This is a genomic window from Clostridium paridis (assembly GCF_016765615.1).
Lineage (GTDB): Bacteria > Bacillota > Clostridia > Clostridiales > Clostridiaceae > Clostridium_T > Clostridium_T paridis.
On the sequence record NZ_JAESWA010000022.1, the window covers coordinates 318,227 to 375,897 of the forward strand.

At 30.7% G+C, this 57,671-nt stretch carries 67 protein-coding genes and 1 other annotated feature (2 of these 68 running past the window's edge); of the genes, 12 read left to right on the plus strand and 55 right to left on the minus strand.

Annotated elements, in window-relative coordinates; genetic code table 11:
* A protein-coding gene (locus JK634_RS09260; protein ID WP_202767363.1) for an ABC transporter permease subunit crosses the window boundary here: on the plus strand, window positions 1-800 show its 3' portion. It extends 1 nt beyond the left edge of the window; the window shows 800 of its 801 coding nt (coding positions 2-801); the start codon is cut by the window's left edge — 2 of its three bases fall inside, at window positions 1-2; the stop codon is at window positions 798-800.
* A 38-nt stretch (window positions 801-838) separates the two neighbouring features.
* Window positions 839-1,633 carry an ABC transporter permease subunit gene (locus JK634_RS09265; protein WP_202767364.1) on the plus strand — a complete coding sequence of 265 codons (795 nt, stop codon included), beginning with the start codon at window positions 839-841 and terminating at the stop codon, window positions 1,631-1,633.
* A 59-nt stretch (window positions 1,634-1,692) separates the two neighbouring features.
* Here JK634_RS09265 and JK634_RS09270 read toward each other — a convergent pair whose 3' ends face one another.
* The 20 genes from JK634_RS09270 to JK634_RS09365 all read right to left on the minus strand — a co-directional run bounded on the left by JK634_RS09270 (window position 1,693) and on the right by JK634_RS09365 (window position 22,077).
* The gene (locus JK634_RS09270) at window positions 1,693-3,303 is read right to left on the minus strand and encodes a penicillin-binding transpeptidase domain-containing protein (RefSeq protein ID WP_202767365.1); all 1,611 of its coding nucleotides are present in this window, start codon (window positions 3,301-3,303) and stop codon (window positions 1,693-1,695) included.
* A gap of 53 nt (window positions 3,304-3,356) precedes the next feature.
* Window positions 3,357-3,974: a uridine kinase gene (gene udk / locus JK634_RS09275; RefSeq protein WP_202767366.1), complete on the minus strand. Its 618-nt coding sequence runs from the start codon at window positions 3,972-3,974 to the stop codon at window positions 3,357-3,359.
* A gap of 11 nt (window positions 3,975-3,985) precedes the next feature.
* Window positions 3,986-5,203, minus strand: a complete 1,218-nt coding sequence (locus JK634_RS09280; protein ID WP_202767367.1) for a peptidase U32 family protein — start codon at window positions 5,201-5,203, stop codon at window positions 3,986-3,988.
* Between the two features lie 6 nt (window positions 5,204-5,209).
* Window positions 5,210-5,854 (minus strand): O-methyltransferase, encoded by a 645-nt coding sequence (locus tag JK634_RS09285; protein WP_202767368.1) that lies wholly within the window; start codon window positions 5,852-5,854, stop codon window positions 5,210-5,212.
* Window positions 5,855-5,952: 98 nt separating this feature from the next.
* Window positions 5,953-7,779, minus strand: coding sequence for a translational GTPase TypA (typA, locus tag JK634_RS09290; RefSeq protein ID WP_202767369.1), 1,827 nt, complete (start codon window positions 7,777-7,779; stop codon window positions 5,953-5,955).
* 103 nt (window positions 7,780-7,882) lie between these two features.
* On the minus strand, window positions 7,883-8,236 hold the full coding sequence (locus JK634_RS09295; protein WP_202767370.1) for a YlbF family regulator: 354 nt from the start codon (window positions 8,234-8,236) through the stop codon (window positions 7,883-7,885).
* 15 nt (window positions 8,237-8,251) lie between these two features.
* Complete coding sequence (locus JK634_RS09300; protein ID WP_202767371.1) at window positions 8,252-9,919, minus strand: ribonuclease J; 1,668 nt, start codon at window positions 9,917-9,919, stop codon at window positions 8,252-8,254.
* 68 nt (window positions 9,920-9,987) lie between these two features.
* Window positions 9,988-10,437, minus strand: coding sequence for a Fur family transcriptional regulator (locus tag JK634_RS09305; RefSeq protein WP_202767372.1), 450 nt, complete (start codon window positions 10,435-10,437; stop codon window positions 9,988-9,990).
* 21 nt (window positions 10,438-10,458) lie between these two features.
* The gene (locus JK634_RS09310) at window positions 10,459-10,716 is read right to left on the minus strand and encodes a DUF1292 domain-containing protein (RefSeq protein ID WP_202767373.1); all 258 of its coding nucleotides are present in this window, start codon (window positions 10,714-10,716) and stop codon (window positions 10,459-10,461) included.
* 49 nt (window positions 10,717-10,765) lie between these two features.
* On the minus strand, window positions 10,766-11,179 hold the full coding sequence (gene ruvX / locus JK634_RS09315) for a Holliday junction resolvase RuvX (RefSeq protein ID WP_202767374.1): 414 nt from the start codon (window positions 11,177-11,179) through the stop codon (window positions 10,766-10,768).
* 122 nt (window positions 11,180-11,301) lie between these two features.
* Window positions 11,302-11,559, minus strand: a complete 258-nt coding sequence (locus tag JK634_RS09320) for an IreB family regulatory phosphoprotein (protein ID WP_202767375.1) — start codon at window positions 11,557-11,559, stop codon at window positions 11,302-11,304.
* Window positions 11,560-11,673: 114 nt separating this feature from the next.
* A complete protein-coding gene (alaS, locus tag JK634_RS09325; protein ID WP_202767376.1) occupies window positions 11,674-14,316 on the minus strand; it encodes an alanine--tRNA ligase in 2,643 nt (880 codons plus the stop codon).
* Between the two features lie 63 nt (window positions 14,317-14,379).
* Window positions 14,380-14,555 (minus strand) — a binding site (T-box leader).
* 56 nt (window positions 14,556-14,611) lie between these two features.
* On the minus strand, window positions 14,612-15,640 hold the full coding sequence (locus JK634_RS09330; protein WP_202767377.1) for an AI-2E family transporter: 1,029 nt from the start codon (window positions 15,638-15,640) through the stop codon (window positions 14,612-14,614).
* Window positions 15,633-16,121 carry a PRC-barrel domain-containing protein gene (locus tag JK634_RS09335; RefSeq protein WP_202767378.1) on the minus strand — a complete coding sequence of 163 codons (489 nt, stop codon included), beginning with the start codon at window positions 16,119-16,121 and terminating at the stop codon, window positions 15,633-15,635. Before JK634_RS09335 ends, JK634_RS09330 begins: the two co-directional genes overlap by 8 nt.
* A 115-nt stretch (window positions 16,122-16,236) precedes the next feature.
* The gene (gene mnmA / locus JK634_RS09340) at window positions 16,237-17,313 is read right to left on the minus strand and encodes a tRNA 2-thiouridine(34) synthase MnmA (RefSeq protein ID WP_202767379.1); all 1,077 of its coding nucleotides are present in this window, start codon (window positions 17,311-17,313) and stop codon (window positions 16,237-16,239) included.
* Between the two features lie 20 nt (window positions 17,314-17,333).
* Window positions 17,334-17,762 (minus strand): Fe-S cluster assembly scaffold protein NifU, encoded by a 429-nt coding sequence (gene nifU, locus JK634_RS09345; RefSeq protein WP_202767380.1) that lies wholly within the window; start codon window positions 17,760-17,762, stop codon window positions 17,334-17,336.
* Between the two features lies 1 nt (window position 17,763).
* Entirely contained in the window at window positions 17,764-18,948 is a 1,185-nt protein-coding gene (gene nifS / locus JK634_RS09350; RefSeq protein WP_202767381.1) for a cysteine desulfurase NifS, read from the minus strand.
* 11 nt (window positions 18,949-18,959) lie between these two features.
* Window positions 18,960-19,403, minus strand: a complete 444-nt coding sequence (locus tag JK634_RS09355; RefSeq protein WP_202767382.1) for an RrF2 family transcriptional regulator — start codon at window positions 19,401-19,403, stop codon at window positions 18,960-18,962.
* Window positions 19,404-19,561: 158 nt separating this feature from the next.
* Complete coding sequence (locus JK634_RS09360; protein WP_202767383.1) at window positions 19,562-21,070, minus strand: MBL fold metallo-hydrolase RNA specificity domain-containing protein; 1,509 nt, start codon at window positions 21,068-21,070, stop codon at window positions 19,562-19,564.
* A 119-nt stretch (window positions 21,071-21,189) separates the two neighbouring features.
* Entirely contained in the window at window positions 21,190-22,077 is an 888-nt protein-coding gene (locus JK634_RS09365; protein WP_202767384.1) for an SPL family radical SAM protein, read from the minus strand.
* Window positions 22,078-22,176: 99 nt separating this feature from the next.
* Here JK634_RS09365 and JK634_RS09370 point away from each other — a divergent pair, with 99 nt between their 5' ends.
* Window positions 22,177-22,419: a hypothetical protein gene (locus tag JK634_RS09370; RefSeq protein ID WP_202767385.1), complete on the plus strand. Its 243-nt coding sequence runs from the start codon at window positions 22,177-22,179 to the stop codon at window positions 22,417-22,419.
* Between the two features lie 59 nt (window positions 22,420-22,478).
* Here JK634_RS09370 and JK634_RS09375 read toward each other — a convergent pair whose 3' ends face one another.
* Window positions 22,479-22,763 (minus strand): hypothetical protein, encoded by a 285-nt coding sequence (locus JK634_RS09375; RefSeq protein WP_202767386.1) that lies wholly within the window; start codon window positions 22,761-22,763, stop codon window positions 22,479-22,481.
* A 159-nt stretch (window positions 22,764-22,922) separates the two neighbouring features.
* Here JK634_RS09375 and JK634_RS09380 point away from each other — a divergent pair, with 159 nt between their 5' ends.
* From JK634_RS09380 to JK634_RS09400, 5 genes are all read left to right on the plus strand, one after another.
* On the plus strand, window positions 22,923-23,636 hold the full coding sequence (locus JK634_RS09380) for a response regulator transcription factor (RefSeq protein ID WP_202767387.1): 714 nt from the start codon (window positions 22,923-22,925) through the stop codon (window positions 23,634-23,636).
* Window positions 23,636-25,021 carry an ATP-binding protein gene (locus JK634_RS09385; RefSeq protein ID WP_202767388.1) on the plus strand — a complete coding sequence of 462 codons (1,386 nt, stop codon included), beginning with the start codon at window positions 23,636-23,638 and terminating at the stop codon, window positions 25,019-25,021. The genes JK634_RS09380 and JK634_RS09385 overlap by 1 nt, the downstream gene beginning before the upstream one ends.
* Window positions 25,022-25,671: 650 nt before the next feature.
* A complete protein-coding gene (locus tag JK634_RS09390; RefSeq protein WP_202767389.1) occupies window positions 25,672-26,376 on the plus strand; it encodes a cytochrome c biogenesis CcdA family protein in 705 nt (234 codons plus the stop codon).
* 140 nt (window positions 26,377-26,516) lie between these two features.
* Window positions 26,517-27,080, plus strand: coding sequence for a TlpA family protein disulfide reductase (locus JK634_RS09395; RefSeq protein ID WP_202767390.1), 564 nt, complete (start codon window positions 26,517-26,519; stop codon window positions 27,078-27,080).
* A gap of 223 nt (window positions 27,081-27,303) precedes the next feature.
* Window positions 27,304-29,118, plus strand: coding sequence for an urease accessory protein UreH domain-containing protein (locus tag JK634_RS09400; RefSeq protein ID WP_202767391.1), 1,815 nt, complete (start codon window positions 27,304-27,306; stop codon window positions 29,116-29,118).
* Between the two features lie 40 nt (window positions 29,119-29,158).
* Here JK634_RS09400 and JK634_RS09405 read toward each other — a convergent pair whose 3' ends face one another.
* Complete coding sequence (locus JK634_RS09405; RefSeq protein WP_202767392.1) at window positions 29,159-30,073, minus strand: DMT family transporter; 915 nt, start codon at window positions 30,071-30,073, stop codon at window positions 29,159-29,161.
* A 164-nt stretch (window positions 30,074-30,237) separates the two neighbouring features.
* Here JK634_RS09405 and JK634_RS09410 point away from each other — a divergent pair, with 164 nt between their 5' ends.
* Window positions 30,238-30,696 (plus strand): hypothetical protein, encoded by a 459-nt coding sequence (locus JK634_RS09410; protein ID WP_202767393.1) that lies wholly within the window; start codon window positions 30,238-30,240, stop codon window positions 30,694-30,696.
* Window positions 30,697-30,745: 49 nt separating this feature from the next.
* Here the strand turns inward: JK634_RS09410 and JK634_RS09415 are convergent, their stop codons facing one another.
* The 14 genes from JK634_RS09415 to JK634_RS09485 form a co-directional block, all read right to left on the minus strand.
* Window positions 30,746-32,116, minus strand: coding sequence for an ATP-binding protein (locus tag JK634_RS09415; RefSeq protein WP_202767394.1), 1,371 nt, complete (start codon window positions 32,114-32,116; stop codon window positions 30,746-30,748).
* Window positions 32,116-32,805 (minus strand): response regulator transcription factor, encoded by a 690-nt coding sequence (locus JK634_RS09420; protein WP_202767395.1) that lies wholly within the window; start codon window positions 32,803-32,805, stop codon window positions 32,116-32,118. The genes JK634_RS09415 and JK634_RS09420 overlap by 1 nt, the downstream gene beginning before the upstream one ends.
* A 144-nt stretch (window positions 32,806-32,949) precedes the next feature.
* The gene (locus JK634_RS09425; RefSeq protein WP_202767396.1) at window positions 32,950-34,221 is read right to left on the minus strand and encodes a replication-associated recombination protein A; all 1,272 of its coding nucleotides are present in this window, start codon (window positions 34,219-34,221) and stop codon (window positions 32,950-32,952) included.
* Window positions 34,222-34,255: 34 nt separating this feature from the next.
* Window positions 34,256-34,789: a DUF7010 family protein gene (locus JK634_RS09430; protein WP_202767397.1), complete on the minus strand. Its 534-nt coding sequence runs from the start codon at window positions 34,787-34,789 to the stop codon at window positions 34,256-34,258.
* Window positions 34,789-35,355, minus strand: a complete 567-nt coding sequence (locus JK634_RS09435) for a GNAT family N-acetyltransferase (protein ID WP_202767398.1) — start codon at window positions 35,353-35,355, stop codon at window positions 34,789-34,791. Before JK634_RS09435 ends, JK634_RS09430 begins: the two co-directional genes overlap by 1 nt.
* A 15-nt stretch (window positions 35,356-35,370) precedes the next feature.
* Window positions 35,371-35,685, minus strand: coding sequence for a TIGR04104 family putative zinc finger protein (locus JK634_RS09440; RefSeq protein ID WP_202767399.1), 315 nt, complete (start codon window positions 35,683-35,685; stop codon window positions 35,371-35,373).
* 40 nt (window positions 35,686-35,725) lie between these two features.
* Complete coding sequence (locus JK634_RS09445; RefSeq protein WP_202767400.1) at window positions 35,726-36,496, minus strand: methyltransferase domain-containing protein; 771 nt, start codon at window positions 36,494-36,496, stop codon at window positions 35,726-35,728.
* A gap of 26 nt (window positions 36,497-36,522) precedes the next feature.
* The gene (locus tag JK634_RS20650; protein ID WP_338031224.1) at window positions 36,523-37,350 is read right to left on the minus strand and encodes an NUDIX domain-containing protein; all 828 of its coding nucleotides are present in this window, start codon (window positions 37,348-37,350) and stop codon (window positions 36,523-36,525) included.
* A gap of 31 nt (window positions 37,351-37,381) precedes the next feature.
* Window positions 37,382-37,879 (minus strand): P-loop NTPase family protein, encoded by a 498-nt coding sequence (locus JK634_RS09460; RefSeq protein WP_202767401.1) that lies wholly within the window; start codon window positions 37,877-37,879, stop codon window positions 37,382-37,384.
* Window positions 37,880-37,915: 36 nt separating this feature from the next.
* The gene (locus tag JK634_RS09465; RefSeq protein ID WP_202767402.1) at window positions 37,916-38,677 is read right to left on the minus strand and encodes a GNAT family N-acetyltransferase; all 762 of its coding nucleotides are present in this window, start codon (window positions 38,675-38,677) and stop codon (window positions 37,916-37,918) included.
* A complete protein-coding gene (locus JK634_RS09470; protein ID WP_207753614.1) occupies window positions 38,658-39,209 on the minus strand; it encodes a GNAT family N-acetyltransferase in 552 nt (183 codons plus the stop codon). Before JK634_RS09470 ends, JK634_RS09465 begins: the two co-directional genes overlap by 20 nt.
* Window positions 39,206-39,709 carry a flavodoxin family protein gene (locus JK634_RS09475; RefSeq protein WP_202767403.1) on the minus strand — a complete coding sequence of 168 codons (504 nt, stop codon included), beginning with the start codon at window positions 39,707-39,709 and terminating at the stop codon, window positions 39,206-39,208. Before JK634_RS09475 ends, JK634_RS09470 begins: the two co-directional genes overlap by 4 nt.
* Before the next feature lie 10 nt (window positions 39,710-39,719).
* A complete protein-coding gene (locus JK634_RS09480) occupies window positions 39,720-40,133 on the minus strand; it encodes a hypothetical protein (RefSeq protein ID WP_202767404.1) in 414 nt (137 codons plus the stop codon).
* A 26-nt stretch (window positions 40,134-40,159) separates the two neighbouring features.
* Window positions 40,160-40,618 (minus strand): hypothetical protein, encoded by a 459-nt coding sequence (locus tag JK634_RS09485; protein WP_202767405.1) that lies wholly within the window; start codon window positions 40,616-40,618, stop codon window positions 40,160-40,162.
* A gap of 163 nt (window positions 40,619-40,781) precedes the next feature.
* Here JK634_RS09485 and JK634_RS09490 point away from each other — a divergent pair, with 163 nt between their 5' ends.
* A complete protein-coding gene (locus tag JK634_RS09490) occupies window positions 40,782-41,150 on the plus strand; it encodes a hypothetical protein (protein WP_202767406.1) in 369 nt (122 codons plus the stop codon).
* 64 nt (window positions 41,151-41,214) lie between these two features.
* Here the strand turns inward: JK634_RS09490 and JK634_RS09495 are convergent, their stop codons facing one another.
* The 6 genes from JK634_RS09495 to JK634_RS09520 all read right to left on the minus strand — a co-directional run bounded on the left by JK634_RS09495 (window position 41,215) and on the right by JK634_RS09520 (window position 46,896).
* Complete coding sequence (locus JK634_RS09495) at window positions 41,215-42,009, minus strand: ABC transporter ATP-binding protein (protein WP_202767407.1); 795 nt, start codon at window positions 42,007-42,009, stop codon at window positions 41,215-41,217.
* Window positions 41,984-42,901, minus strand: coding sequence for an ABC transporter permease (locus JK634_RS09500; protein WP_202767408.1), 918 nt, complete (start codon window positions 42,899-42,901; stop codon window positions 41,984-41,986). Before JK634_RS09500 ends, JK634_RS09495 begins: the two co-directional genes overlap by 26 nt.
* Window positions 42,901-43,887, minus strand: coding sequence for an ABC transporter substrate-binding protein (locus JK634_RS09505; protein ID WP_202767409.1), 987 nt, complete (start codon window positions 43,885-43,887; stop codon window positions 42,901-42,903). Before JK634_RS09505 ends, JK634_RS09500 begins: the two co-directional genes overlap by 1 nt.
* 239 nt (window positions 43,888-44,126) lie before the next feature.
* The gene (locus JK634_RS09510; protein WP_202767410.1) at window positions 44,127-44,534 is read right to left on the minus strand and encodes a HutP family protein; all 408 of its coding nucleotides are present in this window, start codon (window positions 44,532-44,534) and stop codon (window positions 44,127-44,129) included.
* 82 nt (window positions 44,535-44,616) lie between these two features.
* Complete coding sequence (locus JK634_RS09515; RefSeq protein ID WP_202767411.1) at window positions 44,617-46,197, minus strand: putative ABC exporter domain-containing protein; 1,581 nt, start codon at window positions 46,195-46,197, stop codon at window positions 44,617-44,619.
* Entirely contained in the window at window positions 46,198-46,896 is a 699-nt protein-coding gene (locus JK634_RS09520) for an ABC transporter ATP-binding protein (RefSeq protein ID WP_202767412.1), read from the minus strand.
* Window positions 46,897-47,095: 199 nt separating this feature from the next.
* On the opposite strand from JK634_RS09520, the gene JK634_RS09525 reads away from it, so the two are divergent.
* Window positions 47,096-47,608 carry an ECF transporter S component gene (locus JK634_RS09525; RefSeq protein WP_202767413.1) on the plus strand — a complete coding sequence of 171 codons (513 nt, stop codon included), beginning with the start codon at window positions 47,096-47,098 and terminating at the stop codon, window positions 47,606-47,608.
* A 191-nt stretch (window positions 47,609-47,799) separates the two neighbouring features.
* Entirely contained in the window at window positions 47,800-48,039 is a 240-nt protein-coding gene (locus tag JK634_RS09530; RefSeq protein ID WP_202767414.1) for a hypothetical protein, read from the plus strand.
* Window positions 48,040-48,097: 58 nt separating this feature from the next.
* On the opposite strand, the gene JK634_RS09535 is transcribed toward JK634_RS09530, so the two are convergent.
* From JK634_RS09535 to purD, 13 genes are all read right to left on the minus strand, one after another.
* On the minus strand, window positions 48,098-48,913 hold the full coding sequence (locus JK634_RS09535) for an acetyl-CoA carboxylase carboxyltransferase subunit alpha (RefSeq protein WP_202767415.1): 816 nt from the start codon (window positions 48,911-48,913) through the stop codon (window positions 48,098-48,100).
* The gene (gene accD / locus JK634_RS09540) at window positions 48,914-49,798 is read right to left on the minus strand and encodes an acetyl-CoA carboxylase, carboxyltransferase subunit beta (protein ID WP_202767416.1); all 885 of its coding nucleotides are present in this window, start codon (window positions 49,796-49,798) and stop codon (window positions 48,914-48,916) included.
* The gene (locus JK634_RS09545) at window positions 49,798-51,144 is read right to left on the minus strand and encodes an acetyl-CoA carboxylase biotin carboxylase subunit (RefSeq protein WP_202767417.1); all 1,347 of its coding nucleotides are present in this window, start codon (window positions 51,142-51,144) and stop codon (window positions 49,798-49,800) included. The genes accD and JK634_RS09545 overlap by 1 nt, the downstream gene beginning before the upstream one ends.
* Window positions 51,145-51,152: 8 nt before the next feature.
* Window positions 51,153-51,575: a 3-hydroxyacyl-ACP dehydratase FabZ gene (gene fabZ / locus JK634_RS09550; RefSeq protein WP_202767418.1), complete on the minus strand. Its 423-nt coding sequence runs from the start codon at window positions 51,573-51,575 to the stop codon at window positions 51,153-51,155.
* A gap of 1 nt (window position 51,576) precedes the next feature.
* Window positions 51,577-52,050: an acetyl-CoA carboxylase biotin carboxyl carrier protein gene (accB, locus tag JK634_RS09555; RefSeq protein WP_202767419.1), complete on the minus strand. Its 474-nt coding sequence runs from the start codon at window positions 52,048-52,050 to the stop codon at window positions 51,577-51,579.
* 12 nt (window positions 52,051-52,062) lie between these two features.
* On the minus strand, window positions 52,063-53,301 hold the full coding sequence (fabF, locus tag JK634_RS09560) for a beta-ketoacyl-ACP synthase II (protein WP_202767420.1): 1,239 nt from the start codon (window positions 53,299-53,301) through the stop codon (window positions 52,063-52,065).
* A 10-nt stretch (window positions 53,302-53,311) separates the two neighbouring features.
* Window positions 53,312-54,052 (minus strand): 3-oxoacyl-[acyl-carrier-protein] reductase, encoded by a 741-nt coding sequence (gene fabG / locus JK634_RS09565; protein WP_202767421.1) that lies wholly within the window; start codon window positions 54,050-54,052, stop codon window positions 53,312-53,314.
* Between the two features lies 1 nt (window position 54,053).
* Window positions 54,054-54,989 (minus strand): ACP S-malonyltransferase, encoded by a 936-nt coding sequence (gene fabD, locus JK634_RS09570; protein ID WP_202767422.1) that lies wholly within the window; start codon window positions 54,987-54,989, stop codon window positions 54,054-54,056.
* A 162-nt stretch (window positions 54,990-55,151) separates the two neighbouring features.
* On the minus strand, window positions 55,152-55,373 hold the full coding sequence (gene acpP / locus JK634_RS09575) for an acyl carrier protein (protein ID WP_202767423.1): 222 nt from the start codon (window positions 55,371-55,373) through the stop codon (window positions 55,152-55,154).
* Window positions 55,374-55,398: 25 nt separating this feature from the next.
* A complete protein-coding gene (locus JK634_RS09580) occupies window positions 55,399-56,370 on the minus strand; it encodes a beta-ketoacyl-ACP synthase III (protein WP_202767424.1) in 972 nt (323 codons plus the stop codon).
* A gap of 14 nt (window positions 56,371-56,384) precedes the next feature.
* Window positions 56,385-56,831: a MarR family winged helix-turn-helix transcriptional regulator gene (locus tag JK634_RS09585; RefSeq protein ID WP_202767425.1), complete on the minus strand. Its 447-nt coding sequence runs from the start codon at window positions 56,829-56,831 to the stop codon at window positions 56,385-56,387.
* 208 nt (window positions 56,832-57,039) lie between these two features.
* Window positions 57,040-57,534, minus strand: coding sequence for a flavin reductase family protein (locus JK634_RS09590; RefSeq protein WP_202767426.1), 495 nt, complete (start codon window positions 57,532-57,534; stop codon window positions 57,040-57,042).
* Window positions 57,535-57,666: 132 nt separating this feature from the next.
* Window positions 57,667-57,671 carry the 3' end of a phosphoribosylamine--glycine ligase gene (purD, locus tag JK634_RS09595; protein WP_202767427.1) on the minus strand. It continues 1,243 nt past the right edge of the window, so only the last 5 of its 1,248 coding nucleotides appear in the window; its start codon lies off the right edge, out of view — the gene reads right to left on this strand; it ends in the stop codon at window positions 57,667-57,669.

The window sequence follows — 57,671 nt, forward strand, 5'->3', positions numbered from 1 at the left end:
TGAATATGTTTCTACATGAACTAAAGACTCTGAGAAAAACAACAACTATATGGATTATTGTTTTAGTTGCTCTACTTGCACTATATCTTTCAATATATCCTGGAATGGCTAATGATGCTGAAGATTTTAAAAAATTATTAGAAGGTTACCCAGCATCTGTTAGAGCTATGCTTGGCATTAATTTAGATACAATAACTTCCATCCTAGGATTTTACTCAATGATATTTTCCTTTATTGTAGTTTTTGGTGCTATTCAAGCTATGAATCTTGGAGTTTCAATACTTTCTAGAGAATCTAGAGAGAGAACAGCTGATTTCTTGTTAGTAAAGCCAGTATCTCGTACATCTATTGTAACTGCAAAACTTTCTGCTGCTTTTACCGTTATCATTATTACAAATATTATTTTCTTAGCTGTATCTTTCATCATGGCAAATGCTGTTAAGACCGCAGATTTTGATGTAAATACATTTTTGTTAATTAACTTTACCCTATTCTTTATTCAAGTTATTTTTGTTGCAATTGGAATGGTTTCTTCTGTTTTTTTCAATAAACTTAAAAATATATTACCTCTATCACTAGGCGTAGTTTTTGGTTTATACATGCTAGGAACACTTATTGCAACTGGAAAAGATGCTAACACTGCACGTTACTTCTCTCCTTTTAAATATTTTGATATACCTTATATTATTAAAAATATAAGCTATGAGTCTTCATATATGATTACCGGAATAGCCATCGTAATTATTTCTATAATTGTAAGCTATATAGTTTATAACAAAAAAGATATCCATGCAGTATAATCTTATATTCTTGGATTTAATTAAAAGGAGGTATAATAATGAATATTTTTATAAGAGAATTAAAAGCCAATAGAAAAGCCCTTATAATATGGAGCATTTGTATGATCTTATTGGTTGTAAGTGGTATGGCAAAGTATACAGCTTATTCTGAAGGTGGTTCTGCTAATGAAGTTTTTAATAAGATGCCCTTCACCTTAAAAGCATTACTTGGAATTGGCTCCTTTGATGTTACTAGTATTGGTGGTTTCTTCGCATTTCTTTTTCTATATATTGAGCTAACAGTTGGAATTCATGCAGTACTTTTAGGTAATGGAATTATAGCAAAGGAAGAAAGAGATAAAACCACAGAATTTTTAATTGTAAAACCTGTATCTAGATCTACTATAATAACTTCAAAGCTTCTTGCTGCATTTGTAAATCTAGTAATAATAAATTTAATTACCTTAGTTTCTTCAATAGTAATGGTAGGTCAATACAATAAAGGTGATTCAATTAATGGTGAAATATTAACATTCTTCATTGCAATGTTTATTGTTCAATTGCTTTTCCTTTCACTTGGTGCCTTATTATCTGCATTTATGAAGAAGGCTAAGGTATCAGGGTCAATTGCAACTGGCATACTACTATTATCCTTTGTAATATCAAAGATTACTGATGTAACAGATCGCATGAATTTTTTAAACGTACTTTCCCCTTTTAAGTATTTTAGTTATGTAGATATAGTAAATGGTAACGGGCTGAATTTCATAGTAGTTGCTGTAACACTATTAATGATTATTGTATTTTCTGTATTTACTTATTTCTTCTACAATAAAAGAGACTTAGCTATTTAATAAAAAGAGTCCTACATTCAAAAATGCAGGACTCTTTTTATACTATCTCAATAATTAAATTATTTATTTTTCATCATATCCAAAACAATATCCTTAAAAATAGGAGCACCTGTATTACCTCCTACTAAATTCTCTCCTTCTTCATTTTTACCATTAATATCAGGAACAAAGATTACCATAGTATAATACTTCTTTCCTATATTAAAATAACCACTAAACCACCCATGAGTCGTTCCTTGGGCACCTGTTGCTGATCCTGTTTTACCTCCTATATCTATATTCGGTATAAAGGCATTAGTCCCAGTACCTTTTTTAACTACCTCTCTCATATTTTCTTTTATTTCATCTGCTGAAGTTTTTGAAATAATTCTTGTTTTAGTACTCGTATAGTTTTTCACAGGCTTATCATTAATATCTAATATAGATTTAACTATGCTAGGCTTAACATAAACTCCTCCATTTACAATAGTATTTATTGCACCTGCCATTTGTACTGGAGTGACTGTCATAGCCTGCCCTATACCTATGTTACTAAGTCCTGCTTCTTCTTTAGGCTTAGTTCCTGAAATTTCTTTTGTTAAGCCCAAATTCTTACTATACAAGCCTTCAGACTCAGCTAACTTCATTAAATTGTCATAGCCAACTTTTTGAGCTACCTGAAAGAAGGTATCATTACAAGATACTAACAAAGCATCTCTAACAGATAAAGTTCCATGAGAATATGGCTTACCATTTTTTTGGCATATCTCACCTTTACACACGAACTTATCACTTAATGAAACATCCTTATCCTCTAATGCTGCCTGTTCCACAAGTAGTTTAAAGGTTGAGGCTGGTTCAAAACCTACTCCTTCTGCCCCAATTAAGAGATTGGGCTGTGATTCATCTTTTTGGACTAGCGCTTTAATATCTCCGCTTTCACTATCCATTAAAACTACACCAACATTCTTTAAGTTTGAATACTCACTTCTATTTAAGATATCTTTGATTCTACTATTTAAATCTAAATCTAAAGTTAACTGAATATTTTTATTATCCTTATTAACTTCGTATCCTTCCTCTTTGTAGACACCTGACTTATCTAAAGAAAATTTGACTTGTGGTGATTTATTATTTTTAATATAACTTTGCAATGTAGCTTCTAGTGATTCGTCTTCATACTTATCCTTAGTATTTACCTTACTTAATAAGTCTGTAATAGACCAGGAATTCTTGCTATCAGACTCATCATAAGTATAAGCATATATACCCTTTATATTAGTCATATTTTTTACTTTGTTATAAGTATCTTCATTAACTACAAAATAGCTCTTTCCAGCCTTTTTCAATATTTCATCATAGCTAAAATTATCTACTTGGGTTTTCATAATAAAGTTAAACGCTAATAGATTTTGCATATTATCATCACAGTTATTTAAACTAAATGGTTTAGAATCAATAACAACTACATACTTCTTTGTATAGGTCATTAAATCTTTGCCCTTAGAATCTAGCATCATATAGTTATTTTGAGAAATGTTCTCCACTTGATAATTAACCATAGAAACACTTGCTCTATCTGGATTATATTTATTTACTACAATATATGTTCTCACTGATAAAAGAATAAAAAGTATACAAAACCCTATCCCCATATACTTACTTCTTTTTGCATGTATGGAATTTACCATAAAAAAAACACCTCCCCGATTAAATTCTTGACTCGAGGGAGATGTTTTATACACTATTTTAATATTTGTTTTATTTTAGATACCATAATATCTATAGCTACTTTATTTTGTCCACCTTCTGGTATTATAATATCAGCATGTCTCTTTGTTGGTTCTGTAAATTGTAGATGCATTGGTCTAACTACAGATAGATATTGCTCTATAACGGATTCTAAGGTTCTTCCTCTTTCGTTAATATCTCTAACAATTCTTCTTATTATTCTAACATCAGCATCAGTATCCACATATATCTTTATGTCTAGAAGATCTCTTATTCTTTCATCTTCAAGAACTAATATACCTTCAACTATTATGATTTCCTTTGGTTCTAATACAATTTTTTCTTTTTTTCTAGTATGTATTGAGAAATCATATATAGGCATCTCTATTCTATTGCCTGTTAATAAAGCCTTTAAATGTTCAACTAATAAATCATTATCAAAAGCCATTGGATGATCGTAATTTGTTTTAACTCTTTCTTCCATAGCTAAATGACTTTGATCCTTATAATATGAATCCTCTTGAATCATTCCTATGCAGTCTTCATTAAAATTCTCATATATTGCTTTCGCAATTGAACTTTTTCCAGATCCTGTGCCCCCAGTTATTCCAATAAGAATCGGTTTCTTCATGTTTTTCCTCCTTATTTTCCCTTTATAAGCATATCTTTTTCTTTTAATGGAGCATCTACTGTAACTGTAAATATCATTCCAGCCTTATTAGCTACATCAATTTTTGCTCCTTTTTCATCTTTCATATCCATTAGCTCAATTGTGTAGTTTTCTCTATCAGGAGTCAAAACTTCAACCTTATCGCCTTCAAATACTCTATTCTTCTGTTCTATTACAGCTATCTTTGTAGCTTCATCATAGCTTTTAACTACTCCAACTATATCAAAATCTCTAATGTAAGAAGAATCGTCATATACTTGTTTATTTGGTTCATTAAAATAAAAACCTGTATGGTAGCTTCTATGAGAAACTTTTAATAAATTATCTACCCAAACTTGTTTTAATTGATAATTTTCTGGATCAGCCATATAAGCATCAATTGCAGCTCTATAGGATTTTACTATTGCAGCAACATAATATGCACTTTTCATTCTTCCTTCTATCTTAAATGAGTATATTCCACTCTCCATAAGCTCTGGAATATGTTCTATCATACATAAATCTTTTGAATTCATTATGTAAGTTCCCTTTTCGTCTTCAACTATAGGGAAGTATTCTCCAGGTCTTTTTTCCTCTACAAGATAATATTTATATCTGCATGGTTGCGCACAAGCTCCCCTGTTGGAATCTCTACCAGTCATGTAGTTAGATAATAGGCATCTTCCTGAGTAACTCATACACATAGAACCATGAACAAATGCTTCAAGTTCACAATCTTCTGGAAGCTTTTCTCTTATATCTTTAATTTCAACCATAGAAAGTTCTCTTGCTAGAACAATTCTTTTTACTCCTTGTTCGTGCCAGAACTTAGCTGATCTCCAATTAACGTTATTAGCTTGAGTACTTAAATGTATTTCTAAATTAGGAACTACATCTCTTGCTGTCACAATAATTGATGGATCTGATACAATAACTGCATCTACTCCTAATGAATAAATATCCTTTAAATAGTCTTCAAGTCCAACTAAATCTCCATTATGAGGGAAAACATTTAGTGTTACATATAACTTTCTTCCTCTAGAATGAGCATATTCTACTCCTTCTTTAATTTGTTCATTTGTAAAATTGTCCGCAAAGGCTCTTAAATTAAGCTTGCTTCCACCTATATATACAGCATCTGCACCATAGTCTATAGCTATTTTAAGCTTTTCTAAACTACCTGCTGGTGCTAATAGTTCTGGTTTTTTCATTACTTTTTACCTCCTCTTTGTTAACGCAATTCCATCGCCCATTGGTATTACAGAGGTTATTAAGTCCTTATCTTTTGAAACTAATTCTAAGTAAGTTTTCATTCTCTTAACAATAGTGATTTTTCTTCTTTTAACTAGTTCATCTGAAGCAACCATTCCTCTAAATAATACATTATCTGCTATGATTATACCATCTGTTTTAAGCAATCTCAAACAGTGTGGTAAGAAATGATTATAGTGACCTTTTCCTGCATCCATGAAAATCATATCATAAGGTTCTGTTAATTTTTCAAGTATTTCTAAACAATCCCCCTGTAATATTTCTATTGATGATTCTAAGGAAAACTTTTCTATATTCTTCTTAGCCATAGCTATCATTTCGTCACTTCTCTCAATAGTCGTAATATAAGCCTCCTTATTTGAAGCTTCATACATAAGTATTGATGAATATCCTATAGCTGTACCTAATTCTAATATTCTCTTTGGTTTTTGAAAACTCACCATAAATTCTAAAAACTTTGCAGTTTCTTTTTGAACAATCGGAACATGGTTTTCATGTGCAAAATCCTCAAGTTCTTTTAAGTATCCTTCCTTTTCTGGAATAAGATCTCTTATATATTTTTCCATATAATCATAAGTGACTCCACTCATTATACTTCCTCCAAATTATAAGGGAACTCATGGTTCAGAATTTCCTATTAGAAACCCTAAATATAGGGCTTCATAATAGAAGCCCTATTATCCATGAGTTATTTTTTACTTCTTGAAATTTGTTTCTTTCTTTCACCACTGTCTAGAACTCTTTTTCTCATTCTAATGCTTACAGGAGTAACTTCTACTAACTCATCACCATTAATAAATTCTAATGATTGTTCAAGTGACATAGCTCTTGGTGTAGAAAGTTTTAATGCATCATCAGAACCAGAAGATCTTGTATTTGATAAATGTTTTTTCTTACATACATTTACGTCTAAATCGTCTGCTCTTGAAGATTCTCCAACTATCATACCTTCGTATACTTCTGTACCAGCACCGATAAATAAAGTACCTCTTTCTTGTGCATTAAATAATCCATAAGTTAAAGCATCTCCTGATTCAAATGCAACTATCGACCCTCTGCTTCTTCCTGGTATTTCACCCTTATATGGTTCATATCCGTGGAATACGTGGTTCATTATTCCGTTACCCTTTGTATCAGTTAAGAATTCATTTCTAAATCCTATAAGTCCTCTTGCTGGAATATTAAATTCAAGTCTAGTATATCCATTTTGTGCAGAAGTCATATTAACCATCTCTGCTTTTCTAGGTCCTAACTTTTCCATAACTGGTCCCATAAACTCTTCTGGAACATCTATAGTTAAGTATTCTATTGGTTCAAGCTTCTTACCATTTTCCTCTTTAAATATAACATTTGGTTTAGAAACTTGTAATTCATAGCCTTCTCTTCTCATAGTCTCTATTAATATTGCTAAGTGAAGTTCTCCTCTTCCTGATACTTCAAAACAATCTGGGGAAAGTTCCACAACTTTTAAACTTACGTTTGTTTCAAGTTCCTTAAATAATCTATCTCTTAAGTGTCTTGAAGTTATAAACTCTCCTTCTCTTCCTGCAAATGGTGAATCATTAACCATGAAGTTCATGTTTAATGTAGGTTCGTCTATATCAACAAATGGAAGTGCTTCTGGATTAGCTGAATCTGCAATAGTTTCACCTATATTAGCATCACCAATACCTGAAACTGCTATTATATCACCTATTGATGCGCTATCTGCATCAACTCTCTTTAGACCTTCATATGTATATATGTTTGAAGCCTTAAAGTTTGTAATTTTTCCATCTTGCTTAACAATTGATAAGTTTTGATTCTTCTTGATAGTTCCACGTACAATCTTACCAATAGCTATTTTACCTACATATTCACTTGTATCTAATGTAGTTATAAGCATTTGTAATGGCTCGTCTGCCTGTCCCTTAGGTGGTTCAACCCTCTCAACTATTGTTTTAAATAAAGGTTCCATGTTGTCTGATTCATCTTCAACTTCTAGCTTTGCTATTCCGTCTCTTGCAGATGCATAAACTATTGGGAAGTCTAATTGCTCGTCCTCAGCACCAAGTTCTAAGAATAAGTCAAATACTTCATCAATAACTTCTTCTGGTCTTGCATTAGGCTTGTCAATTTTGTTTATTACAACGATTGGCTTTAATCCTAATTCAAGAGCTTTTCTTAATACGAATTTAGTTTGTGGCATTGGACCTTCATAAGAGTCAACTACAAGTAAAACTGAGTCAACCATTTTAAGTACACGTTCAACTTCTCCACCAAAATCAGCATGTCCTGGGGTATCAATAATGTTTATTTTAATTCCATTATGTATAACAGCAGTGTTTTTAGAAAGAATTGTTATTCCTCTTTCTTTTTCTAAGTCGTTAGAGTCCATTACTCTTTCTTCGACTTTTTCATTTGATCTAAATATATTGCTTTGCTTAAGTAGTGCGTCTACCAATGTTGTTTTACCATGGTCAACATGGGCAATAATAGCAATATTTCTTATATCTTCTCTTACAGTTAAATTCATTCTTATTCCTCCAAGCAAAATTTGCAAAATAAAATTGGATACTTACGTATCCAATCTTCAGTCTATATTACATTCTAATATTAGAGAGTAAAAAAGTCAAATCTTATTCTTGAGATGGTGCAATAATATTTACTCCTATTGCGTCATTTAAGATTTTTAAAATATCGTCCCACATCTGAGCAAAAGCGGCTTCAGCTGAAATATAGCTTGAAACTTGTGGGTTTAACATTATAGCGCCCCCAAGATTTTGCATTTTTTCCTCAGTTTCTTTTGATATTTTTCCTGTTTGAACTTGTTCACTATAAGCTTCAAATTGAATTCTTCTAAAATCTTCAACCATTTTTTTAGCTTCTGGATTCTCACTAATTTTATTTGTAGCCTCTCTATAATCTATAACTTGAGGATCATTTTTTAATTCATCCGCTAAAGCGTGAACTTTATCATAAATATTTTGCATTGTCTCTCCCCCTAATTAAATTTCCATAATTATTGGTAATATCATAGGCTTTCTCTTAGTTCTTTCATAAAGGAAACTTCTTAATTGATCCTTCATGTTTGACTTTAAGGTTGCCCAATCAGTAATTTTTCTTTCCTCACAATCTTTTAACACGTTTTTAACAATATCTCTTGCTTCATCCATCAAGCCTTCAGATTCTCTTACATATACAAATCCTCTAGAGATAATATCTGGACCAGCAATAACTGTACCTGATTCTTTCTCTATTGTTACAACAACAGTTAAAATACCATCTTGTGATAAATGCTTTCTATCTCTTAATACTATGTTTCCTACATCACCAACTCCAAGTCCATCAACAAAGACTTGACCTGAAACAACAGTACCATTTTTTCTTATTCCATCTCTAGTTACTTCTATTACTTCCCCATTTTCAGGAATATAAGCATTTTTATCCGGTAATCCTAGCTTAACAGCTAGATCACAATGTTGTTTTAAATGTCTATATTCACCATGAACTGGCATAAAGTATTTTGGTTTAACTAAAGTATGCATTAACTTAAGTTCTTCCTGGAATGCATGACCAGATACATGAACATCTGCTAAAGCTTCATATATTACATTTGCACCTTTTTTAAATAATGAGTTTATAACTTTAGACACTAACTTTTCATTTCCTGGAATAGGTGAGGCTGAAATAATTACAGTATCCCCTTCCAATATATTTATTTTTTTATGGTCAGAACTTGCCATTCTTGCTAAAGCTGACATTGGTTCCCCTTGGCTACCAGTTGTGATTATTACCATCTTATCTTGAGGATATTTATTAATTGAATCTACTCCTATTAATGTATCCTTACCCACATCTATATAACCTAATTCCATGGCAACTTGAAGAACGTTCTCCATACTTCTTCCTGAAACAGCAACTTTTCTTCCATAAATCTGTGCAGCTGTAATTATCTGTTGCATTCTGTGAACATTAGATGCAAAGGTAGCAACTATAATTCTTCCTTTTGCTTTACCAAATAGATTAATAAAACTTTCCCCTACAGTTCTCTCTGACATAGAATATCCAGGTCTTTCAACATTAGTAGATTCTGCTAACATAAGCAGAACACCTTTTCTTCCTAGTTCAGCTAGTCTTGTAAAGTCTGTTTGCTCTCCATCAATTGGAGTATAATCAATCTTAAAATCTCCTGTATGAAGTACCGCACCTATAGGCGTATGGATTGCAATTGCTGAAGCATCTGCAATTGAGTGAGTTTGCTTTATAAATTCTACTGAAACCGAGTTAAGCTTTATTACATCTCTAGATTTAACTCTTATAAGTTCAGTTGTACTAAGTAACCCATGCTCTTTTAATTTTGTTTCAACCAATCCAATTGTTAGCTTTGTGCCATATACAGGCACATTTAATTGCTTTAGGACATATGGTAATGCCCCTATATGGTCCTCATGACCATGTGTTAAAAATATACCTCTAACTTTATCTTTGTTCTTTATAAGATATGACACATCAGGTATAACTATATCAATTCCGAACATATCTTCATCTGGAAATTTCAATCCACAATCTATTACAACAATATCATCTTTAAACTCTATTGCAGTAATATTCTTACCGATTTCATTAATTCCTCCCAGAGGAATTACTTTAACTTTTGCTTTTTCTCTTTTCATATTTCCCCTCCTTTTATATTTGAAATACTAAAGATGTCTTCTCCTTTGTTAAGAGGATACCTTTACTATTATTTTTTACAATCATTGCAAATTCCATAGAATTTTACTGAATGATCTAATATTTTAAAGTTGTATGTTTCTTCAATTTTATTTTCAATGACTTCTAAAAGGTCATCTTCTACTTCTAAGACCTTTCCACACACGTTACATACTAGATGATGATGTCTATGAGTTTCTCCCTCATGAGCAAGTTCATATCTAGCGCATCCATCATCTAAATCTAGTTTATATATTATGCCAAGTTCTTCCAAAAGTAAAATAGTTCTATACACCGTAGCTAAACCAATCTCAGGACATCCTCTTTTTACCTCATCATATATCTCTTCGGTAGTCAGATGTTTACCTTCATTTTCAATTATGGTATTTACAATAGCTCTTCTTTGTGGTGTTAGCTTATACCCTTTTTTCTTTAAATCTTCTTTTAACTCATTAATCTCTTTTTCACTTAAATATGGCATAAATTTACCCTCTCTTTATACTTAATCCTGGAATACAGCTTCGTATGCCTCTGCAACCATTTGAAATTCTTCTTCATCTTCAATAGTTGCTAGAACATCATTTCCTTCTTCATCTTTAATAATTTTTAATGCTATAGCTTCTTCTTCACTATCCGCTGAATCTGAAGGTACAACTATAACATACTCATTATCTTCGATATCAAGCTTTGTTAACACATCAAATTCTGTCTCCACTCCCTCTTCGTCTAATAATGTAATTTTGTCAACATTGTTCTCCATAAATACACTCCTTCTCTTAATTTATTCACATATATAAAATTGGAAGCCACTATTTAGAATTTCTATCTAAATATCCTTGCAAAATTAAGGCTGCCGCTATTTTATCCACTATTTCTTTTCTTCTTCCTCTTGACAAATCTGCTTCTAACATAGCTCTATGAGCTGCCATAGTTGTCAGTCTCTCGTCCCAGTATTCAATCTTAGGATTAAAAGAGGCTTCAAGCTTCTCACAGAACTTATAAGTTCTTTCAGCTGCTTCTCCAAGCGTACCATTCATATTTTTAGGTAAACCAACTACTATAATTTCAGCAGAATACTCATCATATATCTTTTTAATTTCTGCTATATCATAATTATAGTTTTTTCTTTTAATAGTTGTTATACCTTGAGCAGTAAACCCTAATGGGTCACTTACTGCTACACCTACAGTTTTCGTTCCAACATCTAAACCTAGTATGCGCATTTTTTCTCCTTATAATTAAAGAATAATTACGGTAATTTTGTTTTAAATGAATATTAATCTTAAAATTAATATTCATTTAAAATACCCAATATTAAGAATAAAGAGTACCCCACAGGCACTCTTTACTCTACTCCTAAATAGGATTTTATTACTTCCTCTAGAATTTCATCTCTTTCTAGTTTCCTAACAAGAGCTCTAGCTCCGTTGTAGTTAGTAATATATGTTGGATCACCAGAAATTAAATACCCTACTAATTGATTTACTGGATTATATCCTTTTTCAATAAGTGCATCATAGATTTCTGTTAAAATTGCCTTAGTTAAATCTTTTCTATCTTTACTTCTATCAAACATCATTGTATTTTGTAAATTGTCCTTCATATTTCGCTGCTACTTAAGCAACTTCACCATCCCTTCGCACAATATTACACTAACACATATATAAATATTCCCATCATTTAATTAAATTATAACTGAATTAATGATAAATGTATACTATTTTACTAAATTTTCAACTACTTGGTATACTTTATCAATTGCTTCTGTTAATTTAGCTGGGTCTTTTCCACCTGCTTGAGCCATGTCTGGTCTTCCACCACCACCGCCTCCAGCAACGGTTGCAACTTCCTTAATTATCTTTCCACAGTGAATTCCTTTTTCTATAGAATTCTTTGTAGCCATTGCTACAAAATTAACCTTATCACCATGAGTACTTCCTAATACAACTACTCCTAAGGAAATCTTATTTCTTATTTTATCAGCTAAATCTCTTAAAGCATTGCCATCTACTTCGGATAAACCATAAGCTATTACACTTACTCCATTTATATCTTTAACTGCCTTTAATATATCTTCTTCTGCTCCTGATGCTAACTTAGCTTTAAGTTCTTGAACTTCTTTTTCTTTTTCTTTAAGTTCGTGGGATAATGTGCTTATCTTAGCTGTAATATCTTTTTCATTACACTTTAATATACTTGCTGTTTCTCTTAACAAATTATTTTTATCTTCAACAAATTTTAATGCATTAAAACCAGTTAAAGCTTCTATTCTTCTAACACCTGCAGCAACTCCTGCTTCTGATAAAATCTTAAATAGACCTATCTCTCCAGAATTTCTAACGTGAGTTCCACCACATAATTCTTTTGAGAATTGACCTATTGATACAACTCTAACCTCATTCCCATATTTATCATCGAATAGAGCCATTGCTCCAGATTCTTTAGCTTCTTCTATAGTCATTAGATTTGTATTAACTTCAAATACTTCCATTATCTTTTCGTTTACTATAGCTTCAACTTTTTCAATTTCTTCTTTAGTTAATCCTTGGAAGTGTGTAAAGTCAAATCTTAATCTTTCACTATCAACATAAGATCCTGATTGAGAAACATGTTCTCCTAAAGTTTCTCTTAGAGCTTCGTGAAGCATATGAGTAGCTGTATGGTTCTTACAAATATCATTTCTTCTTCTAGCATCTACTTTAAGAGTTAGCTTATCATTTAATGATAATTCTCCTTCATTTACTTTAATATAATGAATAGTTTTTCCACCAACATTCTTTTTAGTGTCATATACTATCCCAGTAAATTTATCATTAAAGATTGATCCTTTATCGCCTACTTGCCCACCCATTTCTGCATAGAATGGAGTAAGTTCAGTTACTAAATATCCTTTTTCTCCTGCTAATATTGAATTTCTAAATTCACTATCATCTGCTAAAACAACTGCCTTAGCTTCTAACTCAAGTGTTTTATATCCATTAAATTCAGTTTCTATTGAAGCATCTATCTTGTTTATAGGCTTTTCGTCTGATCCCATGTAAGTACTTTCGCCTCTTGCTTCTCTAGCAGAAACTCTTTGATGTTCCATGGCTTTATTAAAGCCTTCTAAATCAACTAATAGATTTTTTTCTTCTAATATTTCTAAAGTTAACTCCAGTGGGAATCCAAAAGTATCATATAACTTGAAAGCTTTTTCTCCTAATAAAGTCTTTTCATTCTTTGCTTCCATCTCATCTATATATGACTTTAAAATTTCCATTCCTGAATCAATAGTTTCATTAAATCTTTGTTCTTCTAATAAAATTATTTTCTTAATATAATCTTTTTTCTCAACTAATTGAGGATATGCTGGACCGTAATTTTCAATTACAGTATCAACTATATCAATTAAGAATATGTCTTTAGCACCTAGAAGTCTTCCATGTCTAGCAGCTCTTCTAAGAAGTCTTCTAAGGACATATCCTCTTCCTTCATTAGAAGGTAAAACACCATCTGAAATAAGCATGGTAACGCTCTTAACGTGATCTGTGATTATTCTTATTGAAGTATCTTTATTTTTATCTTCATCATACTTTGAATTAGTTACTTCACATACCTTGTTTAAAATGCTTCTTACAGTATCTATCTCAAATATATTATTTACACCTTGCATAATTGTTGCGATTCTTTCTAGACCCATTCCTGTGTCTATATTAGGATTAGCAAGTTTATTATAGTTTCCTTCTTCGTCTTTATCGAATTGGGTAAATACTAAATTCCAGAACTCAACTATTCTATCATCATCAGCTGCAGCTAGGAATTCTTCAACTGTGTTTACCTTTTCTCCGTTTCCTCTATCGAAATGAATTTCAGTACAAGGACCACATGGACCTACCCCTATTTCCCAAAAGTTATCATCTTTACCTAATCTGAAGATTCTTGATGGATCTACATCTGTTTTTGATGTCCAAATATCAAAAGCTTCATCATCTTCTAAATATATAGTAACGTATAATTTATCCTTAGGGATATCTAATGTTTGAGTAATAAATTCCCATGCCCAAGGAATTATCTCTTCTTTAAAATAATCTCCAAAAGAGAAGTTTCCAAGCATCTCAAAGAAAGTACCATGTCTTGATGTTTTTCCTACGTTCTCTATATCACCAGTTCTTATACATTTCTGACAAGTTGTTATTCTTTTTCTTGGTGGCTCTTGAAGTCCTGTAAAATATGGCTTTAATGGTGCCATACCAGCATTTATTAATAATAAACTTTTATCATTCTTAGGAACTAGTGGAAAACTTTCTAATCTTAAATGATCTTTACTTTCAAAAAAACTTAAATATGCTTCTCTTAACTCATTTGCACCCATTTTCTTCATATCTCTTACCTCCGTTAATACATTGTTTAGCTTAAAAAATAAAAAAAAGGCTTCATCCCTAAAGAAAGGGACGAAAGCCTATACTTCCGCGGTACCACCCTAATTATGCTATTAATAAGCATCACTTAACAAGATAAGCTCCAAGACAGCTTCAAATTGATTTGTAAGAAGTTCACACCTACTCCACTTCCTCTCTGAATACAAGCTTCAACTTTACTAATTCTCTTCATCACTTAATATAAATTTCTATTTTGAATTATATGTGAAGAAGAATATTTTGTCAATATATAAGTAATTAAAATATATAATAGTTAATGTCCTCATATATTACCTTAATAATTACACCAATAGGTATCGCTAATACCATTCCAACTATTCCACCAATTTTTTCCCCGATTAGTAGTAATATTATTATCCCTAAAGGATGCATATTAACTGAATCCCCAGTAATCTTCGGTGAAATAATATCCCCTTCAATTTGTTGTATAAACATGTATAAAAAAGCAGTCTCTATGGCCTTTGTAGGAGACGAAATTAACGCTATAAATAAAGCCGGTATCCATCCAAGTAAAGGTCCAAAGTATGGAATTATATTAGCTATTCCATTTATAAGCGAAAGCCATAGTGGGAATTTAACTTTTAAAACAATTAAGCCAATAAAGGTAAATATAATTACAATCAATGATAATATTATCTGAGAAAAAATATATCTACCTAAAACATTATCTATATCTTTACTTATTATTTTTATAACAGTTCTTTTTTCGGTTGGCAATACAAGCAATGATTTATTAAGTAACTTTTCTCCATCAGCTAAAAAATAATAGCTTACAACAGGTATTACTGCCATGGAAATTGCATTTTCCCATAACTTTACTATCATGTCAAAAAAACTTGATGAAAGATTAATTAACCAAATATTTATTTTTTCTTGCATATGTATAATGATTATATCAAGGGTTTCATTGTTGATACTTTTTATTTTTTTCATTATCGACAGAATAAAGCCTGATATACTACTAATGATACCTTCTACATCTATACTTTCCTTCATTAAGGATGGAATAAGGAGCGCAAAACTTCCTACTATTAGACCTATTGTAAATAGAATTAATAGTGCTGATAAAAATCTTGGATTTATACTTACTCTTTCAAGGATTTTATTTTTTAATGGTTTTAATGAATATGCTATTATAAATGATATTAAAATTACGCTTAAAGTCTCTCGTATAATCTCAACCTTTCTATAAATAACTACAAATAAAGCTATTGCTATAAAGGTTATAAGCCATTTGAACCACTTACTTTTGATTAATTTATTCATGGCTATCTACCATCTTATGTGGTAATGATTTAAAATATATATTTTCTTTTTCTAGAGAAAGCACCTGTTTATCTCCTAATATTGCTCTATCCATTAACAGCACTCTCTTTCCTCTTAAGATTTTATCAAATAATCCTGAACTTATAATAACCCCTTTAATTGCAAAATCAAGTTCATCAACAACAATATCCTCAACAACCCCAATCATTAATCCTTCTTTATCTATTACATCCATATCCTTAAGTTCAGAAAATGGAATTCCTTTTTCTTCAGAGATTTTTGAGATTATTACTTTGTCTTTGACTGTTATAATATCTTTTATATCTACAAATGTCTTTTTTGAGAAAAAATTAGTTGAGTTCATTCTAAAGCCCGTAATTTTACTATTATAAAAATCGATTAATATATCAACAACTATTCCTATCTTTTTGCTATTTGCTTGAAAAACACTAAGTCCAATAAAATCTTTATTTCTTTTCAACAAATAATCCTCCTGTATTTTTTTATAGTGTTTCCTAATTTCTAATTAATATTAATTCTTAATATAGCAAAAAGAGATGGTTAAATAACCATCTCTAAATAAATCTATCTTTATATTATACTAACCCTTCTATTACCCCGCCACCTACTACAATGTCTCCACTATAGAATACTACAGACTGACCTTTAGTAATCGCTCTTTGCTTTTCCTCAAAGCTTACCTTAACTTTATCTTCTCCATATGGAGAAATGATAGCTTTAGCAGGTTTACCTGAGTATCTTACCTTTGCTTCTACTTCTAAAGGTCCATTTAGCTTATCAATAGATATAAAATTAACTTCTTTTGCAATTAAATCAGTCTTAAATATATCTTCTTCTGGTCCTAAAACTACTTCATTCGTCATTGGATTTATATCAGTAACAAATACAGGTCTTCCTAATGCTATCCCTAAGCCCTTCCTTTGACCTATTGTATAGTATACAATCCCCTTATGTCTTCCTAGTATATTTCCTTCCTTATCAATGAAGTTTCCTTCTTTAACTTGCCCTGGCTTTGCAATTGTTATATATCTTCCATGATTATTATCTGGAATAAAGCAAATTTCTTCACTATCCTTTTTATTATGAACTGCAAGCCCAATTTCTTTAGCAATTTCTCTTATTCTATCTTTTGTATATTCACCACATGGCATAAGCGTATGTGAAAGTTGTTCTTGAGTCAAGTTATATAAAGCATAGGTTTGATCTTTTCTACTATCATCACTTCTTATAAGCTGGAATCTTCCATCTCTTTCTTCGATTTTAGCATAATGACCAGTTGCAACATAATCAGCTCCAATACCTTGAGCTTTTCTTAATAACTCATCAAACTTTAAATGCTTATTGCATGCTATACAAGGATTAGGAGTTTTTCCTTCAAGATACTCATCTACAAAGTAGTCTATAACTTTCTCTTTAAAAGAATCTCTAAAATTAAGCACATAAAAAGGTATTCCTATTTTATCAGCTACTCTTCTAGCATCATCAACTGCAGAAAGGGAACAGCATCCCCCTTCTCTTTCTTCATATTCCTTATCTTCTTGCCATATTTGCATAGTTACTCCTATAACGTCGTAACCAGCCTCTTTTAAAAGATATGCAGCGACAGAAGAATCTACTCCGCCGCTCATACCTATAACAACTTTTTTATTCATTAAATTTCACCCGTTATAAATTATTCGCCGTGAACTTGATCATGAATATCATCATGTTCTTCATAATCCCAAGCTTCTAAACCTGCATTTATTCTGTAGTCATTTATAGCCTTATGTATAGCTTCTTCAGCTAATACAGAACAGTGCATTTTTACTGGAGGAAGTCCATCTAAAGCTTCAGCAACTGCTTTATTTGTAAGCTCCCATGCTTCTTCTAAGCTTTTACCAACTATTAATTCAGTTGCCATAGAAGAAGATGCAATTGCAGAACCGCAACCAAAAGTCTTAAACTTAGCATCCTTTATAACATTATCTTCTATCTTAAGATATATTTTCATTATATCTCCACATTTTGCATTTCCAACTTCTCCAACACCATTGGCGTCTTCAATTTCACCTACATTTCTTGGGTTTCTAAAATGGTCCATAACTTTATCACTGTATATCATATTATTTTTCTCCCTTCTTTAAAAAGTCTTCCCATAATGGAGACATATTTCTTAATCTTTCTATTATTGGAGGTAAAACCTCTAAAACATAATCAACTTCTTCTTCTGTGTTATTATCTCCAAGAGATAATCTTAATGATCCATGTGCCTTTTCATGAGGAAGGCCAATTGATAAAAGTACATGTGATGGGTCTAATGATCCTGAAGTACATGCACTACCTGAAGAAGCGCATACTCCTTCAAAGTCTAGTGAAAGTAAAATTGATTCACCTTCAATAAATTCAAAGCCAACATTTACATTACCAGGAAGTCTCTTATCCCCTTTTGGTCCATTAAGCTTTGTGTAAGGAATTTTTAATAATCCATCTATTAATTTATCTCTTAAAGCTACAAGCTTTTTATTGTGCTCTTCTAGGTTTTCATAAGCTAATTCTATTGCTTTTCCAAGGCCAACTGCGCCTGCAATATTTTCTGTACCAGCTCTTCTACCTCTTTCTTGACCACCACCGTGAATTAAGTTCTCGATTTTAATACCTTTTCTTATATAAAGTGCGCCAACACCCTTAGGACCGTAGAACTTATGTCCTGCAAGAGATAATAAATCTATCTTCATGTCTTTAACATCAATTACTTGATTTCCAATTGCTTGAACTGCATCAGTGTGGAATAATACCTTTTTCTCACGGCATATTTCACCTATTTCTTTTATTGGTTGAATTGTTCCAATTTCATTATTTGCAAACATAACAGAAACTAAAATTGTAGTATCTTTGATTGCATCCTTTAGTTCATCTGTGTTTATGAATCCTTCTTCATTAACATCTAAATAAGTAATTTCATAACCTAACTTTTCAAGCCATTCGCATGTATGTAGTACAGCGTGATGTTCTATCTTTGTAGTTATAATATGATTTCCTTTGTTTCTATGAGCAAAAGCAACTCCTTTTATTGCCCAGTTATCTGCTTCAGATCCGCCTCCAGTAAAATAAACCTCTGCTGAATCAGCATTTAAAACTTTTGCAATTCTGTCTCTTGCTTTGTCCACTGCTCTTTTTGTGTCTCTTGAAATTGCATAGAATGATGATGGGTTACCGAAACTTTCAGTAAAAAATGGCATCATCTCTTCTAAAACTTCTGGTTTAACATAAGTTGTTGCGGAATAATCCATATAAACTGTTTTATTCATTGCTCTCTCTCCTATTCTTTTATCTTTATTTGAGAATTTTTAGTATTCATACTTTTATAATCATTTACTATATCTTGTAGTGTTACTGATTCCATTACTTCATCTAATGATTCTTTTATTTTCTTCCATAATAATCTAGTGGCACAACAATCTAAATTGTCACAAGTTGCACCTTCGATACATTCAGCTATTTCTACAGGTCCTTCTAAGACATCCATAATATCTAATACTTTAATGTCTTTAGGATCTCTATTTAGTACATACCCACCTTGAGCCCCTCTAATACTTTTAATTAGCTTTGCTTTTCTTAATGGGGAAAATAGCTGTTCCAAATAATATTCTGAAATATTTTGTCTTTGAGATATAGCCTTAATTGACACTGGCTGAGAGCCATAATTAATTGCTAAATCCACCATTGCCTTAACTCCATATCTACCTTTAGTAGATAGTTTCAAATTGATCACTCCTTAAAGCCGACTAAATCGATAAACTTTACTTTATTTATAATAGCAAAGCAGACCTTTATTGTCAACAATAAATAAGTAAGTTAAAATAATCCTCTAAAACCAAGAGGCGAGAGATACTTTCACAAACATCTTTCGCCTCTTTTAACCTAACTATTCAATTCTTCTTTAATTTTTTCTAGCAATAAATCTACTTCAATTGAATCTAAATCTTTTATTGAATCTAATAAATTTATTATTTTATTTTTAACTAAACTTTCTTCCTTCTCTTGTCCAGGTTTAAAAGTCTCTCCATGCTTCATAATAAAGGAATTATATCCTTTATCTCTTAATAACTTATTAAAGCTTTCTTGAGATTCTTTTTCTCCGTGAACTAAAAGTATTGCTTTAGGTTTTTCCTTAAAGCCCTCTAACCAGCTCACAAGACCATTTCTATCAGCATGTCCAGAAAGCCCTTCTAAGTTATAAATTTTAGCATTTACTGCTATTTCTTCTCCAAAAATTTTAACCTTTTCTGCACCATCTACTATAGCTCTTCCTAATGTCCCTTCTGCTTGATATCCCACAAAAACCACTGAGGATTCATTTCTCCATAGGTTATGTTTTAAATGATGTTTAATTCTACCAGCTTCACACATACCGCTAGCAGATATTATAACAGCTCCTTTTTTTATTTTATTAACTTCCAAAGATTCTTCAGTTGACTTTGAGAAAATCAATCCTTCAAATTCAAAAGGATCATCTCCTTTTTCTATTAGGACTTGTGTATCCTCATCAAAATCGTTTGAATGATAATCAAATATTTCTGTAGCTTCAATTGCAAGTGGGCTATCTACATATACTTTTACATTTTTAAGTTCTTTATTTTCCACATAACTGTTTAATGCATATAATACTTCTTGGGTTCTCCCTACAGCAAAGGAAGGTATTATTACATTTCCGCCCCTTTTGAAGGTCTCATCAATAATATTTACTAATTGCTTCAAGTCATTTTTAAATACTCCATGAAGCTTATTTCCATATGTACTTTCTATAATTACATAATCAGCATTTTCAACAATAGTTGGATCTCTAAGAATTGGCATATCTTTATTCCCCAAATCTCCTGAGTATACTAATTTGGTTTCTTTGCCATCTTCATCAATTAACATTTCTATAATTGCAGAACCTAATAAATGTCCAGCATCTCTAAATCTGAATTTAAATCCATCAAACAACTCAATCCATTTGTCATAAGGATATCCTTCAAACAAATACATAGAAAGCTTCGCCATTTTAGCTGTATATAAAGGTTCTAAGGATGCTTGTCCTTTTCTCATTCTTTTTCTATTTACCCATTCAGTCTCCATTTCCTGAATATGCCCACTGTCCTCAAGCATAACTTCACATAAATCTTTTGTAGCTTCCGTTGCTATTATTCTCCCTTTAAAGCCTTGCTTATATAATAGCGGTATCCTTCCACTGTGGTCTATATGAGCATGAGATAGAATTAAATAATCTATATCTTTTGGAATGAAGTTAAAAGTATTATTATCCTTTTCCTTCTCATCCTTACCTTGATACATTCCACAATCAAGTAAAATTCTTTTATCTTTAACCTTAAGTAAATGAGATGAACCTGTAACACAACCTGCTGCGCCATAAAAATCTAATTTCATAATGATTCCTCCCTTATGCAAGAATTTTAATATTGTATATAATTATTATATCAGAATTTTCTGATAAATTCTACTTAAGTCCTTATGCTACCATATATTCTGCTTCATAGATTAATAATCTAAAATAATGAAGTTTGAACATATTCATCTGGTTTATACACTTTTAAATCCCTCATATTAGAAACAATATCATATTCACCACATAATCTTTTAGTTAAGTTCCATAATTCCTTTGTACTTTTACTCATACACACATAATTCTCTCCATACGCTTTAATATATCTCTGTTTCAAATCTTTAAAATTACTATCTAACTTATTATAGAAATATACTCTTTGAGCATCTCTTAAGGTTACACCAAACATAGGTATAATAAACTTTGCTCCCGCTCTATTTGAGGCCTCTATTATCTCCCTTACATTATCCTCTGAATCATTTATATATGGTAAAATAGGCATCATTAATACACCTGCATAAATTCCTTCCATGGATAGTTTCTTTAAAGCTTCCAAACGTTCTAATGGGGATGGTGCCTTAGGTTCAATAATTCTTGCAAGCTTTTCATTTACAGTTGTAATTGTGATTCCTACCGTTGCTTGAGTGTTTTTATTTATTCCTTTCAAGGCATCTATATCCTTTAATATCAAAGAGCTCTTTGTAATAACTGTCACAGGAAATTTATAATATTCAATTATCTTTAAAGCTTCTCCAGTTAAGTTATATTTCTTTTCAAGAGGAATATAAGGATCACTCATTGCTCCAGTTCCTATAGTTCCAACTAACTTCTTTGATGAAAGTTCTTTCTTTAATAATTCTAGAACGTTAGATTTTATAATAACCTCATCATCAAAATTTTCAACATGATAACATTGACTTCTAGAATCACAATAGATACATCCATGTTGACATCCTCTATAAATATTCATATTATAAACATTCCCGAACCAATTTTCAGGACTTCCTACTTTAATTAATAAACTTTTAGCCTTTACTTCTTTTATTTTCATAAATTCACCTTTTTATAATATTTTCTTGGAATATATATATTTTACTTATATAATAAATTGTAATTATAATTTTATATATTTATTAAAGGAGACACAATAATGAAAAATGAAATTTCATACAAAAGATCCATAGTAACTTGCCTAATAGGAACTTTGATTTTTATTGGTTTTATGAAGTTTACCTTAAAAGCTACTTACTCTAATCTAGAGATAGCTTTAACTGGTATATTATTTTTTGTAGTAATGTTAGCTAGTCAAATAGTAACTCTAAAATTACAAGCTAAAAAGAAAGCAAATGCTAATAAACAAGTAATAAAGCCAAAAGCTAAAAAAAGAAAATAATAGATTATATAGATAATCCCCTTGTGACTACAATAAATCATAAGGGGATATACTTTACACTATTCTACTTCAATTTTCTCTTTTAACTCTACTATTTCATTGTTATTTGCATTTTCCTTGCTAGAACAGCAATCTTTCTTTTTATTTCCACCCATCATCATGAACATCATTGAAATCATCATTATTGGACATATAAATGGAACTATCCTTGAAATTAGCAAAGAAGCATCTGGGCTAATCCTTGATATAATTGGTAATAATCCTATAATGATTATAGGTAGTCCACAACATAGAACCATATGGAGCATGTGTTTTAATGGACTATGGTTATGATTATGTTTCATATTTTTATCCCTCCAAATTTATTCTCTACATTAAGCAATTACATTTTAACTTTTTTATATAAAGAACTTATGAAGAATTTATAAGTTACATTTTTTCTCCACATTTCCTTCATATTTAATTTTTATAATAAATTATAATAAGAATTTGAGGTGATACTTTTGGTTGATAATTTTAAAATATTAGTTGTAGATGATGAACAGAATATTATAGATGTAGTAAAAGCTTATTTGAAAAAAGAGAATTTTGAAGTATTTACTGCAATTGATGGTGAAGAAGCTCTTAATTTGTTTAATAGGGAAAACTTTCATCTTATTATTTTAGACTTAATGCTTCCCAAAATCACTGGTGAAGAAGTATGTAATAAAATAAGAGCAACTTCTAATGTTCCCATAATCATGCTTACCGCAAAGGTAGATGAGGACGAGAAGATTGAAGGAATATCTATTGGTGCAGACGATTATATTACCAAACCCTTCAGTGTACGTGAGTTAGTTGTTAGGGTAAGAGCTCTACTTAGAAGATCCTATAGAGACGAACTACCTATGGCTGATATTTTAACCTTTGACAATGGGGATTTAGAAGTTGATATAAAAAAAATGTTAGTTAGAAAGCAAGGGTTGCCTATAACATTAACTACTAATGAATTTAAAGTTTTACTAACTTTACTCTCCCATCCTAATCAAATATTTTCAAGAGAACAATTAGTTCAAAAAGCTTTTGGTGTAGATTATGAAGGTTATGATAGAACAGTAGATACTTATGTCAAAAACATTCGTCAAAAAATAGAATTAAATCAAAAAGATCCAAGATACATAATTACTGTTTACGGAATGGGATATAAATTCTCCCCAAATTCTAGTGAGGTGAAATAATGAAAATATCCTTAATGAAAAAGCTTTCTATTGCTATAGTAATAGCAATTTTAGGTTCAATTGTATTAACAAGTTTTATATCTAATTATTTTGTTAGTAGAAAATTTCAAGAGTATCTAATTGATGAGCATAAAACTAAAGAAAATGAAGCGATAAAAATGATAGAAGGCTTATATACAGATCAAAATACTATTAAAAACAAAGGTGAAATTCAACGATATGCTGAGCTTCAAACGATGTTTATTGAAGTAAAAGACTTAAATGATAATATTTTATACTCTTCAGGAAGTAACTACTTAAAAGGCAATGGCAGAATGAAGAATATGATGGGCTCTATTATGAATAATTTCTCTGGGATGAATTTAAATGATTATACAGAAAATAAATATCCCTTAACTGTAAATAGCAAAAATGTTGGAAGTATAACAATAGGTTACTTTGGAACTTCATTTATTACTTCTGGTTCTGTGGACTTTATAAGTGCTTTAAATCATTCATTTTTATTATCTGGCTTTATTGCATTAATCTTTGCCCTAATAATAAGTGTGATAATTTCTAAAGGAATTTCTAAACCTATAAAAAATATAACTGATATTGCTAATAACATGAGAGAAGGTAATTTGGATATACGTTCTCAAACCAATACTAATACTAAAGAAATAAATGACCTTTCCAATTCAATAAATTATTTAGCTGAAACCTTAAGTCATCAAGAGATGCTCAGAAAAAGACTTACATCTGATATTTCACACGAACTTAGAACTCCACTTACTACTCTAAAGACTCATATTGAAGCATTTATTGATGGTATATGGGAACCAACTCCAGAAAGATTTAATGCTTTCTATAATGAAATAGAACGACTAACTAAATTAGTTGATAACCTCCGTAACTTATCAAAATATGAGCAAGAAAATCTTAAATTAAATATAAGCAGAGTTAATTTATCAAAAGAACTTGAAAAAATAATTGATTCTTTTACTCCAATGTATAATAAAGAAAACTACGCATTAGTTAGTACCCTGTCACCAGATATTTTTGCATATGTAGATAGTGATAAGTTTACACAAATCATGACTAACTTGCTTTCAAACTCCTTTAGATACCTAAAAAAGGACGGCCTAGTTAAGGTTATTCTTGATAAAGTTAAAGATAATATTATTATTCAAATTATAGATAATGGTATAGGAATATCCGAAAAAGATCTACCCCATATATTTGAACGGTTTTATAGAAGTGATATTTCAAGAGCTAAAAATACTGGTGGTTCTGGAATAGGACTTACAATCACAAAAGCATTAGTTGAAGCACATGGAGGGAAAGTTTCTGTAGAAAGTAAGGAAGGAAATGGAACTACTTTTACGCTTGTTTTTCCTAGTGAGTAAATTTTAAATAATTGTGAACACGAATTTTCTTCACATATTCTTTATATCTTTTGAGTATTATAAATCTGTAAGACAATTAATCATTCCCCTTTAATGATTAATTATTTTAGTTTTACCCTTATGAATATTTACGTTTAAAAAATAAGCTTGGGACTTCCACCCAAGCTTATTTTCTATCTATATAATTCATCTTTTTAAGATATCAATGGTACTTTGAATTTTTTACTTCCTTTTGCCAAGCCCATTTATTGCATTTAGGGCATTTTAACAATCTGTGAGGGCTTATTAAATCTTTAAATGTAGAAATAGAAAACTTGTATCCACAGCGTTTACAAATATACGAATGTGTATGAGCATGCCATATAACAAGTGGCAACACAACTATACACCCACCGATAATATAAGCAATAATCATTGATATATGAAGTATTAATTGCATACAAAAACTCCTTTAAAATAATTAGGTTTTATAATTTCATTATATGATTTATTTTGCCACTGCCTATATAATCTATTATATAACCTATAAAACTCAATTTCAAATATCTGTAAATTCCATGTGCAAGTTGCTTTTCCTATATATTTTCTACACATTCCTATTGTATACTTAAAGATACATCTATTCTGATATTTATGGAGGTATTTAAAACTTGAATAACATTACTTTTATTTTAGCCTTTTCAGCTGGATTATTATCTTTTTTATCTCCTTGTGTTCTTCCACTCGTTCCAGCATATATAAGCTACTTAACAAGCTCGACTATTAAAGAGACCAATTATATAAACTCTAAAGTATCTTCGTTTTATAATGCTTTAGGATTCGTTTCTGGCTTTTCACTTATATTTATTATAATGGGCGCTTCTGCTACTTCAATTGGCAATATTTTAATTAGTAATAGTAATATTTTTAGAAAAATAGGTGGTCTAATTATAATAATTTTTGGGCTTCATACTATAGGGATAATTAAAATTAAGATTCTTTATTCCGAAAAACGTTATTTGAATATCGACAATATAAGTAAAAAGTTTGGTTCTATTATTATGGGAATGTCCTTTGCTTTTGGATGGACACCATGTATTGGCCCAATTTTATCATCTATACTAATATATTCTGGCAGTGAAAGCACACTCTCTAAGGGTATTTTACTTTTAATATCTTATTCAAGTGGATTAGCTATTCCATTCTTACTTACATCTATGGCGTTAGATAAATTTATTAAATACAAGAATAAAATATTAAAATTAATGCCCATTATTACGTTTATAAGTGGTGTACTACTCATAGTAATTGGGGTTTTAATGTTTACAAATAAGTTTAATATACTTAACAAATATTCAAGCTTTATCAATCTCTAAAAACTATAGTTATTATAGGGTTTTTTATAGGAAACTTAATTTATTCTTTATATATAAGTTATTAGTTAAACTTAAAACCCTGTAACTTGGTAATAATTTAAATATATATTTTCAAAATTAGTCGTCCAAAGGAGTATGTCATGAAGAAAGTTTTTTTCTATTTAGCTATTATCTTAATATTTAGTATAAGCATATATACTGTTACGAATTACAATAAAAATAAAAACACTAATATAGAGTCTCCTAATAACGCATCTACTGTACAAAATAGTAATACTTCTAAAATACTTTCTAAAGATAAAGCTTTAGATTTTAAATTAAAAGATATGAATGGCAAAGAAGTATCCTTAAATGATTTTAAAGGAAAGAATGTACTTATTAACTTCTGGGCAACTTGGTGCCCTCCTTGTAAAGCCGAAATGCCAGATCTTGAAAAACTATATGAAGAAAATAAGAATTCAGATTTAGTTATCTTAGCTGTAAATTTAGGTGAAGATAAAGAAACTGTAAAATCATTTATGGATAAAAATAATTATAAATTTCAAGTACTACTAGATTCTAATCAAGATGTAGCTGTTAAATATGATATTTCCTCCATTCCAACCTCCTTTTTTATAAATAAAGAAGGGGCTATAGTTCAAAAAAAGGTTGGAGAAATGAATCTTCAAGAAATGAAAAATTATGTAGCTTCAATGAAAGAATAATTATCTTCCTCTATAATCTTAAAATTCCAGTTCATTCTTTTGGATAAAACTTTCTAGGGACGAACCTCTTAAGTAGTAAAGTTTTATCCTGCACAATGAGGAATTTTTAAGATTATAGATAGATATCTTCATATTTACTACACAACTTTTTTATATACTTATTACAGTATTATGTAAGTTTTATAAAGATAGTTCTTTAGAGCTTAGTAATTAGGAGGATTTTATGAGTATTAGACGTGAGAAAATTAAGGTATATGAAATGACCTGTTCATCTTGTGAGAATAGAGTTGAGAAAGCTGTTATGAAATTAGATGGGGTTTCATATGTAAAAGCAAATTATAGTAAACAGTTTGCTGAGATTAACTATGATGATGAACTGTGCAATCTGAGTAAAATAAAAGCTGCAATTAAAAAGGCAGGGTATAGTACAGAAAGTTCAAATGATTATAAATTTATAGGGATACTTATTATTGTAGCAGCCATAATATTACTTGGTTTTAGAACTAGTGGTTTTGATATGGAGGCTAAGCTTGCTAATGCTTCATATGCAGTACTTTTTGTTGTTGGTATACTTACTTCTATTCACTGCGTTGGTATGTGTGGAGGTATAATGCTATCACAAAGCTTACTCAAGGAAAATAAAAGTAAGCTTCAAGCCACTATTCCCGCACTTTTATATAATGGAGGAAGAGTTGTTTCCTATACTATCCTAGGAGGAATAATAGGAGCTCTTGGCTCAGTTTTTTCTCTTTCCATTACTACTAAAGCAATAATGCAAATAGTAGCCGGTGTCTTTATGATAATGATGGGCTTTAATATGGCTGGCTTCAGTATTTTTAGAAGATTTAATATCAAATTACCTAGTGTAGCTTGTAAAGTTAAAAATAAATCTGGTTCTCCATTTATAGTTGGACTTTTAAACGGACTTATGCCTTGTGGTCCACTTCAAACCATGCAACTATTTGCACTAGGTACTGGAAGTGCCTTTAAAGGTGCCCTATCAATGTTTGTTTTTTCTTTAGGAACTGTACCTCTTATGCTCACTTTTGGAGCTTTGTCAGGACTTTTAAGCAAGGGATATACTAAAAAGATTCTTAAGCTTAGTGGAGTCTTAATTATAGTACTTGGTCTTATTATGGGAAATAGAGGTTTCACTTTAGCTGGTATTAATCTTAATCCACTAACTGCACTTAACAAAGACTCAAATACTCTATTAGCTAGTTCTGGTAGTACTAATTCAAACGTAGCTAAAGCTACTTTACAGGATGGAGTTCAAGTTATAAAAATGACTGCTGACAATAATGGTTATACTCCAAATGCCTTTTATGTTCAGAAAAATATCCCAGTTAAATGGGTCATTGATGGAAAGCAAATCAACTCATGTAATAACCAAGTTGTAGCTCAGGCTCTAAATGTTGAGAAGAAATTAAAAAGTGGAGAAAATGTTATAGAGTTTACCCCTGGAGATAAAGATATAAACTTTAGCTGTTGGATGGGGATGATACGAGGTGTTATAAAAGTTGTTGATAAATTAGATACAGTTGATACTTCAAAATCAGATCCTTCTATTCCTCCTGCAAGTACTGGTCCTAGCTGCTGCGCAGGTCCTGTGGCTGATGGTTCATCTGGCCCTAGAAAACAATTTGACTTTAATGGTACTGAAATTACAAATGTTCCAACTGAAAACATAGTAAAAAAAGCCACTGTAGTTGGAGATTATCAAACTGCTACATTTACAGGTAAAGAAAAGAGTCTTGAACCACTAATTATTGTGACAGGTAATACCTCAAAAACAAAAATCTCCTTTGACTTAAGTGCTTTTAATAATGCTGATGGTGAATATGAAATTTTAAATGCACAAACTGGAGATAAAGTTAGCTCCTTTACCGGCAAAAAAGGGAAAAATGAAATCGAGTTTAACTCTAAAGAAATCGGCCCTTTTGCAATTGTAAAAGATAATGTTATCTTAGGTGTAATTGAAGTTACTAATGATTTAAAGTCAGCAGATACTGATCAAATAAGAAATAAATATTTCTAAAAATTAAGCAAGCAAAAACTAGTCTAGTTTCTGCTTGCTTTTATGTTCTATTTACACTCCATATACCTAAACACACTAAAATAAGTGCAATTACATTCTTAACCTCAAATATATTTTCTCCTAAGAAAATTGATGAAAATAATGCGCCAAAAACTGGAGTTAAAAAGTTGTAAATAGATACCTTACCAACCTTGTTATATTTTAATAATAAGTTCCATAAAGAAAATGCTATTGAGGATAATAAAGCTAGATAAAGTAATAATGATGAAGATTCCAATGTAAAGTGATAAACTCTTCCTCCAAAAGCTGCCCCTAATGATATTAGCATTAGCCCTCCAATAAAAAGGCTATACCCTGTTACAACTATTACGTCTAGCTCTTTTGTGAGCTTTTTAGCATAAATAGCAGCTACTGAAGATACAAATGCTGATATAACAATAAATCCTTCTCCCATAAAACTAAAAGAAAAATCTAGTAAACTCGAACTAAAGTTAACAATCATCACTCCTATAAAGCCCACAAGGCAACCTATTATCTTTCCCTTACTTAATTTATCATCCTTATAAATATAATGAGCCAATATGACACTAAAAAATGTACCAGTTGCATTAAGTATTGCACTTTTAACTCCAGTAGTATTTGCAACTCCCACATAGAAAAATATGTACTGTAACATAGTTTGAAGTATTGAAAGTATAATCAATCCCTTAATATTCTCTTTTGAGAGCTTGAACACTTTTTTCCCAAACATTCCAGAGATAATAAGTAAAATCACACCCGAAATTGTAAATCTATATCCAGCAAAAACATATTTTGAAGCAATATCACTTGTAGCAATATTAAAAAATATATATCCACTTTTTACCCCTGGATAAGCACTTCCCCATAATATACAACATACAGTTGCTATACATCCTACAAGCTTCCAATCTGTATAATTTCTTTTATTTTCCAAGATTACTCAAGTCCTTTCACTATATAAGTCAACATAAAAACTATATCATAAAACCAAAAATTTTGCTGACATAATACTGTCACATTTTTCAATTAAAATTAGATTGCTAACTAATATACTATTGTAGTTTTTATTACTTAAATATTTAGTAAAGGAGGTAAAGAATGCAAGTAAATCAAGTGTCACAATTAAACCAATTACAAGGACTTATGAATTTAGGTAATTCAGATTCAAGTGTCAGTGATTCCAGTTCATCATTTCAAAATTTACTTGAAGAAATGCTATTAGAGAATACATATAACAATCAAGCAAAACAAAATAACACTACTGGTTCTTCTCTAGAAAACACTAGCACTACTCAAGCAAATGGCTCAACTAGTGGAGTTAATAATTTAGCTATTAATCCTCAGAAACTTATGTTAATGATGTTATCAATGCAGAATTCTAACTCTAGTGATGACAGCTACGGAGATAGTAGTGATGACTCAGGAATGTCTGGTTCTAATGATAGTTCAATGCAATTGATGGAAAGCTTACTTCAAACTGCATTGCAAAATCAACAAACCAGTTCAAATGCTGAAACAAAAGATTCTCTAGCACTTAACGAAGCAAAAGTTCTATAAAAAAAAGTGTTGTAAAAAGCATATTTTATTAGCTCTTTACAACACTTTTTTATAAATCTTTGGTAAATGATATGATAAATTTAGTTCCTTTACCCTCTTCGCTTTGGGCTTCAATCGTCGCCATGTGAAGATCAAGTATATTTTTTACAATAGTAAGTCCTAAGCCACTTCCCTCAGTTTCGTGCCTACTTTTATCGCCTCTATATAATCTTTCAAATATAAATGGTAAATCCTCATTCTTAATACCAACACCATTATCCTGAATTTCTACTACAATATTTTTGTTATCTGAATACATATCAATAGCTATATGTCCATCTTCCTTAGTAAACTTAATTGCATTTGATATTATATTTATAAATACCTGTTTAAGTTTGTCCTTATCACCTGTTAAAATATAGTTCTGTTCTGTCTTTATGTAATAATTAAATGTAATATTTTTATTTACTGCAGCCATATAAAAATCTTCATAAACACTTTTTACTATGTCATCTAAATCTATCTTTTGGAAATTACACTTAATACTTTCTGACTCAAATTCCTTTAGAACATTTAAATTGTTTAGTAATCTTCCAAATCTCACTACTTCATCATTTAAATAATTAAGTCTTTCGGTAGATACTGGAAAAACCCCATCAATCATCGCTTCTAAATTATTTTGTAATACATTAAGGGGAGTTCTTATTTCATGTGATATATCCGATACTAATCTCCTTCTAAGCATATCTTGATTCTTTAACTTTTCAGCTAGAACATTAACACTTTCTCTAAGATTCTCTAATTCCTCAATATTGCTCTTTACACTTGAAACTTTATCAAATTTCCCCTTTGATAATCTAACAGACATATTCGCAACTTGTTTTATTGGGTTAGAAAATTGTTTCGAAAAATAAAGACTAATTACTATAATAATTACTAATGTTAAAATTCCGCTAGAAATCATACTTTTGTTTATGGAATCTTTAAAGTTTAAATCCTCTTCAGATAATAATATGGATGAGTATTGTCCTATATCTACATAACCAACAACTTTATTCTGAACTTTAATTTCAAATCTATTTGTTGTGTATACTCCGCTATTTTGAGTTGGCATTGAACTTAAATGTATATTGTTTTTTATATCATTTGCATTCATACCCCATATGGTCTTTTCATTACTATCAAGTAAGGTTAAGCAATAATTACCCATATAGGCTTCATGCATTAATTCAACCCCAGAGCTTTCATCCCACTTACCGTCTCTTTTATATATCTCTTCAAAATAAGATACAATTCTCTGATATCTCTTATTTTGAGTATCTACCATATAATCATTAAACTTTTTATTTATGGTAATATTTACGAAGGTTATAATAAGTAAAATTGCTATTATTGAACAAATAACAAACAAAATACTTAATCTTTTTCTTATACTCTGCACTAATTTTCACCACCAAATTTATAACCTACTTTCATCACCGTGATGATATACCTAGGTTTTTTAGTATCTTCTTCTATTTTCTTACGTATATTTTTTATGTGAACGTCAATGGTTCTATCATAACCATCAAAATCTTCTCCACCTATTTTATCAATTAATTGTTCTCTTGTTAAAACTTTTCCTTTGTTTATTGCTAATGAATATAATATATCGAACTCATTAGGAGTGAAAGATACCTCTTCTCCTTTTATCTTTACAGATCTTTTTTCATAATCAATGCTTAAATTGCCATCATTAAAACATAAGCTTGTTGATTCTTCATTTCCTGATGAAAGCCTTCTAAAAAGTGCATTTACTCTTGCTGTTAATTCTCTAGGGCTAAAAGGTTTAACTAAATATTCATCTGCCCCTATATTTAACCCCTCAATTTTTTGATTCAATTCGCCCTTAGCTGTAAGCATAAATATATATACTTGAGATTCTTCTCTTATTTTCTTACATATTTCTTCTCCGCTTATATCTGGAAGCATTAAATCTAATATTATAAGTTTAAAGTCTATAGTTTTAAATAACTCAAGTCCCTTAATCCCACTAGGCACGCAATAAACCCTATAGCCATCCTTCTCCAAATATGCTTTTAACACTTCTGATACTTTTTCTTCATCCTCTATAATTAAAATATTATTCATTTAATTTCCACCTCAAAATTTCTAGGAATAATATTTATTATACCAATAACATTTAAAGATATTGTGAAGATTTCAAATAATATTACATCCTATACTAAAATAAGTCACTAGGATATTTATGTATACCTTAGTGACTTAAACTAATTATTCTTTCTTTATAACATCCCAGTATTTTTTAATACTTCCTTCAAATTTGTTTTCACCAGCTTCATAATACTTTGCATCTTTCAAACTGTCAGGTAAGTATTGCTGCTCTATATAATGATTAGGGTAGCTATGAGGATACTTATACTCTATTCCTCTTCCTAAGGATGCCGCTCCTGCATAATGAGCATCTTTTAAATGAATAGGTACATCCCCTACTTCTACATTATCTAAATCCTCTAGTGCTCTTCCAATCGCCATAACTGCTGAATTAGATTTTGGGGCAGTTGCAAGTAAAATTGTAGCTTCTGCTAGAGGAATTCTTGCTTCTGGAAAACCAAGCATTTGAGCACTATCAACACAAGCCTTAACTATAGAGATACCTTGTGGATAAGCTAAACCAATATCTTCTGCTGCAATAACCATTAGTCTTCTACATATAGAGATTAAATCCCCAGCCTTAACTAATCTAGCTAGATAATGAATAGCTGCATCAGGATCACTTCCACGAATAGATTTTTGAAATGCACTTAAAATATCATAGTGAGAATCTCCATTAATATCATAATTTAATATTTTCTTTTGAACGGAATCAGCTGCTACTTCCCTATCAATTAGTATTCTTCCTTCACGATCTGGATTAGTTGAATAAAGAGCTACTTCTAATCCATTAATAGCTTTTCTTACATCTCCATTTGATGAATCTCCTAAAAATTCATAAGCTTCATCTGTAATTTCTATTTTAACTCCATGGTAATCTTCTTCTGCAAGTACTCTAGCTCTTTTTAATGCTTCAATTATATCCCCTTTATCTAGGGGCTTGAATTCAAAAATTGTACTTCTACTTAATATCGCCTTGAAGATATAATGAAATGGATTCTCTGTAGTAGATGCAATTAATGTTATTCTTCCATCCTCTATAAACTCTAATAAAGACTGTTGCTGTTTCTTGTTAAAGTTTTGAATCTCATCTAGATATAATACTACCCCAGACGTACCCATTAAAGTATCTAAGTCTGCTACGATTTCTTGAATATCCTTTAATGAGGCATTTGTAGCATTTAACTTATAAAATCTTCTATTTGAAGTTTCAGCTATGATATTTGCTACAGTAGTTTTCCCTACTCCAGGTGGTCCGTAAAATATCATATTAGAAATTCTATTGCTTTTAATTATTCTACTTAAAATTTTACCTTCTCCAAGTATGTGCTTTTGTCCAAAGACTTCATCTATTTTCCTAGGTCTAACCTTGTCAGCTAAAGGTTTATACATCAAAACTCCTCATTTCTTTATCTTGTTAAGTAAATTATAAATCAAATCTTTTATTTTCGGCAACTAAAGAAATACTAAATAATAGTTCAACTATAATCATAATTGCAGCCAAAATATATGGAGGAAAATTATTTCCTATAATTAATGCAAGAATAGGGATTATTATAGAAAATATCATATAACTTTTTGATTTATATAACCAGCTATAGGGAAGTAAATGTGCACCAAATATCATTGCTATTACCATTAACATTTTCTCAGGAACTGTTGGGTAAACCCACATAGCTATAAGTAAATATAGTATTTGATTCAATGAAAATAAAACCCCTAAATTGGTTAGTGGATTATCTTTATTTTCAAAGTCTACTTTAATAATCTTTGAAACAAAAAATGCTAAGGGTAAAAGCGGTGCTGTACAACAAAAGGTTAATAGATTTTTCGTTAAAATTGGTAAGCTAGATAAATGGACAAATAAAACTGCACCCCAAATAACAACAGATGCAATAATAAAATGTAATCCCTTTTTCTGCTTCTTACTGCAATCATCTCTTAATTCTTCTAAATTCATCAAGTATACCCCCTATATAATTTAAACCATTCTTTCTTTAATAATCTGTATTCTACTCTATCTAAGAGTTTAGAATTTAACAGTATATGTTGTTTAAATTCACCTTCCTTAATCATTCCTAATTTTTTCATCACTTTTTCAGAACCTACATTTTCTGCTATGCATCCAGTTTCAATTTTAATTATATCTTCTTGGCTAAAGGCATAACTTATAACTTCTCTAGCTGCTTCTGTTACAAATCCTTTTCCCCAAAACTTAGGTAATATAAAATACCCTAAGTTAACTACTTTCCCCTCTTCAGAATCTATTATTACTGTATATCCCATCTCTCCAACATACTCATTTGTTTCTTTAATTATTATCCCAAAGAAAAACTTAGTTCTGTTTTCTAAATTTGCCTCCTTAATTGCTTCATACAGATTTTCCTTAGATTCATCTAATGTGTTAGTTCTAATTTCAGGTAAATAATGCATAGCTTCATTATTAGAAATCAGACCATGTAATGAATTAATATCCTCTCCTATATGATCTCTTATTATTAACCTTTCTGTTTCTAGCTTTATCATAATATTTCTATTCCTTTACTCTTTAATATGATATCTTGCAAAATGCGGAATTAAATAAGGTATCAGAGCTATCCATAAAATAAATGCCATTATATATACCTCAAATGGAATCCTTAAAAAAAAATTATTGTTTGCAAAAATAAAAGTCATACTGAATAGTGGAGCTGATATATAAACACCAAGTAATAATCTTGTTGTAATATTAACATAATGTACGCTATTGCAACCCTCACATACTATAGGTTTATAACCACTCCAGGACCAAACTGATTTTACAATATCTTTTCGTGGAAATTCCTTGGAACATTTTTTGCATTTTTGTACTACCAAATAGACCACTCCTTTATTGTTAAATAGTTTTTGTTTAAATCTATTTTCGTGCTATAAAAAAGAACCTTGGAAATCTAAAAATTATATTTCCATTTCTTTGACTTGGATATTCCTCAACTACTCTATCATAAACATCCTTCTCAAAAGCTTCTTTCTTATCTCCTGAGAGTTCGTCTAAGTATGGTCTTAATCCAGTTGCCCTATACCACTTTATTATCTCCTTATGAGATTTCAAGTTATGAAAGTATATAGTTTCCCAAATTGAAAATTCAGAAGAGATTTCTGATAATAAATCAAAATATTCTCCTTGCATTAAATTGTAGAAAATTCTATGATTTTCAAATTCGTCTTTCCACTTTTTATTTCCTGATACCTCTTCAATTATGTTATGAATTGGCTCTTTATAATTCATTGGTGTTTGTACTGCTAATACACCGCCTTTTTTAAGCAACCCAAAAAGATTTCTTAAAAGTTCATTATGATTAGGAATCCATTGTATACATGCATTAGAAAACACAATATCAAAATCATCACCAAGGTTTGATAAACCTTTACTTGCATCACATATTTTAAAATCTATTTCTGGATAATCTCTTTTTGCTGCCTCTATCATATTTGAAGAACTATCAATTCCCAAAATATATGAATCAGGAAATCTTTCTTTTAAAACTTTCGTACTATTACCTGGACCACAACCTATATCGATAATTTTTCTAGGATTATTAACCATAATTCTATTAACTAAATCAATTGCTGGCTGTGTTCTTTCATTTTTAAACATTAAATACTGATTTGAATTCCAATCCCCCATAATGTCGCCCCCAATTTTATAACTTCTTATTTACTACTTTCTGTTACTGTGCTCATTTCTTTATATCTACTTTCAGCAGCATTAATTGCTTCTATTCCTGATTTGCATAAGACATTGATTCCCTTTACCATAGTAACAATCATAAATGCCTCTACCAATTCTTCCATTGTTAATCCTGCCTCAATTGCTGCAACAGCATGAGCTTTAGCACCCGTTACTTCATCATCTAAACTATCTAATATTGTAAAAATTAATTCTCTAGTCTTTTTAGGTAGATGTCCCTCTTCCACTGATTCACGCATAGTTAAATATCCTTCTAATCCCTTAGGAGAATATTTAGATAATACATCAGCAAATGGTGGGTTCCACTTTAATTCCTCTTTATAATAATTAAGCATGTTATCATGACTCTTCATATCATTTTTTTCAATAAATTCTATTACCATTTTATGTAGAGATGGTTGGATTAAAGGATACGTTAATTCTTCTGGTATATCACTAAATAATTTAATTTCCTCTATCTCAAATTCAGGGAGTTTATCAATTTCATCAATTTTAGCATAAAATAATTCCCCAAAGGATTCAGTATAATCACTTGCTTCATCTCGCTCTACTGAATATATGCATACAGGTGTTATCTCAAACTTCTTCGCACCAGTTTCTTCATATAATTCTCTTGAAGCATTATTAATAATATCTTCATTTTCTTCTCTATGTCCTCCTGGTATCTCCCAAGTGCATCTATCTTTATGTTTTACATAAATCCAGCTTCCTTTAAATCTTGCCATTATTACAGCAAATTTCAACTTACTATCTTCAATGATATTTAAATCATAAAAATTAACTTTTATCATTTTTTACCCCGATTCATTCCTAAAAATTTTCTTAGATTATTTTATTAATATCTAATTTCTTGGCATTATTAATTATCACTAACTTATCTTTATAGTTATTAAGCATTTTTTCAAATTCATATCTTTTATCCTCAAAGTCTCTTGTCCACATATACATTTTACGTAACATATTGAAATCAGACTTGTAGTGACATTTTTCTATTTTTAATTGTTGCTTTATAAAACGTAATAAAATACGATATTTCCTTATCCAAAGTGGAGGATCTAAAAATATTATAGAATCTGCCATATCAAGTAGACAGTGACAGCTACTTCTATAAGTTCCCTCTATAATCCACTCTCCAACCTTATCAATATCTTTAATAAGCTCTACCTGTTTATCTGGTGTTCTTTTATATCTTTCTGTATCTGTTTCGTGCCATACTATACAATCCACTTCATAATGAGGAATTTTCAATTCTCTTGATAGTTTTTTAGATAATGTTGTTTTGCCACTAGCTACAATTCCAATAACATAAATTTTACTCATACTATCTCATCTTCCATTCTGATTTTGATGTTGTCTTCACTTAATATTTCCGTCATATGGTGCTGTCCCATCAAATGTATTCTTATATGTGCACATCCATGTCGGTGTAAATCCACTCCTATATGCAACGGATTGTGAAGCAATATTTGACGAAGCTGCTCCATAATAAGGTACTACCCCTTGTTCCATAATCATTATTGCAAGATTGCTTACTAAACTTGTTGCAAGTCCTTTATTTCTAAACTTAGGTATCACATCAATGCCTATTTGCCACATTAAGTTACTATCTGCTGATGCGCCAGCCATTGCTACAATTTCACTCCCACACGTTGCATATAATGCAATTACATCTGGACGTGGATGATTTATGTCATATTGAAGTGCATTTTCGAAACCTAAAATTTTATACAATTCATGTATTTCCTTCCCTTCTTTTAAGCAAAACTCAAAACCATTAGGCAGAGGTAATTTTTTTAGCCTTTTGCAATCTGGAATATAATAAAGTGAATGCCCAAATATAAATGGAGCTACGAAGATATCCTCTCTTGTTTTATTTTCCAATAACGGTTTTATTTTTACTAATATATCTCTATCTGCCGTGACAACAACACTTTTCCCCATTGTTGCAATTTCAAGAAAAGGAGATTGTCTATCAAACATTCTTCTCCCTTTATTTAATTTTGATTCACTAAATACTATTTCTCCTTTATCGAAATCTTCTGTATTGCAATTCATATCTATTGATAATTGTTTTCTCACTATTTCCAGAATCTTAGATTTATCTATACCTTCTTGCATCTAATTTTTCTACCCACTCTTTCTTTGTTATTCCCATATCGTATGAATTCCAATATCCATTAGATGCTTTCCTAGAGTTTTCTACTAGCTTTCCTTTTTTTAATCCTACTTTTTCATAACATTTTATTGCACCAATGTTAAAGTCAAATACACCCAGTGTTATTTTTTCATAACCGATTTCTTCAAAGCCAATTCTCAAAACTTCATTTAATACTTTTGCTCCAAATCCTTTTCCCCTAGCTTTTTCTTCTCCAATTAAAAACCTACATACTCTTCCTATCTTATTTACTTTATCTTTTTCTCTAAGCTCAACGGTACCAATTACTACATCCTCGTCCCCAATTATTTTATATATAAATGTATTTGAGTGTTCCTTTTGCACTTCGTTAAAATAATGGTCTTCTATTTGTGCAATAGTTATTGGATAAATATAGGATGGACCTGCCCATTGTAGTAAAAAGTCAGCTGATTTATCTTTATTCCATTCCACTATTTTACAAAAATCTTCCTTATTCATTAATTCAAGCTTCATAATACTTCATCCCCATCCCCAAATAATTCCAAAGCTTTTGAGGCTATTCTGTTTCCAAATATCTTTGTTTTTTTAATCAAATCAGCATCCAAATCCTTTAAAGCCACAATCCCCATATGTATATAAGGTTGTCCTAAAGCTGAGCCTCCTGAATATACTAGCATACCTTTAACCATCATATGATTAATTAGTGTAAGCAAGGCCGCATCTGATCCGCCTCCAAGGTAGTCTCCTGTTGCAAACACTGCTCCTATTTTCCCTTCTAAATTACAATTCCAAGATTCATCAAACCATTTTTTCATTTGCCAAGAAATATTAGCATAATAAGTAGGTGTTCCGAAAACAACTCCCTTACTTTCCGTAAGAAAGCCATAATCAATTTCATCTAAGTTCATTAACTTTACTTGAAAATCTTTATTTTCCTTTATTCCTTCACTTATTATTTCAGCTATTCTTTTTGTTCTTCCTGTTTTACTATGATAAATAATTGATATTTTCATATATAACCTCCTATTCGCCTAATTTCTTTTTTAAATCGGATACATATATGCCCTGAATCTTATTTAAATTCATAAATATATATGACAATAATGCTATTATTGGATTTTTTATAAATATATTTTCCTTAAAAATTATCTTCGTTCCACCATTTTCAACTTCAAAGAAATAGCCTGTCCAAAAACCTGTAAACATTTTGTTTTCCATATTAAATTCATACTCTTTAAATTCCCTCTTCTTTGTTATTTTAAATTTAGTTGAGGTTCCTTTTTTATTGTATTCAATGAACTCCTTACCTTCATTAAATATTTCTATTCCTTCAATGTCACTTCTCCACTTAAAATCTCTATTGTTAGTAACTACATCCCAAACTGATTTAACATCTGATTTCAAATATGCAATAATTTCACATTTACGTTCTCTCATAAATACGCCCCCATTATAAATAAATGTTATAATATTTCTAAATATTTTTTAGCACCTATACAAAAGTTTTCATATCTCTGATTCCTTAAATCTTCTGTTTCCTCTCTCCATATATCTTTAATGTTTTCTCTTATTAAATATAATATTGTACAAAAATCATGAGCTAAATATTCACTTTCTTCTTGCAAGCCTGCATATTCAATAATCCTTTTGTCTAATATTTTATTCCATTCATCCTTTGAATTTATAACTTCAATATGGTTTATTTTATCTGTACATAATCCTTTTTCATTTATGCACTTGCAAGTTCTACAAATATCATCTTCGTTTACTGTTATTTGAACTATGGCCTGATGATTCTTAATTATTTCATTAGCTACAGAGTAAAAACTATGTTTATATATCTCATCTGGAACAAATTTGTCAATTCCTTTACCATACAACTTGATAATATCTAAGAAGTGATGTGGCTTTATTTTGATCATAATATACATCCCCTTATTTATAAAACACTTATTTAAATTATATATAAATTACTGCCTTAATTCAAATTTTTAACATAAACAACTAAATATTCCTTGTTAAATATTGAAATATGGTTTTTAATATTATATAATAAGTTAAATTATATAAATTGGGGTGTTCAATATGAAATTTATAAATTCTAAGCAATTATTAAAGTGTGCTTTAGCTGGTATAGTATGGTTTATTATTACCATTGGTGTTGGCTTATTAATTATGAAATTTACAAACTATAACTTTAAAGATATTCTTTTTATGGAGGGAATTCTATTAATTATAATAGGTGTATTATCCTCAATTGGTGGAAATCCAATGGGCTTATCTCTTCAATCTCTAGGACAAGTTAATTCTCAATATGCAAGTAATGTAAATCTTGAAGTAACAAAGAAAGAAAAAAACAATTATAATATTAAAACAACAATTAGCTTTGGAATAAGCATGATCGCTTTGATTATTGGTGGAGCACTTTCAATTATCTTAAACTTCATTATTTAAATTTTAATTATAAAACAAACCCCAAAAGGCATTAACCTTTTGGGGTTTTATAATTGCAATTTAATTAACTAAACAAAGTTCTATCACTAAGGCCATCCTTAAGATGAACTTTTTCAAATAAACCAATTAACTTATCTGTATCTAAGGATGCTTTTTCTTCTCCTTCAACATCTATAACCACATTACCTTCGTGCATCATGATAAGTCTATTACCTGAAGAAATAGCATGATTTAAATTATGAGTAACCATTAATGTAGTAATTCCTTTTTCTTTAACTATATCTCTTGTTATCTCCATAATTTTTTCAGAGGTTTTAGGATCTAATGCTGCTGTATGCTCATCTAATAATAACAGCTTTGGATTTGACATAACAGCCATTAATAATGTTAATGCTTGTCTTTGGCCTCCTGACAAAAGCCCTACCTTGGTATGGAGTTTATCCTCAAGTCCTAAGTTTACTTTCTTAAGAAGTTCTTTGAAATATCCTTCTCTTTTTTTATCTATAGCAAAAGTTAATCCAAACTTTCTACCCTTATTATCTGCCATAGACAAATTTTCAAGAATTGTCATGTTAGGTGATACACCCATTGAAGGACTTTGATAAACCCTTCCAATAAGCTTTGACCTTTTATATTCAGGGAAATTAATCATTTCCTTATTATCAATTATAATAGAACCCGAATCTCCATCTAAACTTCCACCAACTAGGTTCAAAAGAGTACTCTTACCAGCGCCATTAGATCCTATTATAGCTACAAAATCTCCTTCATTTACTTCAAAGTTAAAGTTTTCGAATACACTGTGTTCATTTACAGTATTCTTATTAAAAATCTTATATAGATTCTTGACTGCTAACATTCAGAACGGCACCACCTTTCATTGATTTTTTTCTTTTAAAAATCAAACCTTTATTATTAATAGTTAATGCAATAATAACAATTAAAGCTGTAACTAACTTTAAATCATTTGGTGATAAACCTACCTGTAGTGCTATAGCAACCACAGATTTATAAACGATAGCTCCAAAGATAGCTAAGGTAGTTATCTTAATAAAACTCACCTTTTTAAGTACTGATACACCAATAATTACAGATGCTAACCCCATAACTACTGTACCTGTCCCCATACCAACATCTGAGAACCCTTGATATTGAGCCGTTAATGCTCCTGCTAATGCTACCAAGGCATTAGAAATCATAAGGGCCAATATTTTTACATTGTCTGAATTTATTCCTAATGAAGTAACGACTTGCTCATTATCTCCAGTTGCAATTAATAAAAACCCTCTTTTTGTTTTTAAGAAAAGGTCAATTGCTAGTTTTGCTACAATTACAAAAATCAAGATAATTATAATTGGGGCAAAATTTAAATCTCCAATCATAAGCTCTTTTTCCTTAAAAATATTCTTGAAAGTAAAAAGTGGAATATTTGATTTTCCCATAATTCTTAAATTCATAGAATAGAGACTTATCATTATAAGTATACCTGAAAGTAAACTGTCTATTTTTAATTTAACGTGTAATATACCCGTAAAAAATCCTGCTACTGCTCCTGCTGCTAAGGCTATAAATACAGATAATATTGGATCCATTCCCCTTGATAAAAGTGCTGCACAAACTGCAGCACCTAAAGGGAATGACCCATCAACGGACATATCAGGGAAATCCAATATTTTGTATGTTATATAAACACCAATTGATACAAGGGAAAATAAAAATCCTTGTTCTAATACATTAAGTGCTAAAGACATTAATTAACGCCTCCAGTTACCTTTTCAGCATCCTTTAAAATATCATCTGGTATTGTTATTCCTAATTTCTTAGCAGCATCAGTATTTATTGTAACTTTTAAATCAGTCAAGTATCCAACTTCTATATCTTGTGGCTTTTTACCACCTAAAATATCCGCAGCTTTATAACCAGCTTGTTTACCTAATTCATAATAATCAATTCCAGCTGTAACTAGTCCACCTTTTTCTACTACTGCTGATTCTGCTCCAAATATAGGAACCTTCTTCTCTAGACATCTTTTTCCTACTAAATCATAAGAGGAAGCAATAGTATTATCTGTTGGTGTATAAAGTACATCAATAGAACCTAAAATTGAATTCAAACTTTGATCAATATCATTTACACTTGTAACCCCTGCTTCTTTAACAGTTAGTCCAACTTTTGCTGCTTCTTCCTTCAAGGTTTTTACTTGAACCATTGAATTAGCTTCTGAAGTGTTATATATAACTCCTACAGTTTTTGCATTTGGGAGTATCTTCTTTAAATATTTAATCTGGTCACCAATTGAAACATAATCTGATGTTCCTGTAACGTTTGTACCAGGTTTTTTAACATCTTTAACTAACCCAGCATCTACAGGGTCTGTAACTGCTGTAAAAACAATTGGAATATCCTTAGTTGAGTTATACGCTGCTTGCGCTGTTGGTGTTGCAATAGCTAAGATTAAATCTTTTTTATCGCTTACAAATCCTTGTGCAATGGTATTGGCCGTTGAGATATCTCCTTGAGCATTCTGATAATCAACGGTTATATTTTTACCGTCTTCATACCCTTTTTCTTTAAGAGCATCTAAAAAACCCTTTCTAGCAGAATCCAATGCTGGATGTGCAACTATTTGTGTGATTCCAATTTTCTTTTTTGCTTCTTCTTTTTTGCCACAGGCAACTAGTGATGTAACTGCCAATAATGAGCATAAAATTAGAGCAATTTTCTTCTTTCCTACCATACTTCCATCTCCTTTTTAATTTTACAAATAAAACAAAGTTATAATTAATATTTATCAATAATTTGCTACAAATTCTACTAAACAATACAACATAACTACCTATTTATTGATAATATATCATTTAAAATATATTATCATACTTCACACTTTTTGTAAATAAAATAATGCCCATAATTTCTTACATTATGGGCATTATTTCTTCCAAAATTTACATTCTATTATTCTTAATAAAATTTATATTACCTTGGTATTGCTCTATGTCCAAGTCCAATTACAACTTCATTTAAATGAAGCAATCCTATACTCAAAAATATACAGACACTTAAATGTTCACCTGCAGTTGCTATACCAATTTTTCCACCAATATTTTGACTGCTTGCCTTTGCAGATACCTCCATTATAGCATCTCTACACGCCCCTATTACTGCCCCTTCATGCAGATGTTCATCTCTTATTAGCCCACATCTTTTTGAGGCAACTAAAGCTCTTTCTAATATTTTTTGTATTGAGCTGTTAATATTTCCTCCAATATCAACTGCACAAACTTTTGCTCCTAACTTTTCAAATTCTTCTCTTAACTTTCCTTCTTCATCTCTAGCTGAAATAGCCATTCTTGTAGCAAACTTTGCTACTTGTACACTATCCATATTAACCCTCTTTTCTTCTGATGTACTAATGTTAGTATATCAGAAATTATGATTTTAGATTAGTACTTTTGACTCTTTTTCTTTATTCTAATTCACAATTATTAAGTACACCTTTAGCAAATTGGATAATAATAAAAGAAACTAATATATTCCAAATTAAGAATGAACAATATATAGCATAGTGACCTAAAAAATTAAGAGTGTTTGATATTACTACTGCAGCAATTATTCCTGGTAAAATATATACAAATATACTTACCATCATTAAAATTCCCTTTAGAGAGTTAGACGCTAAACTCCCAAATAATCTATAGTTGAGTACACCTCCATAAATAAATACAAATCCAAATGATACGTAAACTGCTATACATAATACTATTTCAATAGGATTTGCACGTAACAACACACCTGCAAGTAGGAAACTCAATGTTCCATCAACAAGAAATTTAAAAGAAGATGCTAGTGTTGCCCAAAACACCTTGCTTTCTTGAGTATCCGGAATTAAAAATATATATGGTTTTGACATTTCAGTATGAATCTTTGTTCCAAAGGAACTTATAGCTGAAAGATAAGCATAAAAATATAGTAATGGAGTTATTTCACCAACATGCATAAACTTCCCGAAAATAAACGCACATATAACCATAAATCCTGTATATAAATTTATAACCCCGAAACCAGTTTTTCTATATTCTAAAAGATGTCTATAGAAAATAGCCTTTCCATAGGAAGCGGTATATTCTGAACTTATTTTTCTTATCTTTCTTTTACCTTTTCTACCATATTGGAATTCCTTCGCATTTATTTGCTTGGTTTTTAATTTTAACGCATCTTCTTTAAGCTGAGCATCATCTAATACGTCCTCATAATAATCAAGTTTCATATTATAAAGTATAGTTAATACAACTCCGATTAATAAGATATTTAGTGTCAAATATACGAAGAATATACTGTTAATACCCACTATAGATTCATATATCATACCCTTATACCATCCAACTAAAGGTATATAATTAATAATCTCATTATTATATATTCCAACTACTATTTCTAACGCTTTAGATTTATCCGGTAGTATTTTTATTCCTGTGAATAAAACTATGGCAACTGCAATTCCCTTAAATAGATATGACAATATGTTTTTAAGGCTTGGATAAATAGAACAAAGACTATATAAGAAAATAGATATTACTGTTACTGTAATAAAAAATAATCCTATTGTAACTAATAGTCCTACTATTCCGGCACCAGTTATACCTAAATTAACTCTTAAATTGGGTATTTGATATAATAAGAACACCATGAAAAACAACGTAGAAGATATGCTTTTTATAAATTCATAAATCAACATATTTTGTGGTCTTATTGGGGCAGTAAATGCAAAATTTACATCACTCATGTAAAAATGCGATGACCTTTTATTTAGCCCGTTAATTAATGCTAGGAGTAAAATTCCAATTAAGCCTATTGTACCAAAAGCTACTATATATTTAGCTGATATATTACTAGGGATATTCCTACTCCCTCCTTTAGCTGAAACAACAAAAGTAAATATTAGAAATCCCACAATTATAATCATAGGTATTAGCTTTGAAGGTTTCTTCCTTAAATCTAAAATGAAGTTAATGAGAGATTTTCTTAATAAATATATTAATGCCTTCATTTAGTTCCCCTCCGTAAACTCAAAGAATATGTCTTCTAAACTTTCCTTCTCCAATTGGAATTCATTTTTAGATTTTGATAAAACAATTTCTCCATTCTTCATTAATATTATTCTATCCCATAACTCTTCAACACTATCTAGTAAGTGAGTGCTGACTATGATAGTCACACCTTGATTTTTTAATTCAAGCAAGTGTTTTTTTAGTTCTTTAATAGCTTTTGGATCTAAACCTATTAATGGCTCGTCAAATAAAATTACTTTAGGATTAGTTAATAATGCACACATTATACTTACTTTTTGTTGCATCCCTTTAGATAACTCTTGTCCCAACTTTTTCCTCTTATCTGTCATATCAAATTTTTCTAATAACATCTCAGCATGTTCTTTATAATTTGATATGCCGTAAGCTTTAGCAATAAAATGCAAATGTTCATCTACAGTTAGTAATGGATACATTGAAGGAATTTCAGGTACGTAATTAAACAGTCTTTTTCCCTCTATAGTTTTATTATTTTTTCCGCATATGGTTATTTTTCCTTCGTATCTCAAAAGTCCGGCAATTGATTTAATTATTGTTGACTTTCCAGCTCCATTTGGTCCAACTAGAACTGCAATCTCCCCTTCATTAACCTTAAAATCAATATTTTTAATTGCTATAAACTTACCGTATTTCTTTGTTATGTTGTTAATCTCAATCATCTTATACCTCCAAAAATACTATAACTTGTTATTAAAATACTTCTACTTATTTCCTATAATTTACATAGTGTCATTATATCACACTTGCTACTTTTTTAGTAAATATTTATAGTTTTTGCCATATTTAAATAGGGTATTTACAAATCCAAAGACAACTTGTATACTGATGTATATACACTTGAATTATAGGAGGATTACTATGCAATCTAGAATAAAAAATATGATTTATGCAGCACTACTTATAGCAATATCTATTATAATTCCTTTATACTTTGGATTTTTAAAGGTTATAATTGGTCCATTCACAGCTACTATTGCTTCTCATGTTCCATTATTTATTGCAATGTTAATTAGTCCACCAGTTGCAATAGCAGTTGGATTCGGTTCTGCTATTGGTTTCTTTATAACTTCACCATTAGTTATAGCTGCAAGAGCTTTAATGCACACAGTTGTAGGTGGTGTCGGTGCATACTTAGTTAAGAAAAAGGTTCCATTCAAATATGTTATTTTAATTACTGCACCAATCCACGGCGCGCTTGAAGCTATTGCGGTAATTCCATTTGGATTTACAGTATTTAAAGTACTAGTTGTTGTTGGTGTTGGTTCTGTTATTCATCACTGTGTTGACGGTGTAATTTCAATGGCCTTAGCTAAAGCACTTTCTAAAGGTTCAGTATTGAATTTAGATGGTAAAAAAGAAAATGTTGCATAATGTAAATTAATAAATATACTAATACATATCAAAACAGAAGTATTAAAACTTCTGTTTTTTTATTTATTTATTCTCTTATGTTAATCCCATATTTTTAGACATTTTGTTACTATTTTATTTTGTCCTATTGGTTAATTTACTTTATTTATGTTATAATCAACCTGTTATTACTTAGAAAAGGGGAACTAATGATGTTAGTATACGTGATTCTTGTAGCACTTCTATTATTTGATGCTTACAATGTTTATAAAGGAAAGAAAAGTAAAGACGATTTTTTAAAGCTTTCTTTAGCACCATTGCTTGAATTGTTAGCATTAATGGCGCTGTATGATCTAGGTTACATAAATCAAATTACTGCTGGTGTTTTAATTATACCTATAGGAGCATACTATTTCTATCAATCAAGTAAAAAGAGAAGAGAAAAAAAATAAAATTTTAAAGGTGCATGTTAATGATTTAAATATCATTAACATGCACCTACTTTTATATCTAATAAAAATTCCCCATTGCTCTAAACTTATTATAACGAGCTTCTAATAGTTCTTCTGTATTCATTGCTCTTAATATTTCAAGCTCAGGTAGTATTTTTCTTTTTAATCTCCAAGCCATTTTATCAGGATTAATATGTGCTCCTCCAATTGGCTCTCTTATAACTTTATCTATAATTCCAGAATCTAATAATTCTTGTGCTGTTATTCCCATTACTTCTGCAGCCTCTTTAGAACGACTTGCATCTTTCCATAGAATTGATGCAAATCCTTCAGGTGTAAGTATAGAATAAATAGCATTTTCAAGCATGAATACTCTATCTCCAACACCTAATGCTAATGCTCCACCACTTCCACCTTCTCCTATAATTATAGAAATTATAGGTACTTTTATATCAAACATTTCTTGTAGATTTTGAGCAATCGCATATCCTTGGCCTCTTTCTTCTGCACCTATACCTGGATAAGCTCCAGGAGTATCTATTAAGCAGATGATAGGTCTCTTAAACTTTTCTGCCTGCTTCATTAATCTAAGAGCTTTTTTGTACCCCTCTGGATTAGGCATACCAAAGTTTCTTTCAATGTTTTCCTTGGCATTATTTCCTTTTACTATTCCAATAATGGTTACATTTATGCCTTCAATTTCACCGATTCCTCCAACCACTGATTTATCATCTGCAAAGGCTCTGTCTCCATGAAATTCTATAAAACTATCACATATGTTGTTTATATAATATAAGGCATTGGGTCTATCTTGTTTTCTTGCAATCTCAACTCTTTCCCAAGCCGTTAGTTTTTTAATAGACTTTCTCTCCATTTACTTCACCTCATGCAGTTTCAGTATTTTTGAAAGGATTTCTTTAAGTTCTTTTCTATTGATAATACTATCAATAAATCCCTTTTCTAATAGAAACTCTGCTCTTTGAAAATTCTTAGGAAGTTCTTGATTAATTGTATTTTCAATTACCCTTCTTCCTGCAAAACCTATAAGTGTACCTGGTTCACTAAGGATAATATCTCCCTCCATTGCGAAGGAAGCAGTAACCCCTCCAGTTGTAGGATCAGTTAAAAATGCTATATAAAGCAAGCCTTTTAATGAATGTCTTTTAAGTGCTCCACTGATTTTTGCCATTTGCATAAGTGAGAATATTCCCTCTTGCATTCTTGCACCACCTGAAGTTGTAAAAATGATTAATGGTAGAGCTTCATCTGTAGCTAATTCTATTAATCTAGTTATTTTTTCCCCAACTACAGTTCCCATACTTCCCATCATAAAATTAGAGTCCATAACCCCAATTGCAACCTTCTTACCATCTATTTGACAAGTTCCAGTTATAACGGCTTCTTTAATAGACGCTTTTTCTTCGGCTTTTGTTAGCTTTTCCTTGTACCCTTCAAAGTTTAGTGGATCTACACTCGTAATATCCCCAAAAAACTCTTCAAAGGTTCCTTCATCTGCCACTAAGTTAAGTCTATACTTTCCGTCTATTCTAAAGTGATAGTTGCATTTATTACACACTCCAAGATTTTTTTCAACATCTTCATTATAAAGTATTGCTCCACAATCTGGACACTTACACCACATACCATCAGGTATAGTTGGTCTTACTTCACTTGCTTTAATCTTTCCCTTTTCCTCTTTTTTAATTGGTACTGATGATACAGTGATATAGGTTCTCTTTTTAAGTAGCCCCTCTAGCATTATTCAATCACCAACTTTTCTTTTAAGAATGAAGTATCAAAATTTCCTTTAACAAAATCTTCATTCTCTAATATATCGAATTGAAAATCAATATTGTTATTTACTCCACCTATAGCAAATTCACCAAGAGCTCTTTTCATTCTCATGATAGCTTCTTCTCTTGTTTTACCATGAACGATTAGTTTTCCTATCATTGAATCATAACAATGAGGAATCTTATATCCTCCATATATAGCAGAATCTACTCTTACACCAAATCCACCTGGGAATATAATTTGTTCAATAGTACCAGGACATGGTCTAAACCCTTGGCTTGGGTCCTCAGCATTTATTCTACATTCAATAGCATGGCCTTTTATTACAATATCTTCTTGGCTAAAATCTAATGGTATACCATAAGCTATCTTAATTTGTTCTTTTACTAAATCTATCCCAGTAACCATTTCTGTAATTGGATGCTCAACTTGAATTCTAGTGTTCATCTCCATAAAATAGAAATTCTTATCCTTATCCACTAAAAACTCAATCGTCCCTGCATTTTTATAATTTACAGCTTCAGCTGCTTTTACTGAAATTTCTCCCATTTTTGCTCTTAATTCTTCATCTAAAATTAATGATGGAGCTTCCTCAATAACTTTTTGGTTTTTTCTTTGAATTGAACAATCTCTTTCTCCAAGATGAACTACTTTTCCGTGCTCATCAGCAAGAATTTGAAATTCTATATGTTTAGGCCCTTGTATATATTTTTCAATATATAGTCTGTCATCACCAAAACAAGTTAAAGCTTCAGCCTTTGCAGTATTATATCCATTTAAGAATTCGTCTTTATTAAAAGCTATTCTTATTCCTCTTCCACCACCACCGGCAGCAGCTTTTATCATAACTGGATATCCTATTTCTTCTGCAATTTCTAAAGCATGATTTTCATTTTCTATTATTCCTTCAAATCCTGGTGTTATAGGAACTCCTGCTTTTCTCATAGTTTCCCTTGCAACTGCCTTGTTTCCCATAAGCTCAATTGCTTCATAGTCTGGTCCTATAAACTTTATATTACATTCAGCACACATTTTCGCAAACTTTGCATTCTCTGAAAGAAAGCCAAAGCCAGGATGAATTGCTTCTGCACCAGTTAAAACGCAAGCGCTTAGAATATTTTGTATATTTAAATAACTATCTTTCGCAGCTGCTTTACCTATACAAACAGCTTCATCAGCTAATTGAGTGTGTAGTGCATCCTTATCTATTTCAGAATATACTGCTACAGATTTAATTCCCAACTCTCTACAAGCTCTAATGATTCTTACTGCTATTTCCCCTCTATTTGCTATTAGTATTTTCTTAAACATACTCTCACCTATCCTATTGCAAAGAGAATTTCTCCTTGACATGCTATTTTCCCATCTACTTTAGCAGTTCCTTTTCCTATTCCTATTGGGCCCTTAACTTTTATTATTTCAATTTCTAATTCTAATTTATCTCCAGGAACAACTTTTCTCTTATATCTTACCTTATCTATGCCTGCTAAGAAAGCAGTTTTTCCTTTAAATTCTTCTTTGCTTAATATTGAAACTGCTCCCATTTGTGCTAAAGCTTCTATCATTAATACCCCTGGCATAACAGGTTCTTCTGGAAAATGTCCTTGGAAAAACTCTTCATTAGCTGTTAAATTTTTATAACCTTTAGCTCTAATTCCTGGTTCTAATTCCTCAACCCTATCTATTAATAGAAATGGATATCTATGTGGTATAATTTCTCTTATTTCTTTTACACCTAGCATCTTAATCCCTCCTAATTCTAAATAACGGTTGACCAAACTCAACCATACTTTCATTTTCAACTAATATCTCAAGAACTTCTCCACTTACTTCACTTTCAATTTCATTCATAAGTTTCATAGCTTCTATTATGCATAAAGTATCACCTTGTTTAACTCTCTTACCAACTTCAACATAAGATGCCTTATCAGGTGATGGAGACATATAAAATGTACCTACTATTGGAGATTTTACAATGTATCCCTCTAGTGCTGGAGCACTTATTGTAGTTTCTTCTTTATTAACTATTGTAGTTTCTGAACTAGTAATATTAGCTACTGGAACTGGACTTGCAGCTGTTACTACTTCCTTTATTTCACTACTTCTTGTGGTCGATTTATCCATTTTTAAATAACAGTCATCTGTTTTAAATTCAAATAAAGCTAAATCAGATTCATTTATTAAATTAATAAGTTCTTTAACTTCTTCAATTTTCATATTGAGTTACTCCTAATCCCATTTTTTAATTAACAAGGTTGCATTATGTCCACCAAATCCTAGAGAATTGGTCAATGCATATTTTACTTCTGCAGTTTTTCCTTTATTAGGTACATAGTCAAGGTCACATTCCTCGTCCTTAACCTTATATCCAATAGTTGGAGGAACAAAATTTTCTTCCATTGCTTTTATACAAACTATTGCTTCTACTGCTCCTGCTGCTCCAAGCAAATGTCCTGTCATAGACTTAGTTGAAGAAACAGGTATTTCGTAAGCTTTTTCACCAAATAATTTTCTTATAGCTAAAGTTTCAAATTTATCATTATATGGCGTAGATGTTCCATGAGCATTAATATATCCTACTTCTTCTGGCTTTATCCCAGCTTCATCTATAGCTAATTTCATTGCCTTCATTGCACCTTCTCCGTCAGGTGATGGTGAGGTAATATGATATGCATCACAATTTGATCCATAACCAACTATTTCTCCATAGATTTTAGCTCCTCTTTTTTGTGCATGTTCAAGGCTTTCAAGTATTAAGATACCTGCTCCTTCTCCCATAACAAATCCGCTTCTCTCTTTATCGAAAGGTATAGATGCCCTATCCTTGTCATTTGTAGTATTTAATGCCTTCATGTTAGTAAAACCGGAAACCCCTGATTTTGTTATAGGTGCTTCTGTTCCACCTGCTATCATTATATCAGTATAACCATGCTTTATATTTCTATAAGCTTCTCCGATAGAATTAGTACCTGATGCACAAGCTGTTACAACTGATGTACATATTCCTTTTGCACCAAATTTTATAGCAACATTTCCTGCAGCTATATTACCAATAGCCATTGGGATATATAGTGGTGAAACTCTTTTATTTCCTTTTTCAAAAAGCTTGAAGAATTCTGTTTCCATGGTATTGTAACCGCCAATACCTGACCCTATTATAACACCTAATCTATCTCTGTCAACTTTATCTAAATCAAGTTTAGCATCTTTAATAGCTTCATCAGCTGCTACAATTGCAAACTGAGAAAATCTATCCATTCTTCTGCTTTCTTTCTTTTCCATTACTCCATCAGTAGTAAAATCATCTTTTACTTCTGCAGCAATCTTCACTTCAAAATCACTTGTATCAAACGCCTTAATAAAATCTATTCCGTTAACTCCATTTTTACAATTGTTCCAAAAGTCTTGAGCATTATTTCCTATAGGAGTTACAGCACCCATCCCAGTTACAACTACTCTATTACTCATTGTTTCCTCCTTACATCACCATTCCGCCATCTACATTTAACACTTGGCCTGTTATATATGAACTTTCATCTGATAATAAAAATGCTACAGCATTAGCTACATCTTCTGCCTGACCAAGTTTTTTTAATGGAAGTGTTTTAATCATTTCTTCCTTTATATTATCTTTTAAATCTTTTGTCATATCTGTTTCTATAAATCCTGGTGCTACAGCATTAACTGTTATTCCTCTTGGACCTATTTCTTTTGCTAAAGATTTTGTCATTCCAATTATTCCTGCTTTTGAAGCAGCATAATTTACTTGACCTGCATTTCCTGCAATACCTACAACCGAAGAAATATTAACTATTCTTCCTGCTCTTGCTTTTAATAGCACTGGAGTAATTGCTTTTGAACAGTTAAATGCTCCTTTTAGATTTGTTTCAATTACTGCATCAAAATCTTCTTCTTTCATTCTAAGAATCAATGTATCTCTAGTGATTCCAGCATTATTTACAAGTCCGTATACTTCTCCAAAAATATTCTTTGCTTCATTAATTAAAAATTCTGCATCAGCATATTTGGATACATCAGCCTTTACTTTTTCTGCTTTTCCACCAGCATTAACTATTTCTGAAACCACTTCTGCTGCTTCAACTTCATTACCTCTGTAGTTAACAATAACATTTGCTCCTAAAGCTCCAAGCTTTATAGCTATAGCCTTACCTATTCCTCTATTAGCACCGGTAACTATAATGGTTTTATCTTTAAGCATTTTAAATCTCCTTTAATCCCTCTAAAGTTTTTGATAAACTCTCTAAATTGTCTACATTAAAAGTAGCAACTTCTCTATTAATCTTTTTAACGAAACTAGTTAATGCTTTTCCCGGACCTATTTCAACAAAAACATTAAATCCATCTTTTATCATATTATTTATCGTTTCTTCCCATCTTACAGAACTCATTAATTGCTTTCTTAGTACATCCCTAACATCTTCATTTTTTTCATAAGTAGTACCAGTTAAGTTCTTATAAACAGCTAAATCTGGTGTGTTTACTTGTATATTACTTAATTCACTTAACAGCTTATCTCCAGCACCTTTAAGCATAGAACTATGAAAAGGAGCTGACACTGGTAAAGGTAATGCTCTACCACCTCTTCCTTTTATTATTTCAGTAGCTAATTCTAATGCTTGCTTTTCACCTGATATAACTATTTGTCCAGGACAATTAAAGTTCGCTATCTCTACTACCCCAGCTTTTGATGCTTCTTTAACTACTTCATTTACTGTAGCCTCATCTAATTTTAGAACTGCAACCATTCCACCTACACCTACTGGGACTTCTTCTTGCATAAATCTTCCTCTTTTTTTAACCAAAGGAATAGCATCTTCTAACTTTATTGAGTTTCCATAAACTAAAGCGGAATATTCTCCAAGACTTAATCCTGCTGCACCTTCCGCTTTAATTCCCTCTTCTTCAATAGCTTTTAAAATAGCTAATGTTGTTGTTAAAATGGCTGGTTGAGTATTTTCAGTTTTGTTTAAATCCTCAATACTCCCATTAAAACAAAGTTCCTTAATATCAAATTCTACTAATTCATTTGCTTTATTATAAACTTCCATTGCTGAAGGATATTTTTCTGCAATATCCTTACCCATTCCACTATACTGAGCTCCTTGCCCTGCGAATATAAATCCTATTTTTTTCATACTTATCCTCCTATTTAATAAGTCAGATATTAAATATTTTAAGTTCAACTATCGATTTATATATGCCAGAAAATCGCAATTTCCTGCGATCTTCTAACAAATACAAACTAAGTTTCAAAATTAAAATCTTATATCTGACTTTAAATAAGTTTTATTTTATTATTAAGCTATTTTCGCTGTTACATAATCTACAGCATCTTTAACACTTTTAATGTTTTCTGCATTTTCAAGTTGAATTCCAAACTCTTCTTCTAATTCTATTATTACTTGGAATAAGTCTAATGAATCAGCTCCTAAATCTTCAAATGTAGTTTCTAATTGAACCTTATCCTCTTCGATTGCTAATTGCTCACTTATTATCGCTCTTATTTTTTCAAATACCATTTAAATATCCTCCTAATTTATGATCTTACCAATTTAATATTAAGGCTCCAGAGGTTAACCCAGCGCCGAAACCTACTAAAATAATTTTATCACCCTTCTGCAATAATCCCTTTTCATCCATTTCATTAAGTACTAATGGAATCGTTGCTGAAGATGTATTACCATATCTGTCTAAGTTCATATAGAACTTCTCTATTGGTTCATTTATTTTTCTTGCAACATAATCTATAATTCTCACATTTGCTTGATGAGGTACTATGTATTTAACCTCATCTAACGAAATATTTGTTTTTTCAAGTAATTTATTTATATTATCAACCATTGCTCCAGTTGCAAATTTAAATACTTCTCTTCCATTCATTATTAATTTCTTATGTTTTATATTATCTTCTTCAGTAAATGGAGACTTAACATCTAATGCACCACATGAAAGTGAGCCTCCCTTACTTCCATTTGAGCTTGTTGCTCCAGCTATTATACCTTCAGTCTCTGATTTTGTTATTATAGCTGCACCAGCACCATCACCAAATAGCACTGCTGTTGATCTATCCTCCCAATCTAGAAGTTTAGATAATACTTCTGACCCTATAACTAATGCATTCTTATACTCACCAGTTTTAATCATTGAACTTGCAACAATACATCCATAAACGAAACCAGAACAAGCTGCATTAAGATCAAAGCATGTAGCGTTTTCAGCTCCTAATTTGTCTTGAACTATACAACTTACTGACGGGAAAAACATATCTGGCGAAACAGTAGCTACTATTATTAAGTCAATGTCTTCTGCCTTCAAACCACTTTTTTCTAACGCATTTTTTCCTGCTTTATATGCTAAATCTGAACAGTCCTCATTTTTTGAAATTCTTCTTTCTTTAATTCCTGTTCTTGTACTTATCCACTCATCTGATGTATCCATAATTTTGCTTAAATCTTCATTTGTTACGATATTTTCAGGTGCATAAGCTCCAACAGAAAGAAACTTACTATATATCATTTATTTCTCCTTTTTTATAAGTCATTTTTTTCCTTGAAAAATTTTGATAACTTGCTTAAAGATGTTACTAGTATTTCCTCTTCTGAGGGTTCTAATCCCTCTACTATATCTTTAATCATATCTCCATGAAACTTCTCATGAAGTCTGTAGGCAAGCTTCCCTTTTTTAGTTAATTGAACCTGAACTACTCTTCTATCTGTTTCAATTCTATTTCTTTCTACATACCCTTTTTTAATAAGCTTATTAATCGCTGTAGTAAGAGTTCCCAATGTAATCTTTAAATCTGCTGCTACTTCTGACATATTTCTTGCTGTATACATACCAATTGCTTCAATCGTATGTATTTCAGTTACAGATAAGTCATTAAGCACACCACTTTTTAAAGTTTTTTGTTCAATCACAAGAATATCATTAAATATTTTAACTAAGAGCTCATTTATTACCTGCTCTATACGATTCATCTAGTCTCTCTCCTTTACTAAGCTCAAGTAAGTTTATTAATTCTGGAGTTAAATACTTTGATTGTCAAATCATTTTATTTGATAATCAAAATATACTACAGAAATTTTCCATTGTCAATGTACTTTTTGTTAATTAAGAATAAAACTAACATATTATGTAATAGGATAGAACTTATTGCTTTCTTATCCTATTACACTCTTATTTATCTTAATAAGCTTTTACGATTTCACCGAAGTATAACATATGATAATCATCATCTCCATAGAAGTTTTTAACTAAATCTTCTGTTAATGATTCTTTATCTAATAATTGCTTAAATAATATTTTGCATTCAAAATATTTCCCACAGCCTTCTACAACTGGTGCTGTGACCTCACTGCTTTCTTTATATTTAATCCAGCCTTCTGCCTCTTTATCGAATTCTCTACCAGACTTAGATCCACATAACCCTAAAGCTTCTTTTAAATTTCCATCATACGGAATGCTTATTGTAAAGTTATCACTTTTTTCTAGAATACTATACGTATATCTTGAAAGTCTAACTAAAGTCATAAATACAGGTCTTCTATGCATGTATCCAATTGAACCCCAGCTAATAGTCATAGTATTTGCTTTTCCATCTGCTTTTGCAGTTAAAAAAGCTCCCTTTTTATAAAGATTGTCTAAAGCATTTTCTAGATCTTCTGTAAATTCATTTTGCATAACATTACCTCCTAAAAATTATAAAGACTATCTATATGATATCATAGTTAATAAATATTAAAAACGAGGAACCCCTCGTTTTTAATATTATCATTTATTTGTTAACCGTCCCCATAATTTTTCACAAATATGTTAAC

Bases quoted from the DNA above. Each gene is read 5' to 3' on its own strand.
- JK634_RS09300 (WP_202767371.1), bottom strand. From the start codon at position 9,919: ATGAAAAGAGAAAAAGCAAAAGTTAAAGTAATTCCTCTGGGAGGAATT.
- JK634_RS09505 (WP_202767409.1), bottom strand. From the start codon at position 43,887: ATGGTAGGAAAGAAGAAAATTGCTCTAATTTTATGCTCATTATTGGCA.
- fabZ (WP_202767418.1), bottom strand. From the start codon at position 51,575: ATGCTAGGTGTAAAAGAAATAAGAGAAATTATACCACATAGATATCCA.
- JK634_RS09525 (WP_202767413.1), top strand. From the start codon at position 47,096: ATGCAATCTAGAATAAAAAATATGATTTATGCAGCACTACTTATAGCA.
- JK634_RS09400 (WP_202767391.1), top strand. From the start codon at position 27,304: ATGAGTATTAGACGTGAGAAAATTAAGGTATATGAAATGACCTGTTCA.
- JK634_RS09585 (WP_202767425.1), bottom strand. From the start codon at position 56,831: ATGAATCGTATAGAGCAGGTAATAAATGAGCTCTTAGTTAAAATATTT.
- nifU (WP_202767380.1), bottom strand. From the start codon at position 17,762: ATGATATACAGTGATAAAGTTATGGACCATTTTAGAAACCCAAGAAAT.
- JK634_RS09475 (WP_202767403.1), bottom strand. From the start codon at position 39,709: ATGAAAATATCAATTATTTATCATAGTAAAACAGGAAGAACAAAAAGA.
- JK634_RS09270 (WP_202767365.1), bottom strand. From the start codon at position 3,303: ATGGTAAATTCCATACATGCAAAAAGAAGTAAGTATATGGGGATAGGG.
- JK634_RS09370 (WP_202767385.1), top strand. From the start codon at position 22,177: ATGAAAAATGAAATTTCATACAAAAGATCCATAGTAACTTGCCTAATA.
- JK634_RS09480 (WP_202767404.1), bottom strand. From the start codon at position 40,133: ATGAGAGAACGTAAATGTGAAATTATTGCATATTTGAAATCAGATGTT.
- JK634_RS09495 (WP_202767407.1), bottom strand. From the start codon at position 42,009: ATGTTAGCAGTCAAGAATCTATATAAGATTTTTAATAAGAATACTGTA.
- JK634_RS09265 (WP_202767364.1), top strand. From the start codon at position 839: ATGAATATTTTTATAAGAGAATTAAAAGCCAATAGAAAAGCCCTTATA.
- accD (WP_202767416.1), bottom strand. From the start codon at position 49,798: ATGCTAGAGGGGCTACTTAAAAAGAGAACCTATATCACTGTATCATCA.
- JK634_RS09470 (WP_207753614.1), bottom strand. From the start codon at position 39,209: ATGAAGCTTGAATTAATGAATAAGGAAGATTTTTGTAAAATAGTGGAA.
- JK634_RS09295 (WP_202767370.1), bottom strand. From the start codon at position 8,236: ATGCAAAATATTTATGATAAAGTTCACGCTTTAGCGGATGAATTAAAA.
- JK634_RS09420 (WP_202767395.1), bottom strand. From the start codon at position 32,805: ATGAATAATATTTTAATTATAGAGGATGAAGAAAAAGTATCAGAAGTG.
- fabG (WP_202767421.1), bottom strand. From the start codon at position 54,052: ATGCTTAAAGATAAAACCATTATAGTTACCGGTGCTAATAGAGGAATA.
- JK634_RS09360 (WP_202767383.1), bottom strand. From the start codon at position 21,070: ATGAAATTAGATTTTTATGGCGCAGCAGGTTGTGTTACAGGTTCATCT.
- JK634_RS09445 (WP_202767400.1), bottom strand. From the start codon at position 36,496: ATGGGGGATTGGAATTCAAATCAGTATTTAATGTTTAAAAATGAAAGA.
- JK634_RS09510 (WP_202767410.1), bottom strand. From the start codon at position 44,534: ATGGATAGTGTACAAGTAGCAAAGTTTGCTACAAGAATGGCTATTTCA.
- mnmA (WP_202767379.1), bottom strand. From the start codon at position 17,313: ATGAATAAAAAAGTTGTTATAGGTATGAGCGGCGGAGTAGATTCTTCT.
- udk (WP_202767366.1), bottom strand. From the start codon at position 3,974: ATGAAGAAACCGATTCTTATTGGAATAACTGGGGGCACAGGATCTGGA.
- JK634_RS09425 (WP_202767396.1), bottom strand. From the start codon at position 34,221: ATGTATAAACCTTTAGCTGACAAGGTTAGACCTAGGAAAATAGATGAA.
- JK634_RS09580 (WP_202767424.1), bottom strand. From the start codon at position 56,370: ATGATATATAGTAAGTTTCTTTCTGTTGGAGCTTATGCACCTGAAAAT.
- JK634_RS09375 (WP_202767386.1), bottom strand. From the start codon at position 22,763: ATGAAACATAATCATAACCATAGTCCATTAAAACACATGCTCCATATG.
- JK634_RS09365 (WP_202767384.1), bottom strand. From the start codon at position 22,077: ATGAAAATAAAAGAAGTAAAGGCTAAAAGTTTATTAATTAAAGTAGGA.
- ruvX (WP_202767374.1), bottom strand. From the start codon at position 11,179: ATGCGCATACTAGGTTTAGATGTTGGAACGAAAACTGTAGGTGTAGCA.
- JK634_RS09285 (WP_202767368.1), bottom strand. From the start codon at position 5,854: ATGAGTGGAGTCACTTATGATTATATGGAAAAATATATAAGAGATCTT.
- nifS (WP_202767381.1), bottom strand. From the start codon at position 18,948: ATGAATAAAACAGTTTATATGGATTATTCCGCAACAACTTATGTTAAA.
- JK634_RS09385 (WP_202767388.1), top strand. From the start codon at position 23,636: ATGAAAATATCCTTAATGAAAAAGCTTTCTATTGCTATAGTAATAGCA.
- JK634_RS09310 (WP_202767373.1), bottom strand. From the start codon at position 10,716: ATGGAGAACAATGTTGACAAAATTACATTATTAGACGAAGAGGGAGTG.
- JK634_RS09485 (WP_202767405.1), bottom strand. From the start codon at position 40,618: ATGATCAAAATAAAGCCACATCACTTCTTAGATATTATCAAGTTGTAT.
- JK634_RS09305 (WP_202767372.1), bottom strand. From the start codon at position 10,437: ATGCCATATTTAAGTGAAAAAGAGATTAATGAGTTAAAAGAAGATTTA.
- fabD (WP_202767422.1), bottom strand. From the start codon at position 54,989: ATGAAAAAAATAGGATTTATATTCGCAGGGCAAGGAGCTCAGTATAGT.
- JK634_RS09465 (WP_202767402.1), bottom strand. From the start codon at position 38,677: ATGCAAGAAGGTATAGATAAATCTAAGATTCTGGAAATAGTGAGAAAA.
- JK634_RS09530 (WP_202767414.1), top strand. From the start codon at position 47,800: ATGTTAGTATACGTGATTCTTGTAGCACTTCTATTATTTGATGCTTAC.
- JK634_RS20650 (WP_338031224.1), bottom strand. From the start codon at position 37,350: ATGATAAAAGTTAATTTTTATGATTTAAATATCATTGAAGATAGTAAG.
- JK634_RS09280 (WP_202767367.1), bottom strand. From the start codon at position 5,203: ATGAAAAAACCAGAACTATTAGCACCAGCAGGTAGTTTAGAAAAGCTT.
- JK634_RS09330 (WP_202767377.1), bottom strand. From the start codon at position 15,640: ATGAATAAATTAATCAAAAGTAAGTGGTTCAAATGGCTTATAACCTTT.
- JK634_RS09490 (WP_202767406.1), top strand. From the start codon at position 40,782: ATGAAATTTATAAATTCTAAGCAATTATTAAAGTGTGCTTTAGCTGGT.
- acpP (WP_202767423.1), bottom strand. From the start codon at position 55,373: ATGGTATTTGAAAAAATAAGAGCGATAATAAGTGAGCAATTAGCAATC.
- accB (WP_202767419.1), bottom strand. From the start codon at position 52,050: ATGAAAATTGAAGAAGTTAAAGAACTTATTAATTTAATAAATGAATCT.
- JK634_RS09535 (WP_202767415.1), bottom strand. From the start codon at position 48,913: ATGGAGAGAAAGTCTATTAAAAAACTAACGGCTTGGGAAAGAGTTGAG.
- fabF (WP_202767420.1), bottom strand. From the start codon at position 53,301: ATGAGTAATAGAGTAGTTGTAACTGGGATGGGTGCTGTAACTCCTATA.
- typA (WP_202767369.1), bottom strand. From the start codon at position 7,779: ATGAATTTAACTGTAAGAGAAGATATAAGAAATATTGCTATTATTGCC.
- JK634_RS09520 (WP_202767412.1), bottom strand. From the start codon at position 46,896: ATGATTGAGATTAACAACATAACAAAGAAATACGGTAAGTTTATAGCA.
- JK634_RS09410 (WP_202767393.1), top strand. From the start codon at position 30,238: ATGCAAGTAAATCAAGTGTCACAATTAAACCAATTACAAGGACTTATG.
- JK634_RS09430 (WP_202767397.1), bottom strand. From the start codon at position 34,789: ATGAATTTAGAAGAATTAAGAGATGATTGCAGTAAGAAGCAGAAAAAG.
- alaS (WP_202767376.1), bottom strand. From the start codon at position 14,316: ATGAAGAAAATGGGTGCAAATGAGTTAAGAGAAGCATATTTAAGTTTT.
- JK634_RS09460 (WP_202767401.1), bottom strand. From the start codon at position 37,879: ATGAGTAAAATTTATGTTATTGGAATTGTAGCTAGTGGCAAAACAACA.
- JK634_RS09500 (WP_202767408.1), bottom strand. From the start codon at position 42,901: ATGTCTTTAGCACTTAATGTATTAGAACAAGGATTTTTATTTTCCCTT.
- JK634_RS09515 (WP_202767411.1), bottom strand. From the start codon at position 46,197: ATGAAGGCATTAATATATTTATTAAGAAAATCTCTCATTAACTTCATT.
- JK634_RS09395 (WP_202767390.1), top strand. From the start codon at position 26,517: ATGAAGAAAGTTTTTTTCTATTTAGCTATTATCTTAATATTTAGTATA.
- JK634_RS09590 (WP_202767426.1), bottom strand. From the start codon at position 57,534: ATGCAAAATGAATTTACAGAAGATCTAGAAAATGCTTTAGACAATCTT.
- JK634_RS09545 (WP_202767417.1), bottom strand. From the start codon at position 51,144: ATGTTTAAGAAAATACTAATAGCAAATAGAGGGGAAATAGCAGTAAGA.
- JK634_RS09320 (WP_202767375.1), bottom strand. From the start codon at position 11,559: ATGAAGGACAATTTACAAAATACAATGATGTTTGATAGAAGTAAAGAT.
- JK634_RS09435 (WP_202767398.1), bottom strand. From the start codon at position 35,355: ATGATAAAGCTAGAAACAGAAAGGTTAATAATAAGAGATCATATAGGA.